The organism is Acinetobacter sp. YH12252, from assembly GCF_013417365.1.
Classification (GTDB): domain Bacteria; phylum Pseudomonadota; class Gammaproteobacteria; order Pseudomonadales; family Moraxellaceae; genus Acinetobacter; species Acinetobacter towneri.
Genome location: NZ_VPEA01000001.1, coordinates 1 through 57,671, shown reverse-complemented (window position 1 = coordinate 57,671; position 57,671 = coordinate 1). Strand labels below are relative to the sequence as shown.

General features: G+C 41.7%; 53 protein-coding genes and 1 pseudogene (1 of these 54 running past the window's edge). 20 read left to right on the top strand and 34 right to left on the bottom strand.

The window, feature by feature from the left end:
* Window positions 1–403 carry the 5' portion of an alpha/beta fold hydrolase gene (locus tag FTV28_RS00270; protein ID WP_096902085.1) on the bottom strand. Its footprint begins 329 nt before the window's first position, so the window shows 403 of its 732 coding nt (coding positions 1–403); its start codon is at window positions 401–403; its stop codon lies off the left edge, out of view.
* Window positions 404–591: 188 nt separating this feature from the next.
* Window positions 592–1,056 carry a bacterioferritin gene (gene bfr / locus FTV28_RS00265; protein WP_004972356.1) on the bottom strand — a complete coding sequence of 155 codons (465 nt, stop codon included), beginning with the start codon at window positions 1,054–1,056 and terminating at the stop codon, window positions 592–594.
* Window positions 1,057–1,380: 324 nt separating this feature from the next.
* Between bfr and FTV28_RS00260 the strand changes: the two genes are divergently transcribed.
* Window positions 1,381–2,442, top strand: coding sequence for an aldehyde reductase (locus FTV28_RS00260; protein ID WP_179989211.1), 1,062 nt, complete (start codon window positions 1,381–1,383; stop codon window positions 2,440–2,442).
* Window positions 2,443–2,527: 85 nt separating this feature from the next.
* Here the strand turns inward: FTV28_RS00260 and ligA are convergent, their stop codons facing one another.
* The 5 genes from ligA to FTV28_RS00235 form a co-directional block, all read right to left on the bottom strand.
* Window positions 2,528–4,564 (bottom strand): NAD-dependent DNA ligase LigA, encoded by a 2,037-nt coding sequence (gene ligA / locus FTV28_RS00255; RefSeq protein WP_168541609.1) that lies wholly within the window; start codon window positions 4,562–4,564, stop codon window positions 2,528–2,530.
* A 177-nt stretch (window positions 4,565–4,741) separates the two neighbouring features.
* The gene (locus FTV28_RS00250) at window positions 4,742–5,815 is read right to left on the bottom strand and encodes a cell division protein ZipA C-terminal FtsZ-binding domain-containing protein (protein WP_179989210.1); all 1,074 of its coding nucleotides are present in this window, start codon (window positions 5,813–5,815) and stop codon (window positions 4,742–4,744) included.
* 1 nt (window position 5,816) lies between these two features.
* Complete coding sequence (gene smc, locus FTV28_RS00245; RefSeq protein ID WP_179989209.1) at window positions 5,817–9,281, bottom strand: chromosome segregation protein SMC; 3,465 nt, start codon at window positions 9,279–9,281, stop codon at window positions 5,817–5,819.
* Between the two features lie 10 nt (window positions 9,282–9,291).
* The gene (locus FTV28_RS00240) at window positions 9,292–9,987 is read right to left on the bottom strand and encodes a GntR family transcriptional regulator (protein WP_179989208.1); all 696 of its coding nucleotides are present in this window, start codon (window positions 9,985–9,987) and stop codon (window positions 9,292–9,294) included.
* A 219-nt stretch (window positions 9,988–10,206) separates the two neighbouring features.
* Window positions 10,207–11,016 carry a sulfite exporter TauE/SafE family protein gene (locus FTV28_RS00235; RefSeq protein WP_004972366.1) on the bottom strand — a complete coding sequence of 270 codons (810 nt, stop codon included), beginning with the start codon at window positions 11,014–11,016 and terminating at the stop codon, window positions 10,207–10,209.
* 28 nt (window positions 11,017–11,044) lie between these two features.
* On the opposite strand from FTV28_RS00235, the gene FTV28_RS00230 reads away from it, so the two are divergent.
* Together FTV28_RS00230 and FTV28_RS00225 are read left to right on the top strand one after the other, a co-directional pair.
* Window positions 11,045–11,812, top strand: coding sequence for a biotin--[acetyl-CoA-carboxylase] ligase (locus FTV28_RS00230; protein WP_004972369.1), 768 nt, complete (start codon window positions 11,045–11,047; stop codon window positions 11,810–11,812).
* Window positions 11,809–12,549, top strand: coding sequence for a type III pantothenate kinase (locus tag FTV28_RS00225; RefSeq protein ID WP_179989207.1), 741 nt, complete (start codon window positions 11,809–11,811; stop codon window positions 12,547–12,549). Before FTV28_RS00230 ends, FTV28_RS00225 begins: the two co-directional genes overlap by 4 nt.
* Before the next feature lie 136 nt (window positions 12,550–12,685).
* On the opposite strand, the gene ffh is transcribed toward FTV28_RS00225, so the two are convergent.
* Entirely contained in the window at window positions 12,686–14,095 is a 1,410-nt protein-coding gene (ffh, locus tag FTV28_RS00220) for a signal recognition particle protein (RefSeq protein ID WP_096902093.1), read from the bottom strand.
* Window positions 14,096–14,234: 139 nt separating this feature from the next.
* Between ffh and FTV28_RS00215 the strand changes: the two genes are divergently transcribed.
* The 4 genes from FTV28_RS00215 (at window position 14,235) to FTV28_RS00200 (ending at window position 17,711) form a co-directional block, all read left to right on the top strand.
* Window positions 14,235–15,044: an inner membrane protein YpjD gene (locus FTV28_RS00215; protein ID WP_179989206.1), complete on the top strand. Its 810-nt coding sequence runs from the start codon at window positions 14,235–14,237 to the stop codon at window positions 15,042–15,044.
* 243 nt (window positions 15,045–15,287) lie between these two features.
* The gene (locus FTV28_RS00210; protein WP_070152930.1) at window positions 15,288–16,043 is read left to right on the top strand and encodes a hypothetical protein; all 756 of its coding nucleotides are present in this window, start codon (window positions 15,288–15,290) and stop codon (window positions 16,041–16,043) included.
* A 14-nt stretch (window positions 16,044–16,057) separates the two neighbouring features.
* Window positions 16,058–16,393: a hypothetical protein gene (locus FTV28_RS00205; protein ID WP_179989205.1), complete on the top strand. Its 336-nt coding sequence runs from the start codon at window positions 16,058–16,060 to the stop codon at window positions 16,391–16,393.
* Between the two features lie 382 nt (window positions 16,394–16,775).
* Window positions 16,776–17,711 (top strand): tRNA-dihydrouridine synthase, encoded by a 936-nt coding sequence (locus FTV28_RS00200; RefSeq protein WP_179989204.1) that lies wholly within the window; start codon window positions 16,776–16,778, stop codon window positions 17,709–17,711.
* A 120-nt stretch (window positions 17,712–17,831) separates the two neighbouring features.
* Here FTV28_RS00200 and FTV28_RS00195 read toward each other — a convergent pair whose 3' ends face one another.
* From FTV28_RS00195 to acnD, 14 genes are all read right to left on the bottom strand, one after another.
* Complete coding sequence (locus FTV28_RS00195; RefSeq protein WP_179989203.1) at window positions 17,832–18,899, bottom strand: DUF1176 domain-containing protein; 1,068 nt, start codon at window positions 18,897–18,899, stop codon at window positions 17,832–17,834.
* A gap of 133 nt (window positions 18,900–19,032) precedes the next feature.
* Window positions 19,033–19,386: a YegP family protein gene (locus tag FTV28_RS00190; protein WP_179989202.1), complete on the bottom strand. Its 354-nt coding sequence runs from the start codon at window positions 19,384–19,386 to the stop codon at window positions 19,033–19,035.
* A 240-nt stretch (window positions 19,387–19,626) separates the two neighbouring features.
* On the bottom strand, window positions 19,627–19,968 hold the full coding sequence (locus FTV28_RS00185; protein ID WP_004972388.1) for a zinc ribbon domain-containing protein YjdM: 342 nt from the start codon (window positions 19,966–19,968) through the stop codon (window positions 19,627–19,629).
* Between the two features lie 93 nt (window positions 19,969–20,061).
* Window positions 20,062–20,427 (bottom strand): DUF488 domain-containing protein, encoded by a 366-nt coding sequence (locus FTV28_RS00180; protein WP_167845809.1) that lies wholly within the window; start codon window positions 20,425–20,427, stop codon window positions 20,062–20,064.
* Window positions 20,428–20,542: 115 nt separating this feature from the next.
* Window positions 20,543–20,920: a ribonuclease E inhibitor RraB gene (locus tag FTV28_RS00175; protein WP_167845808.1), complete on the bottom strand. Its 378-nt coding sequence runs from the start codon at window positions 20,918–20,920 to the stop codon at window positions 20,543–20,545.
* A gap of 166 nt (window positions 20,921–21,086) precedes the next feature.
* Window positions 21,087–22,037 (bottom strand): DUF5660 family protein, encoded by a 951-nt coding sequence (locus FTV28_RS00170; protein WP_228291706.1) that lies wholly within the window; start codon window positions 22,035–22,037, stop codon window positions 21,087–21,089.
* Window positions 22,038–22,316: 279 nt separating this feature from the next.
* Complete coding sequence (locus FTV28_RS00165; RefSeq protein ID WP_179989200.1) at window positions 22,317–22,982, bottom strand: RluA family pseudouridine synthase; 666 nt, start codon at window positions 22,980–22,982, stop codon at window positions 22,317–22,319.
* Window positions 22,983–23,147: 165 nt separating this feature from the next.
* Window positions 23,148–23,861 (bottom strand): SIMPL domain-containing protein, encoded by a 714-nt coding sequence (locus FTV28_RS00160; protein ID WP_179989199.1) that lies wholly within the window; start codon window positions 23,859–23,861, stop codon window positions 23,148–23,150.
* A gap of 83 nt (window positions 23,862–23,944) precedes the next feature.
* On the bottom strand, window positions 23,945–24,196 hold the full coding sequence (locus tag FTV28_RS00155; protein WP_179989198.1) for a DUF6868 family protein: 252 nt from the start codon (window positions 24,194–24,196) through the stop codon (window positions 23,945–23,947).
* Between the two features lie 571 nt (window positions 24,197–24,767).
* Window positions 24,768–25,340 carry a DUF4126 domain-containing protein gene (locus FTV28_RS00150; RefSeq protein ID WP_179989197.1) on the bottom strand — a complete coding sequence of 191 codons (573 nt, stop codon included), beginning with the start codon at window positions 25,338–25,340 and terminating at the stop codon, window positions 24,768–24,770.
* A 106-nt stretch (window positions 25,341–25,446) separates the two neighbouring features.
* Window positions 25,447–25,590: a zinc ribbon-containing protein gene (locus tag FTV28_RS00145; RefSeq protein ID WP_004972403.1), complete on the bottom strand. Its 144-nt coding sequence runs from the start codon at window positions 25,588–25,590 to the stop codon at window positions 25,447–25,449.
* Window positions 25,591–25,720: 130 nt separating this feature from the next.
* Complete coding sequence (locus tag FTV28_RS00140) at window positions 25,721–26,140, bottom strand: type II toxin-antitoxin system VapC family toxin (protein WP_136144745.1); 420 nt, start codon at window positions 26,138–26,140, stop codon at window positions 25,721–25,723.
* The gene (locus FTV28_RS00135) at window positions 26,140–26,370 is read right to left on the bottom strand and encodes an antitoxin (RefSeq protein ID WP_004972406.1); all 231 of its coding nucleotides are present in this window, start codon (window positions 26,368–26,370) and stop codon (window positions 26,140–26,142) included. Before FTV28_RS00135 ends, FTV28_RS00140 begins: the two co-directional genes overlap by 1 nt.
* Window positions 26,371–26,666: 296 nt before the next feature.
* Window positions 26,667–29,273: a Fe/S-dependent 2-methylisocitrate dehydratase AcnD gene (gene acnD / locus FTV28_RS00130; protein WP_096901558.1), complete on the bottom strand. Its 2,607-nt coding sequence runs from the start codon at window positions 29,271–29,273 to the stop codon at window positions 26,667–26,669.
* Window positions 29,274–29,529: 256 nt separating this feature from the next.
* Between acnD and FTV28_RS00125 the strand changes: the two genes are divergently transcribed.
* Together FTV28_RS00125 and FTV28_RS00120 are read left to right on the top strand one after the other, a co-directional pair.
* The gene (locus tag FTV28_RS00125) at window positions 29,530–30,252 is read left to right on the top strand and encodes a folate-binding protein YgfZ (RefSeq protein ID WP_179989196.1); all 723 of its coding nucleotides are present in this window, start codon (window positions 29,530–29,532) and stop codon (window positions 30,250–30,252) included.
* A gap of 190 nt (window positions 30,253–30,442) precedes the next feature.
* The gene (locus FTV28_RS00120) at window positions 30,443–31,249 is read left to right on the top strand and encodes a tetratricopeptide repeat protein (protein ID WP_026438287.1); all 807 of its coding nucleotides are present in this window, start codon (window positions 30,443–30,445) and stop codon (window positions 31,247–31,249) included.
* Between the two features lie 102 nt (window positions 31,250–31,351).
* On the opposite strand, the gene FTV28_RS00115 is transcribed toward FTV28_RS00120, so the two are convergent.
* On the bottom strand, window positions 31,352–32,284 hold the full coding sequence (locus tag FTV28_RS00115; RefSeq protein WP_096901559.1) for an AEC family transporter: 933 nt from the start codon (window positions 32,282–32,284) through the stop codon (window positions 31,352–31,354).
* Window positions 32,285–32,408: 124 nt separating this feature from the next.
* Window positions 32,409–33,545: an NADH:flavin oxidoreductase/NADH oxidase gene (locus FTV28_RS00110; RefSeq protein WP_179989195.1), complete on the bottom strand. Its 1,137-nt coding sequence runs from the start codon at window positions 33,543–33,545 to the stop codon at window positions 32,409–32,411.
* A 288-nt stretch (window positions 33,546–33,833) separates the two neighbouring features.
* Between FTV28_RS00110 and mutM the strand changes: the two genes are divergently transcribed.
* Window positions 33,834–34,694 (top strand): bifunctional DNA-formamidopyrimidine glycosylase/DNA-(apurinic or apyrimidinic site) lyase, encoded by an 861-nt coding sequence (gene mutM / locus FTV28_RS00105; RefSeq protein ID WP_004972419.1) that lies wholly within the window; start codon window positions 33,834–33,836, stop codon window positions 34,692–34,694.
* Complete coding sequence (locus FTV28_RS00100) at window positions 34,691–34,969, top strand: peptidylprolyl isomerase (RefSeq protein WP_096901561.1); 279 nt, start codon at window positions 34,691–34,693, stop codon at window positions 34,967–34,969. Before mutM ends, FTV28_RS00100 begins: the two co-directional genes overlap by 4 nt.
* Window positions 34,970–35,060: 91 nt before the next feature.
* Here FTV28_RS00100 and mscL read toward each other — a convergent pair whose 3' ends face one another.
* Both mscL and typA read right to left on the bottom strand, forming a co-directional pair.
* Entirely contained in the window at window positions 35,061–35,495 is a 435-nt protein-coding gene (gene mscL / locus FTV28_RS00095; RefSeq protein ID WP_004972423.1) for a large conductance mechanosensitive channel protein MscL, read from the bottom strand.
* Window positions 35,496–35,694: 199 nt separating this feature from the next.
* Window positions 35,695–37,533, bottom strand: coding sequence for a translational GTPase TypA (gene typA / locus FTV28_RS00090; protein WP_004972424.1), 1,839 nt, complete (start codon window positions 37,531–37,533; stop codon window positions 35,695–35,697).
* Window positions 37,534–37,705: 172 nt separating this feature from the next.
* Here typA and FTV28_RS00085 point away from each other — a divergent pair, with 172 nt between their 5' ends.
* From FTV28_RS00085 to FTV28_RS00075, 3 genes are all read left to right on the top strand, one after another.
* The gene (locus FTV28_RS00085; RefSeq protein WP_004972426.1) at window positions 37,706–39,076 is read left to right on the top strand and encodes a uracil-xanthine permease family protein; all 1,371 of its coding nucleotides are present in this window, start codon (window positions 37,706–37,708) and stop codon (window positions 39,074–39,076) included.
* A 65-nt stretch (window positions 39,077–39,141) separates the two neighbouring features.
* On the top strand, window positions 39,142–40,179 hold the full coding sequence (locus tag FTV28_RS00080) for a methyltransferase (protein WP_179989194.1): 1,038 nt from the start codon (window positions 39,142–39,144) through the stop codon (window positions 40,177–40,179).
* Entirely contained in the window at window positions 40,176–41,639 is a 1,464-nt protein-coding gene (locus tag FTV28_RS00075; protein ID WP_179989193.1) for an amino acid permease, read from the top strand. The genes FTV28_RS00080 and FTV28_RS00075 overlap by 4 nt, the downstream gene beginning before the upstream one ends.
* Window positions 41,640–42,135: 496 nt before the next feature.
* Here the strand turns inward: FTV28_RS00075 and omp38 are convergent, their stop codons facing one another.
* Window positions 42,136–43,167, bottom strand: a complete 1,032-nt coding sequence (gene omp38 / locus FTV28_RS00070; protein WP_179989192.1) for an outer membrane protein Omp38 — start codon at window positions 43,165–43,167, stop codon at window positions 42,136–42,138.
* Window positions 43,168–43,542: 375 nt separating this feature from the next.
* Between omp38 and FTV28_RS00065 the strand changes: the two genes are divergently transcribed.
* Both FTV28_RS00065 and FTV28_RS00060 read left to right on the top strand, forming a co-directional pair.
* Window positions 43,543–44,061: a GspH/FimT family pseudopilin gene (locus FTV28_RS00065; RefSeq protein WP_178867341.1), complete on the top strand. Its 519-nt coding sequence runs from the start codon at window positions 43,543–43,545 to the stop codon at window positions 44,059–44,061.
* Between the two features lie 130 nt (window positions 44,062–44,191).
* Window positions 44,192–45,367 (top strand): thiolase family protein, encoded by a 1,176-nt coding sequence (locus tag FTV28_RS00060; protein WP_004972439.1) that lies wholly within the window; start codon window positions 44,192–44,194, stop codon window positions 45,365–45,367.
* Window positions 45,368–45,498: 131 nt separating this feature from the next.
* Here FTV28_RS00060 and FTV28_RS00055 read toward each other — a convergent pair whose 3' ends face one another.
* From FTV28_RS00055 to FTV28_RS00040, 4 genes are all read right to left on the bottom strand, one after another.
* Window positions 45,499–46,485, bottom strand: a complete 987-nt coding sequence (locus FTV28_RS00055) for a diaminopimelate dehydrogenase (RefSeq protein WP_004972441.1) — start codon at window positions 46,483–46,485, stop codon at window positions 45,499–45,501.
* Window positions 46,486–46,792: 307 nt separating this feature from the next.
* The gene (locus tag FTV28_RS00050; RefSeq protein WP_179989191.1) at window positions 46,793–47,278 is read right to left on the bottom strand and encodes a DUF934 domain-containing protein; all 486 of its coding nucleotides are present in this window, start codon (window positions 47,276–47,278) and stop codon (window positions 46,793–46,795) included.
* Window positions 47,271–48,914, bottom strand: a complete 1,644-nt coding sequence (locus tag FTV28_RS00045) for a nitrite/sulfite reductase (RefSeq protein ID WP_004972445.1) — start codon at window positions 48,912–48,914, stop codon at window positions 47,271–47,273. The genes FTV28_RS00050 and FTV28_RS00045 overlap by 8 nt, the downstream gene beginning before the upstream one ends.
* Before the next feature lie 237 nt (window positions 48,915–49,151).
* Window positions 49,152–50,312, bottom strand: a complete 1,161-nt coding sequence (locus FTV28_RS00040; protein ID WP_179989190.1) for a CaiB/BaiF CoA-transferase family protein — start codon at window positions 50,310–50,312, stop codon at window positions 49,152–49,154.
* A 209-nt stretch (window positions 50,313–50,521) separates the two neighbouring features.
* Here FTV28_RS00040 and FTV28_RS00035 point away from each other — a divergent pair, with 209 nt between their 5' ends.
* From FTV28_RS00035 to FTV28_RS00020, 4 genes are all read left to right on the top strand, one after another.
* Entirely contained in the window at window positions 50,522–51,532 is a 1,011-nt protein-coding gene (locus tag FTV28_RS00035; RefSeq protein ID WP_004972448.1) for an AraC family transcriptional regulator, read from the top strand.
* Between the two features lie 229 nt (window positions 51,533–51,761).
* Window positions 51,762–52,967, top strand: a complete 1,206-nt coding sequence (locus FTV28_RS00030) for an acetyl-CoA C-acetyltransferase (protein ID WP_096901568.1) — start codon at window positions 51,762–51,764, stop codon at window positions 52,965–52,967.
* A gap of 11 nt (window positions 52,968–52,978) precedes the next feature.
* The gene (locus tag FTV28_RS00025; RefSeq protein ID WP_179989189.1) at window positions 52,979–55,114 is read left to right on the top strand and encodes a 3-hydroxyacyl-CoA dehydrogenase NAD-binding domain-containing protein; all 2,136 of its coding nucleotides are present in this window, start codon (window positions 52,979–52,981) and stop codon (window positions 55,112–55,114) included.
* 168 nt (window positions 55,115–55,282) lie between these two features.
* Window positions 55,283–55,618, top strand: coding sequence for a hypothetical protein (locus tag FTV28_RS00020; protein ID WP_179989188.1), 336 nt, complete (start codon window positions 55,283–55,285; stop codon window positions 55,616–55,618).
* Window positions 55,619–55,655: 37 nt separating this feature from the next.
* Here FTV28_RS00020 and FTV28_RS00015 read toward each other — a convergent pair whose 3' ends face one another.
* From FTV28_RS00015 to FTV28_RS00005, 3 genes and pseudogenes are all read right to left on the bottom strand, one after another.
* Window positions 55,656–56,372, bottom strand: a complete 717-nt coding sequence (locus FTV28_RS00015; RefSeq protein WP_127800335.1) for an endonuclease/exonuclease/phosphatase family protein — start codon at window positions 56,370–56,372, stop codon at window positions 55,656–55,658.
* A gap of 5 nt (window positions 56,373–56,377) precedes the next feature.
* On the bottom strand, window positions 56,378–56,806 hold the full coding sequence (locus tag FTV28_RS00010; RefSeq protein WP_179989187.1) for a GNAT family N-acetyltransferase: 429 nt from the start codon (window positions 56,804–56,806) through the stop codon (window positions 56,378–56,380).
* A gap of 23 nt (window positions 56,807–56,829) precedes the next feature.
* Window positions 56,830–57,546, bottom strand: a pseudogene (locus tag FTV28_RS00005) (SAM-dependent methyltransferase); the annotation flags it as partial.
* Window positions 57,547–57,671: the final 125 nt, after the last annotated feature.

Below are 57,671 nucleotides of genomic sequence, written 5' to 3'. Positions count from 1 at the left end.
CCTGACACACCATAAAACCAAAACGCTTTAGGGTCAGAATTGGGTCTTGTGCAAAAGATTGTTTAAACTGGGCAAACGTGGCTTGTGGCATAGCGGTATCCCAATCGGCTTGTGCAACAAAACACGGATTGGATGCAATGGTAATTAAGGTTTTATATCCTGCATATTGGCTGGCAATCGCATCGACCAGTAGCGTTGCCAATTGCCCACCCAGTGACCAGCCCATAATTACATCAAACTGACGTGCAAATTCAACCTGTTGCTGCATGACTTGAGCATCAGTAGCGTTAAAAATATTGATGAGCTCAACCCGAAAACCTTGTGCAGTTAAGGCTTGCTGTAACGGATTTAAGAGTGCAGTACCACCGCCCCAGCCTGTAATCAATAAAATCTGTTGTTGCACGTGGCTTGCTCTCAAGTTAGAAAATCACCTCAGTATAATACTGAATCGGCTCAATCGACATCTGCAAAGCACCAAGATACATCCTTAAAAAAACCAATTGATATAAAAAAGCCAATCTATAAAAACCGATCTATAAAAAAACCCGACTTATCATAAATCGGGTTTTGGTCTATTTTGCTTTGATCAGATTACATTTGCGATTGAATGTAGTTTTGTAAACCAATCAATTCAATTAAACGTAATTGTTTTTCCAACCAGTACGTATGATCTTCTTCTGTGTCGGTCATTTGCTGACGCAACATATCACGGCTGACATAATCGCCTTTTTCTTCACACAATTTTACGCCTTGCGCCAATTTTTCACGTACTTCGTATTCCAGTTTTAAATCGGCTTTTAAGCAAGACACTACATCTTCGCCCACGTCGATGTCATCGCGCTGCATATTTGGTGTGCCTTCAAGGAACAATACACGACGAATTAAAGCATCGGCATGTTGCGCTTCTTCCTGCATTTCATGGTCAATGCGTTCAAAAATTTTGCTTAAACCCCAATCTTCATACATACGTGAATGGATCAGGTATTGATCGCGAGCAGCCAGTTCGCCACCAATCAACATATTTAAATAGTCTACGACTTCTGGATTGCCACGCATTTGCTATACTCCCTTTCTTAATCCAGTCATTATGGACACATTCAGGCAAAATTGCAAAAGTTAATTACTGTAAACCCATGATTTTTATAGAATAAAAATGAGAAACATACGCATTTGCAATATAACTTAAAAATTCCCATATATAAAACAACTGCTTGGCAAAACTTAGCTTTAAAAATGACAATACAATGATTTTGCTTCAATTTGTAAATATTGAAAGAAACTGTACTTTGACGCACAGGTATCGTAAAAAATGCCTCAAAAGCAGATTTTAAACCCCAGCTGCTATATGATAGTCACGAGTTCCATCAGTTTCCTAAAATAATGACAAATCTAAATACATCAGCACCCATTTTAGTCACAGGCGCAACAGGCTATATTGCCAGTTGGGTCATTAAAAACCTGCTTGAACAAGGACATACTGTACATGCCACAGTTCGTGATCTGAATAAAACTCTCAGTTTTCAACATCTGACGGATATCGCCGAAAAAGGCACAGGAAATTTACAATTATTCCAAGCCAACTTACTTGAAGAAGGCGCTTTTGATGTTGCCATGCAAGGTTGTGAAATCGTGCTACACATGGCTTCACCTTTTGTGGTCACTAATTATAAAGATGCAATCAAAGACATTATTGAACCTGCCGTAATTGGCACCGAAAATGTTTTAAACAGTGTTAACCGTACTGCATCGGTAAAGCGTGTGGTGGTCACCTCTAGTATTGCCGCAACCTATGGTGATGCGATTGATATTTTAAAGACTGCACACAACCGTTTTGATGAAAGCCATTGGAATACGACCAGTAGTCCTGAACATCAGCCTTATCCTTATTCAAAAGTAGCAGCAGAACGTAAAGCTTGGGAAATGGTACAAGCACAGCAACGCTGGGATTTGGTCTGTATTAACCCTGCTTTGGTGCTCGGGCCATCCTTAACCAAAAACACGCAATCGGGCAGCGTAGAGGTTCTCTTGCAATTTGCCAATGGCTTAACGCTAGCAGGTGTGCCAGCCATGTGGAATGGTATTGTAGATGTACGTGATGTTGCCGATGCCCACATTCAAGCCGCTTTCAACCCTGCAGCGCAAGGTCGCTATATTATTAGTGGTGGTACATTCAGCTTACTGGAAATGGGCAAAATTTTGGCACAGCATTTTGGACGTAAATATCCGTTCCCACGTAATCAGTTACCTAAATTTGCCTTTAAAGCCTTTGGTCCTTTACTTGGTTTTTCCCGTAAATTTGTGGAACTGAATATGGGCTACCCAATTTATTTTAATGCGGAAAAAAGTCAGCGTGAATTGGGCATGCACTACCGCAATATTGAAACCAGTTTGATAGAGCACTTTCAGCAATTGATTGATGACGGGATTGTCAAAAAACGCTAAATCATCAACTTTTCTAATAAAACAAAGGCACTTCATCATGGAAGTGCCTTTGTTTTTAAGCAGATAAAATGCGCATGAATCATGCTTATTCAAGCACACCATATTCTTGCATGAGCTGAATAAACTCAGCTTCATTCATCACTTGCACACCCAACTTCTCGGCTTTTTCTAGCTTTGAGCCAGCTTTCTCACCAGCCACAACACATTTGGTTTTGCCCGACACACTGCCGCTGACCCGTGCACCCAACGCTTGCAATAATTGGGTTGCTTCATCGCGTCCCATTTGGCTTAAAGTACCCGTAATCACCCAGCTCTCACCATTTAACGGCTGGCGTGTTGGTGCTATCGGAGCATCCCAATGAATGCCTGCTGCCAATAATCGATCCAATACTTCTAAATTATGCGGTGCTTGGAAAAAGTCTAAAATCCATTCTGCGGTAATGTCTCCCACATCTGGAGTTTTCTTTAATGCTTCTAGGTCAGCTTTACGTAAAGCCTCTAAAGTCTGGAAAGTATTGGCAAGCATGCGTGCTGTGGTTTCACCCACACCCCGAATCCCCAAAGCATATATAAACGCTGCCAATGTGGTTTTTTTACTATTTTCAATCGAGTCAATCAGGTTCTGAACTGACTTTTCACCCATTTTTTCAATGCTGAGCAAGGCATCACGGTGTTCATGCAAATGATAAATATCCGCCACATTTTGCAGTAAGTTCAGGTGCAGCAAGGACTCGACCCAACGATCGCCCAAACCTTCAATATCCATGGCTTTACGTGAGACAAAATGACGAATCGCCTCAATACGTTGTGCGGCACAATACAAACCACCCGAGCAACGTGCCAGTGCCTCACCCTCAGGCATCACCACAGGTGAATCACACACTGGGCATTGTTCTGGCAAATGGACTTCCTGTGCATCTGTAGGGCGGAATTCTGGCCAGACTTTTTCCACTTTCGGAATCACATCGCCACTACGGTAAACGCTAACAGTATCGCCTAAACGCACATCTAAACGATGGATTTCACCAATATTATGCAAGGTCACATTAGATACTGTCACACCACCCACTGCGACTGGATTTAAACGCGCTACAGGGGTTAGCGTACCTGTACGACCTACTTGCCAGTCAATATTTTCAATAGTAGTTAAAGCCGCCACGGCAGGGAATTTATAAGCGGTTGCCCAACGTGGTTCACGACTTAAAAAACCCAATAGCTGTTGCTGTTTCAGCTCATTGACCTTGACCACCATGCCATCAATTTCAACGCTTAAATTCGGGCGTTCAAGGTTAATTTGTTCATAAGCGGCTTGAACTTCCTGAATGCTCTTGCAAACAAAATGACGTTCACCAATTTCAAAACCAAACTGTTCCAACCACGTTAAACTGTCTGACATGGTACTTTGCCCATGATGCGGTACACATTGCGCAATACCATAAGCATAGAATGCCAAAGGTCGCGATGCGGCAATACTCGGGTCTAACTGACGTAAACTGCCCGCTGCCGCATTACGTGGATTGGCAAAAGTTTTTTCACCTTTGGCTGTATTGGCAGCGTTAAGTTTTTCAAAGCCGAGTTTTGGCATTAGCACTTCGCCACGCACTTCCAAAAATTCAGGAATGGCAGTTGCATCCGCACTCAAGACTTTAGGCAAATTACGGATGGTTTTGACGTTGTGGGTAATATCTTCTCCAGTTTCGCCATCACCACGGGTCACACCACGCACCAATACCCCATGCTCGTACCAAAGCGAAATGGCCAGACCATCAAATTTGAGTTCAACATCGTATTCAATAGTTTGGTTAGGCAAGCGCTCTTCAACACGTCGTGCAAAGGCAAATAATTCTTCCTGATTAAAAACATTGCCTAAAGACAGCATCGGTACAGTGTGCGTCACACTGGTAAATTTCGCCAAAGGCGTACCACCGACTTTATTGGTTGGGGTATCAGGCTGCACCAAATCTGGATATTGCTGTTCTAGCGCTTTGAGCTGATGGAAAAGCTGATCATATTCACTGTCTGTAATTGTCGGTTGATCCATCACATAATAGGCATGATTGTGCTTGGCAAGCAGTTGAATCAATTGACGCATTTGCGCCACGACAGTTAAATCTACAGACATATTTTCCACCATAAAAAAGGGCGGTCTTGTTCCGCCCTTCTGTTTCTATGTAGCCGAGGCTACCATTTTGCTGACAGCATTATAAAAATGCCTGCCCTAAGTTGCAATTTATCTCAGATCACTTTGATTAATAATACTCTACGCAATTAAGCTTACACTGCGCAAAAATGCAGCATGTTAGCTATGACTTGCCTGACCCGCACGATAATCAATCGCTTGATGACGCCAGTGCTCACGTAGTTGCGGGGTAAATTCCAAATGGTTTTGGTCATAGACCGTACCATCAATTTCACGGGCAATCAGTCCCGAAATACTAACCATGGTGTCAAAAGCATTTTGCACATCACTATGCGGTAAAGCGAGAAAAAATGCCAAACCTTTAACCTGTTCAGTCGATAGCGTTTCTAAATCAAAGCCATCTGCGCCTTCATCATTAATTTGTAGCACAGAGAATAATAGCTTAGTGCCATCTTCGTTATAACGATGGAAACATGACATTTCACCAAAACGCAAACCGTATTTCATCAATACTTTTAAGGCCTTATCACCCGAAAGTATGCGACGCTCTGAGAATACATTCAGCGCAATAAAAGATTCCGCTGTGGCCAAAGCACTTTCTTCATCCATGATTTTTTGTTCATGCAAGTGCGAATCTAAAATGCTGCTTTCTTCGTTAAATTCTGAAATTTCCGCAGTTTCAATGTGTTGATTCAGGCTGTATTCATTTGATGTTTTGGCCTGTTCACTGGTGTTTGGCTCAGTTTCTGCGATTACCTGTTGAATTTCATCTGACAATGAATATTCGGTCGTGTTAGATGTGGTCGATACTGTTGCAGTGCTTGGCTCAGCGACATCGGCAGTTACTGGCGCTGTTTCAGTCGTTACCTGAGCAGTCGTTTCAGAGGCATCTTGAGCTGACACATCGGTCTGTAGATTTGCCGTAGATTGAGTCGCTTCAGTACTTTTATCTGCAGTATCATCAGAAAATGCCTGTGGTTCAGTCTTGGCAGAAACTGGGGGTTCATGAACGGCATCTGCAGTCAAAGTCGGTTCTACCCGAACTGGAGTGGCGTCGCTCTGCAATTGATCACGTACATGCCGTGGAATAATTGGTTTTTGACTATCTGCATTAAACTGCAATTCAGAGTCCAATGACGGCGCTGAATCTGCTGGTTTTTTCAGAATCATTTTTAAACCAAACGCCATGATAATAATAGCGATGACAATTCCAACGATTGTGGTGATTTCCATATTATGCCTCCGCGACTAGGCCGTATTCTGCGGCTTCTTCTAAATTTACGGTTACTAATTTTGAGGTTCCCGGTTCAGGCATGGTAACACCTAAGAGGTCGGTTGCCATCGTCATAGCAAGTTTATTATGTGTAATGTAAATGAATTGCACTTGTTCAGAAAGTTCTTTTACTAAATTACAAAAGCGCCCCACGTTAGCATCATCTAACGGTGCATCAACTTCATCGAGTACGCAAAATGGCGCTGGGTTTAAACGGAAGATTGCAAAAACCAAAGCCAAAGCTGTCAGTGCTTTTTCACCCCCTGAAAGTAAGGCCAAAGAACTGTTGCGCTTACCCGGTGGACGCGCCATCAATTTCACCCCAGATTGCCAGTCATCTTCCAAGCTCAGACTCGCTTCACCGCCATTAAAGACTTTAGGAAACAGCTCCTGCAATTCGGTATTCACCTGATCAAAAGTGTTCATAAACAGTTTACGAGTTTCCTGATCAATACTTTTCATTGCCGCCTGCAACTGAGAAACAGTATTTTCCAAGTCTTCAATTTGATGGCTTAATTCTGCAAAACGGGCAGATACTTCTTCATATTCTTCCGAAGCCGCCAAATTGACCGCACCCAATTTATCAAACTGTTGCTGCGCTTTCGCCAGTTTTTGTTGATGCGCAGCGACATCAATCTGCAAACCTGTGATGATCTCGCTGTTTAAATCTTTTAACTGTTCAGAATAATGCTGATAGTCCGACTTTGCCGATTGCCATGCCAAGCGCTTTTCTTCGAGTTTGGCACGTAATTGTTCATCTTGCTGCTGTTGCTGCTGCCGTTGCTCGGTCAGTTGCTGCTGTTTGGACTGCACACTGTTCAATTCCACTTGCCATTCCTGCCAAGTTTTTTGCAGCTTTTCAGTCTGCTGCTGCTGCTCTGAAAACTGAGTTTCTAAGGCAGGCAATTCCAACTGAACAGGATCGACAAACTTTTTGGCTTGTTCCATTTGCGCCACAATTTGTTGATATTGTGCTTTTAAGAAAGTGGCATCTTTTTCTAACAGTTCAATTTGCTGCTGAGTTTTTACCGCTTGACGACGTAACAGCTCCACTTCTTGTTGCTGCTGCTGAAACTGTTGCTGTGAACTATCCAGCTGCTCATTCAGCTGCTCGACCTGAAATTGCAAGGTTTTATACTGCGGTAAGGCTTGCTCAAGTTTAAAAGCCAAAGCATGCAAATCAATTTCCAGATCATCTTTTTGCATAGCATCTTCTTCAAGCTGCTCATCTAATTGTGCCAATTGATGCTGTAATTGCTGTTGCTGTACTGCAAAAGCCTGTGCCGCACTTTCGGCTTTCGCCATTTGCACATCTAGCGTTTGCAAGGCTTGCTGTTGCTGTTTGAGCTGTTGCTGTTGTTGCTGCAATTGCTGCTGCAACTGTTTTACCTGTTGCTGCAATTCAGGCAGTTGCTGTTCTGCTTGCTCATATTGTGGCAGTTGCAACGCCAACGCCTGTTCAATTTCATCCAAGCGAATCCGATGGCTTAATGCCCCTTGCCCTGCCTGTGCCGCTTCATCATAAAACAGCCCGATTACCCAGTCTGCTCCCACATGATAACCATCTAAACTAAGGATAGACTGCCCTGCTTGTAATTGCACTTGCAATGCCAAAGCCTGCGATAAACTTTCTGTAATTGCGACACTTTGCCACAAGCTACTTTGCGGTGAAGCAATCCAGTCACTGAGCGACTCACACCCCGAAAGCTGTATTTTTGATGTTTTTGAATCTACAGCCAAATGAATTTTTAGCTGACGTGCGCGGCTGTCCTGAAATTCAATATCTGCTTCTACCACCTGCGCAGATAACCATTTAGCCAAGAACTTTTCAATTAAATTGGCATGTGGTTTCGCCACATCTGCAAGTTGTAATACTTGCATCAACTGCACCACATCGGTTTGGGCTTTTGGACTTTGCTTAATGAGCAATTGATTGAGGTTTTTCTGTTCTGACTGCAAAATCTGAATCTCAGATTTTAAGGTCGCACACTGTGCTTTGTGCTCATTATAGTTGGTCTGCAACGTGGCGAGTTGCTGAGTGCTGTCTTGAATATTCTGTTCTAGTGTTAGCATTTCAGCCTGCAAGCGGGTCTTTTCGTCTTGCAGTTGTTGCATTCCCTCTTGCTGATCTTGCGGCTGAATTTGTGCAAACTGCTGTGTCAGGGTTTGTTTTTGCTGTTCAATACGGCTGATATTTTTGGCTAACTGCTCACTTTGCGCCTGCATGTGCACATGCTTTTGTTGTTGCTGTTCTACTTGCGCTTTGACTTGGGCATATTGTGCAGCTTGGGTTTGTTGCTGTGCTTTTAAATCCTGAAATTGCTGGCTCTGCTGCTGCGCCAAATGATCTTGCTGCTGTAGATTTGCCTGTTGGTTTTCTTGCTGATCGACCAAACTCTCTAGCTGCAATTCAATCAACTGCAAACGCTCTTTGGTTTGTGCTTTTTGTTGTTCAAGCTGCGATAAAGTCGCGGTATTTTGCTGAAACAAACTTTGTTTTTGTTCCAAAGTCATTTTCAGTTCAGCCAATTTCTTTTCTGCCTGTTGCCATTCTTGCTGTAGCGGTGTCGATTGCTGAATCAAACGCTGAAACAACTCACTGGTCGCAGTTAAGTCATGTTCCAAAGTGGTCAGCTCAGAGCGCACCAATTTAAAACTTTCCCCTAACTCATTCATACTCAGGGTGTATTCTTGCTGTAAACGTGCACTTTGTTCACACTGAAAAGACAACACTTCGACTTTAATGGTGCGAATTTCGCTCTCAAGCGCTTTGTATTGAATTGCTGTTTCTGACTGACGTTTTAAGGTTTTTAATTGCGATTTTAGTTCTGAAGCAATATCTTCCAAACGCGCCAAGTTCTGCGTGGTGTGATCCAAATGCAGCATGGTTTCACGACGACGCGCCTGATAACGTGACACGCCTGCCGCTTCTTCAATAAACACCCGCATTTCTTCAGGTTTAGCATCAACCAAACGATTAATCATGCCCTGTTCAATAATTGCATAAGAACGCGGGCCTAAACCTGTACCCAGAAAAATATCGGTGATGTCACGACGACGACACTTGGTTCCATTTAAAAAATATTCAGACTTACCATCACGGTTGACCTGCCGACGTACCGACAGTTCATTATAGGCGTTATAAGCACCGCCCAATTTGCCATAGGTATTGTCAAAACGCAGTTCCACACTGGCTACACCTACAGGTTTGCGTTTGGCAGTTCCTGTGAAAATTACATCCTGCATACTGCCGCCACGCAACTGGCGCGCACTAGATTCGCCCATCACCCAACGAATGGCGTCAATCACATTGGATTTACCACAACCATTCGGCCCCACCACAGCGGTACGGTTGGCTTTAAAATGTAAGGTCGTACTGTCGGCAAAAGATTTAAAGCCAGAAAGTTTTAAGCTGCTTAAACGCATAATGTCCCAATTAACGGCGTGAACGTCTTGCCCATGCAAGCTCGATCTGTTTCATACGGGTCAGAGATTCCAACACCAAGTTGCGCAAGTGTCGGCAAAAATCTTCCATAAATAAAGTGGCTTGTTGTGATTTTCTGCTTAAAATTGCATCACTCACCAGTTTAAATAATTCAAAAGATTCTTGTAACTCCCGACGCGAAGTATTTAAGGTCAAAAAGTAACTGCGTCTTAACGATGGCAATAACTCTTGATAGAACTTCATTAAATATAAATTTCCCACCATATCAGGCTGCCGTGCCAGATATTGAAAAATTAAATCATAAAACTTTTCAGTATTGCCCAAGCGACATTGCTCTGCCAGTTGCAGCAAAAGTTGTTGTAAGGCTTCAGCTTCATGCATTCGCCACGTGTCCGCAATACGCTGCACAATATAACCCAATAACAAACTGCTGCTGTCAAACAAAGCTCGGACTTGCTGTGCCGACATTTCCGACACAATTGCACCACGACGTGGAAAAATTTCAATCAGATGAGTACGTTGCAATAACAACAGCGCTTCACGTACCGAACCACGACTCACGTCCAGTTCTTTGGCGATGCGCAATTCCTGAATATGCTCACCTTCAACCAAATCACCGCTAATAATCTGTTCTGCGATGTGTCGGGCAATTTGTTCCGATAAACTTTCTGATTCTTGTTGTTGCATACTGTTCCTATCTTGTTTTTATAAGATGCAGTGATGAAAATTCGGAGCTACTCTCATTTAAGACATCTCAGGATCATCCTTCGACTGCAAGCATAGCTCCGATACAAGCATCTTTCTTTTTACTGCGAAACAGATCACAACGCCATGACATTGTCCGACAATTTCATGGCGCTAGAGCCAATTTTACATGGCTTAAAACAAAGAAAATAGCGACTCAACTTAGAAAAATACTCGCATACCCTGATATACAAAATAACAGCCAACGGTGGTCAGCAAGCAGGCAAAACATTTTTTCAACATCGCTGGCGATAACAAATGTGCCACTTTCGCACCAACTTTGGCAGTAATAAAGCTCATCACACTAATGCCTATAAATGCATAAATGTGGATATAACCAATGGTATTGGGTACTGCAACTTCGGCTTGCTTACCAAACCACATAAAGCCTAATGCGCCCGCCACCGCAATTGGCAAACCACAAGCGGCTGAGGTTGCTACCGCTTTTTGCATGACCACGCCGTAACGGTTTAAGTACGGCACTGTTAAACTGCCACCGCCAATCCCAAAAATTGCAGAGGCAATGCCAATCCCACCGCCCGCCATGACTTGCTTTGCAGTTGAAGGCAAATGATGTGAAGGATCAACCGCAATATTTGCGCCTCTAAACATCTTAAAAGCCACCCACAGTGCAAAACCGCCAATTAATAATTGTAAGCCTTGCCCCGAAAGGAAATCGGCAATACCTGCACCAACAAATGCACCCACAATTAAACCAGGCGCAAGATTACGAAATACAGGCCACATCACCGCACCTTTTTTATGGTGTGCCGTAACTGAGCTGATCGAAGTTACAATAATGGTTGCCAATGATGTCCCCACCGCCATGTGCATTAACACCGATGGGTCATAATTGAGTTGAGTGAACACAATATATAAAATTGGCACAATAATTAAGCCGCCGCCCACGCCAAACAGCCCTGCTGCAAATCCAGCAATTGCACCAATCAATAAATATATGATTAACTCCATAAATATATTCCACTATTTGTAAATTCGTATGGATGTAGAAACCCGACAACTGCAACAACAACTCACAGAAGCAGGACAGCTTCCAGAAGTACTCATCCTGAAGCCGATTACCACTTCCACCAATGATGATGTACGGGAAATTGCACAAAAAGGTGTGCAGAGTGTCTTGGTATGCAGTACCAGACAAACGCATGGTCGAGGACAACGTCAACGGCAATGGGTATCACCCGAAGGGAACATCTATTTAAGCACATTGCTAAATTTACGAACACCTGTAAATGGGCGTTTGGCTTTAGAAATTGCGTTAAATATCTTGCAAATGCCGAGTCTACAGGCGCTGAATCTACAAGTAAAATGGCCAAATGACTTATACAGCCCGCAAGGCAAATGGGGCGGCATCTTAATTGAGCCAATTTCTGCACAGCAAGTCATTGTTGGGGTTGGGCTTAATCTTGCACCTGTCAGCTCAGCAGTTATTGATCAAAAAACCACATCTTTAACCGAACTGGGTTTGGTATCTATTGATCGTGTGCGCCTGATCGCAGAGCTTTATCTTGCCATTCAACAAGCCTGCGACTGGTTTAATCACGATTGCTATAATTTGGCATCTCGCTTCAATCATCATGCCGCATTTATGCAACAACAAGTTGAATTTGAACATTTTAAAGGTACTTGTCAGGGTACTTTTTTAGGCATTCAGGATGATGGCGCAGTGCAAATTGAAACGGCACAAGGGCTTGAAGTTTTTTATCAGGGACGTTTACGCCCTATCGATCATGCCGAGTCATCTTCATGAAAAATTTATGGCTAGATATTGGTAACACCCGCCTGAAATATTGGGTCACAGAACAAAACCGCATCATCGAACATGAAGCAGAATTGCATTTGCAATCTCCTGCCGATTTGTTGCTGGGTTTGATTCAACACTTTAAAAGTCTGAATGTGCATAAAGTAGGCGTGTCATCGGTACAAGATCAGAAGAATAATCAACGCATTCACTTGATTTTAAAAACCCTGAATGTGCCTGTGATTTATGCCAAAGTGCATGCAGATTATGCAGGTTTGCATTGTGAATATGATATTCAACAACTGGGGATAGATCGCTGGCTGCAAGTGCTTGCCGTGGCAAATGACCCACAAGAAAATTATTGTGTCATTAGTTGTGGTACGGCGCTGACTATTGATTTGGCGGATGGACTGACGCATTTAGGCGGCTATATTTTACCGAACTTATATTTGCAACGTGATGCACTGATTCAAAACACCAAAGGCATTAAAATTCCCGATGCTGCATTTGATGAACTCACCCCAGGACGCAGCACCATTGATGCTGTTCATCATGGTATTTTACTCGGCTTGCTCAGCACCATTGAGCATGTAATTCGACAGTCACCACGTAAACTGATTTTAACGGGTGGCGATGCACCGCTGTTTGCCAAATTCTTGCAGCAATATCAACCGCAAGTCGAGCAAGATTTATTGCTCAAAGGTTTGCAGCGTTATATTCAATATGCAACCCATGAAGTGCACTAAAAACCAAACATTGCTCCATCTACGCTGATAAATCTTTCGGTGTAGCTGTCATCTACGAATAAAGAACAACAAAAAAGCAGGCGCATTTTTATGCGCCTGCTTTTTTAACACTTTGATTCTAAGATGTTTTTAACAATTATTTCTTGGTTGGGTCGTTGCCACCAAACAATGGCCCCATACCGCCGCCACTGAATTGCTTTTGTAAACCGCCCAGTGAACGCATCATTTTTGCCATGCCCGATGGATTGGCAAATTTTTTCATCATTTTTGCCATTTGTGCATGTTGCTTGATCAACTTATTCACTTCTGACACATCCATACCACAACCCGCAGCAATACGTTTTTTACGGCTTGGATTCATCAGGTCTGGGTTACGACGCTCTTTGATGGTCATCGACTGGATAATCGCTTCCATCTTTTTCACTTGCTTTTCAGGATTGGCTTGCGCAATTGCATCTTGAATACCTGAGTTGCTCATGCCAGGCAACTTGTCTAAGAAGCCCATCATGCCGCCCATTTTATTCATTTGTTCAAACTGCATCAGCATATCTTCAAAGTTGAAGCTGCCGCCTTTTTGCAGTTTTTTCGCCATTTTTTCGGCTTTTTCTTTGTCGATTTTACGTTCAACTTCTTCGACCAAAGACAGCACGTCACCCATGCCCAAAATACGTTGTGCAACACGTTCTGGGTGGAATGGCTCTAGGGCATCGAGTTTTTCACCCATCCCCAAGAATTTAATTGGTTTACCCGTAATCGCACGAACTGAAAGTGCTGCACCACCGCGCGCATCACCATCAGTTTTAGTAAGGATTACACCTGTTAATGGCAAGGCATCATTAAAGGCTTTGGCTGTATTTGCCGCATCCTGACCCGTCATGGCATCGACCACGAACAAGGTTTCAGTCGGTTTAATCGCTGAATGTAATGCCTTGATTTCATCCATCATGTCATCATCGACGTGCAAACGACCTGCAGTATCGACAATTAACACATCAGCAAACTGAATTTTTGCCTGTTCGATGGCACGGTTGGCAATATCGACAGGGTTTTCATTGGCATTTGAGTCAAAGAAAATTGCGCCAACTTCGCCTGCAACCGTTTGTAGCTGTTTAATTGCCGCAGGACGGTAAACGTCGGCAGACACCATCGCCACTTTTTTCTTTTGACGTTCTTGTAAGAAACGTGCCAATTTTGCTGCAGTGGTGGTTTTACCCGCACCCTGCAAACCTGCCAATAACACCACAACCGGTGGCTTGGCAGCAAGGTCAAGGCTTTCATTGGCCTCGCCCATCATTTTTGTGAGTTCGTCATAGACAATTTTGACGAACGCCTGACCAGGGGATAACTGAGTCATCACTTCCTGACCCAATGCCTCTTCCTTAACTTTCGCGATGAATTCACGAGTTACAGGTAACGCCACATCGGCTTCAAGAAGTGCCATACGTACTTCACGTAACGTATCTTTAATATTGTCTTCGGTTAGCTGCCCTGAGCCAGTAACATTTCTTAAACTCTGCGTGAGTCGTTCTGTTAAGGTATCAAACATTGCAAATTCCGCTTAAAATAGCCATTAGCAAAAAAATGTTTCTTTAAAATAGAAAATTTATGCACAAGATGCTATAGGATACTGTAGTTCGCATCGAATTTATATAAATGAATATTCATCATCCTGAAAAAGGTTTGACATGATCAGTCTCCCCTTGGTTTATACGATTTTAGCATTAATCGCTTATACCAGTTCTTTTTGGTATTTATTTTCACATTTAATGTCTAAACGTGCGCCAAATCACTGGTTTATTCGTTTTCTGCTCAGTTTAGGCTTATTGCTGCATGCTGCCGTGTTGTATAACGATATGTGGACACCGATGGGTGTCAACTACAACGTGTTTAACCTGATGTCATTTACTGCAGGTTTAATGTTGTTATTGAGCTTGCTGTTCAGTAGTTACCGCCCTGTAATTGCGCTGAACCTGATTGGTATTCCTGTGGCTGCCGCAGGTTTAATCGCTGGTTTTTCATTCAGTCAGCACAATTTATTTATTCATAAAAATTCGATTGGCTTAGATATTCATATTATTTTGTCGCTGGCAGCCTATGCCGTATTGTTGATGGCGACCATTCATGCCGTGTTAATGTGGTTTCAAAACCGCGAACTCAAAAACAAACAAAAGCGTCGAGTTTGGGTAAATTTGCTGCCGTCTTTGCAAGATATGGAATCTTTGCTATTTGACATGTTGATTGCAGGCTTTGCTTTACTCACAGCCGCACTAGGCTTTGGTTTCTTTACGATAGAACATTTCTTTGCACAGCATTTAGCGCATAAAACTGCCTTTAGTATAATTTCTTGGTTTGTCTATGGGGCATTGTTACTTGGACGTTATAAGTTTGGCTGGCGTGGCCAAAAAGCGATTCGCTTTACCATTATTGGTTTCTTTTTATTGGCGCTCGGTTTTATTGGTTCTAAATTTGTGTTGGAAATGATTTTGGGCAAGTAAGATATTTTTGTTTGACCTATTCAACATGTTGGATGATCAATTATTTAAGAGCCTAGTTGAGGGGGAATAAGCAGTTTAAATTAAATTGATATTTTTTTAAATTTAGAGCCCCCAACAAGTGAAGTACAATCATTATTATAGTAAGTTGATATAAATAAGTTTTTTATACTCACTTATATTTTAATAGGGTCTGTTGACATTTCATAAAGGCAGCCAGAGATAAATACAAGCTTAGGAGAGTTCATGATTAACTTTGAAAGCAAATTAGAGGTATTAAGTTCAAAGCTTAAAAATTTATCCGAATCAGAAAAGGAGTGTTTACAAGATTTAAGCTTTCCATTTATCCCTAATTTCGATGAGGACTTTAATTCATCACAAAATAGAATTTTATTGGTAGGACAAGAAACTAAAGGTTGGCAGGGTAAACTAAATAAGTTTTTAGAACCAGAGTTAGATATAAAAGGTATTATTCAAAAGAGTAAGAATCGTCATATAGAGCTTTATACAGGAACAGCAGGTCAGAGTAGTTTTCTTCAGTTTATGAAACTAATTAAAACAAACAATAACAATGAATATGTTCAGTGGCTAAACTTCTATTTATTCGATTATAAAAAGAAATCCTTTAATGAGTTTAGTAAAATTACTGCGTATAAAAATGTATATGAAGAGCTGAGAAGAATGTCTATTCAGAATTTAGCTGATCAGATTTTAGAATTAAAACCTAAAGTTATTTTCTTTGTAGGGCAATATCACAACAATTTTCCTAAGCTAGAAGAATCTTTAAATCTATCTTCTAATGAAAAAATCATTCTAAAAAAATCCATTAATAAACTTACTATAAAGATATGGAATAATGAGATATTAGTATTTCGAACACCTCACCCAGCACATTTTTCATCAGTATCACAAGAAGCAAGAAAAGCAGCTCTCTGTTATTTACGCTTATTCAATAAAAGTGAAAATATTTTAGAGTTTAAAGACAAGCTGTTTTCAATTTAAAAAGAGGATAATAAGTGAAAATAGGGATCTTTTGGTACTGGAATAATCAAGTAATTGGGGTTGCTCATAACTTTAGCTTTGGTGAGGCAGACTCAATAGGGTTGATTGATAGCCCATATACACATGTTGACTATTGGAATATATTACGGAAAAAGCACTTTGAGCTACAAAACTATGAATATGAAAAAATTCCAAGAGGTCGAGTAATTTTTGATACAAACAAAGGGAAAACTATTATTTACCTAGACAAAAGTTTGTTATACAAAGCAAAAATGCAAAAAATCTATGATTTTTTTGATACAAATATTGAAAATTCCATATTAAAAAAAGATCCACATTACCGAATTTAATACCATAGACTGTTAGATCGATAAACTTTTTCTAAAATAAACATATACACTTATTAATTGGTGGAAAGTTTGCGAAAACGTCTAAAAAATTATAATATTGAAGAAGTTTAAAATCGTCAAAAAAGTATCTGAGTAAGTTTTATCTATACCGTTTAGCCGTGAGTCGCTTTATCACTGAATTCGGTGACCACCTAAGCAATCACCTTTACTTTTAATGAAAAGCAATTACACAAAATTATTTACACTCTCGTTATTTCCATATCAAATAAACAGCTTAAATACCAGAACCTTAGCTACAACCACTTCAATTCAAAACCCTTTTCCTAGACAACCCACAGAAAAAAACGTATAACTCCACTTTTGTTTGAACTGGCAGCATTTTGTGAAACTGATTCTTGCACCCATGGAAGGCTTAACCGACCCCATCATGCGTGATGTACTCACGTCTGTCGGCAGTTTTGACTGGTGCGTGACAGAGTTTATTCGGGTCACAGACAGCATTCTGCCAGACCATATCTACCACACTTATTGCCCTGAACTACTTACCAACGGCAAAACTGCTGCAGGTACGCCTGTGCATGTTCAGTTTTTGGGGAATAATCCTGAAATGTTAGCCGCCAATGCAGCCAAAGTTGCGGCTATGGGCGTACCTGCAATTGATATGAACTTTGGCTGTCCTGCCAAAACAGTCAATCGGCATCGTGGCGGTTCAGTTTTACTCGATGAACCCGAAGTGGTGTATGAACTGGTTAAAGCGGTGCGCGATGCCGTTCCTGCTCATATTCCAGTTTCCGCCAAAATGCGTCTAGGCTATATGGATCGGAACTTCATGCTAGAAAATGCGCATGCCATTGAAGATGCAGGCGCAGCATGGGTTACAGTGCATGCACGTACCAAAGCCGATGGCTATACCCCTCCTGCATTTTGGGATCAGCTACGCCCTATTCGTGAAGCATTGAAGATTAATGTCATTGCCAATGGTGAAATTTGGAACAATGCCGATGCCAAACAATGCCAGTTAGAATCGGGCTGTGAAGATTTGATGATTGGCCGCGGTGCAGTCACCACTCCAGATTTGACCCAATGTATTCGTCAAAATTCAGACCTGCCTTTGCTGAGTTGGCAAGATTTGCTGCAACTGCAAATTCGCTTTATTCACGGCCCTGCCAAAACTGAAATTGGCATGCTAGGACGTTATAAACAATGGCTCGGTATGATGTCGAAACATTACCCCGAAGCCAAAGCTTTATGGGATGAAATCAAGCGTCTGAAAAAGTTGGATGAAATCATTGAAAAATTAGTCGCACACGCGACTTAAACAGTGCATCCAGCGAGCTCCAGATTTATCTAAAAAATTTCAGTTTTTTTAGGGTCTGCTCAGTTTTAGCCTACAGCACAAGCCATTTATGAAATGTCAACAGACCCTAGTGAATGTCATTTATTCAACCTTGCTGACAAAGCTTGGCATTTCCCATGCACTGCCTGCAAAACCTTTGCATTGTCCTGCATCGAATTGATAGCTTTTGACAAACTGCTGACCATTCCACGCCCACTCAATTTGACTGAAACAATCGCCAATTCCACGCCCTTTTTGATAGGCAAAAATCTGTCCATTGCTAAATTCTGAAGCAGAATCAGTTACAAATTGCTGTATCTTTTGCAGTTTTTTATCCATAACCCAATAAGCCACACCCCAATTATAAGCCCCTCGCCAACAGCTTGCCTCAACCAACACGCTATCTTGATTTAAGGGATAAGTATGAATCTGCTGTTCTGCTTGTTCAGGTTCAAACAGCATATAACAATCTTCACGATCTACAGTTTTTTGTAAAATTGGATATAACTTTTCTGCACTGGCCGCGGTAAGCACCTGTGCCTTGGCGGTTCGGTGTTGAGGCTGCATGAGAATGTTAATTTTAGGCATCGCTTGCGCTTTTAAGACCTGCGTGGATGCTTGATTGCCTTTTGCCAATATTGCGGAGTCTGTACCCACACGTTTTTGAAATTCATCCATTTTTAGCAACACTGCACTCATGCCTGCATCAGACAATTTCCAGCGTTGTTGACCATGTTTTAACTCGATCACGACATGCTGACGCGCCTGTGCCAACAGCTTTTGCACACTGGCAGCAGATAAATTGGCGATACTTTCATGAAAGTTTAATTGCTGCAAAGCGCGTTCATTTAAAAATAAAGTGGCTTGAGCAATATCCTCTTGAATTTGCAATTGTCCTTGTACAGCAGTCTTTGCACCTGCTTGACGGGTCAATAACATACTGATCGGTTGTTCAAAATCATCATCGGCTTGGTAGCCTGCAGCACGGCAAGTTCCTGTATTATCACAGGCCAACTCCCAATCTTGATGCTGAAAATACAGTCCTTGCAAAGCAGTCGACTGGCTTGCAGCAATCATTTTTTCAGCAGTGATGGGTGCTGAAAAAATATTTACGCTACCCAACAAACCACCGATCGCCAGTAATATTTTTAGATTGCATTTGAAATTCATAATCTTCGCAACTCCTGAAATTGTCATCTGTGATTCAACGGCTTAATCAAGGCTAGATTTAACACCTTGCCTACTTAGCTCAATAAAAAAGCACGCCAGAGCATGCTTTTCTAATGCAATTTAACATCAAGATTTAATGCAAAAGATACGATTCCTGCGTTAAATCCTTGACCGTGGTGCTTGCGCCATTGGTTTTCACCGACTCAATGCCTTTGTCACGTGATTGTTCAGAAGTATAGAGCTGACTCGTACCAATAATCTGATGGTTGGCAGCTTTTAAATTAAAATACGGCTTATCATTCTTAGATGTCAGTCGATCATAACGCCCATCATCCTGACTGTTCTTTTGTACCGAAGCGATGCCATTTTTTGCCGATGCTTTCGCCTTATACTGTTCACTGGTTAAGATAATTTCGCCATTCCCAGCTTTAAGTACAAAGCGGTACTGACCATTGCTTGCTTGTGAAATCTCAAACCATCCTGACATACTTGCCCCCAGTTTTCTTATGAGTGGTGAAGTGTGTTGTTGAATGATGCTAGGCTTTAAACTGCCTAAAAATTATTCTTTTCACTTAAAATATAAAGGACTTAGGCACAAGAAAACAGTATTAATTTTGTACACTCTTAAAGTTATTGTTGCTCAATTTGAATACTAAAATACTTTTATAAACTCCATAAAAAAGCGCAGGCAACTCAAGTCGCCTGCGCTGTTGAAATCTGCTTAAACTTAAGCTTTTTTCACATATTCAGATTTTAATTTCATAGCCCCCATGCCATCAATCTTACAATCAATGTCATGACCATCTGCTGCATCTGGAATTAAGCGAATATTTTTCACTTTCGTTCCCACTTTTACAGCAGCCGAAGAACCTTTAATCTTCAGGTCTTTAATCACAGTCACCGTGTCGCCATCTGCCAACACGTTGCCGTTTGCATCTTTAATCACAGCAGCAGTTTCTTCTAGCTGTTCCCCTTCTTTCCACTCATGTGAGCATTCAGGACAAATCAGTAGGTCGCCATCTTGGTAAGTGTATTCTGATTGGCATTTTGGGCAATTTGGCAAAGACATAAAAAACCTCAAAAACTATATTATAGCATTTTTTACTGAATTTTCATAAACTTAAAATCCTTATAAAGCACAAGGATAATCAAATAAAACTCTTTAATTGGACTGTGCTAAGCGTTGCAGCATCACGCGTTTTAATACCACTACATGATTGTGCTGCTCATCTTTAGCTGCTGTGACCAGAGTGATTTTTTGCTGCTGTGCCAGTTCACACAACGCCTGTAAAGCCTCTTCTTGCTCTGCTAATTCAGCTATATAACGCTGCTGAAACTCATCCCAATGTTGTTCAGGGTTTTGATGATACCATTTGCGCAATTCAGTCGAAGGCGTAATTTCTTTGGGCCATAAGTCAATACGAGCACGTTCTTTGCTCACACCTCGCGGCCATAAACGATCAACCAACACTCGTGTCCCATCTGCCTGAGTCGCTTCAAGATAAGCGCGTTTCATTGCAATATCCATATTTGCACCTCTGCATCTTTTATGACGACGTCATCAGCGCCAAAGTTTTAGGCAGCAGATTATGTATCACAAATAAAAAAGCATGTGATCAACACATGCTTTTAAGATACCCGATTTAATCTTCGTAATCGTCTTCGTCTTCATCATCGTAGACGTAAGCCATACAGCCCCAGCCATCGTATTCACCGCCATGTTCTGCAGCAATTTTGCTAAACCATTGCTCTAAATCGACAATGTCTGAATACTCTGGTTCCATGTAAACATAAATGGTGATGATCCATTCAACTGCGTCAGATTCTTCATCTTGGAATAATGAAATTTTTTGTTCTTCGGCCAACAAATACAAAGCACATTTTTCAGCTTGTTCTTGTGTGGTAAAAGCGATGGAGTACTCAATCTCATGTGGCTCTGTCAGGTCATCCCCATCTTCATGCATTTGCCAAAGTACATTGCCATTATCATCATCAGGGAATTGTTCATAGTCACGTGTCATGCGAATATCCTTGTTATCTTTTTAGCCAATATATATCTGGCAAGTGACAAAATAGTGAATTCAACATAGCACAAATTTGCCCGAAGGACTCAATTTTCATCTCGTTTTACACTGACTTTAGTCTGAATTACCCAGAAGATTGCTTTTACATGACACTGCAATTGCTCTAAGCATTTGCAGCCAGTTTAATTTGTGGCATCTGACAAGAGCTTTCCTGTTTAAATGCCAACAGCAAAGCGGCAAACTTTAATTCTTCTTGTCGGAGTGTCAAATAAGAGTCTAGAACTTTTGCGTGTCCAAATGCAGCCGCATAATGATTGAGCAAAGTAAAATCATCCTGCAAAGCTTGAAGCGATTCAGCCAAATTATGTTCAGTCAGCTGCGCCAAATATAAATCTGCTTTACTATTAAATGCTTGAGCCAGCAAAGTCACTGCCGCTAGACGGCGTTGCTCATCGACAAAAGCACAATGCGCAACTTCTTGATTTTTGACCGCATCTTGAATCTTGTGTCGTACTTGCTGCAGGTGTTGTGCTGCATCACTATAGCCATAACCTTCAATCAGATCATCCAATAGCTGCTGTGCAGGCAACTGAAAAGCAGGCGTATGATGTTCAATTTTATGATACAGCGCGGTCATAATCTGTTCGAGTTGCTGACGTTCTTCAACCAAGTTATAAAAAGCACCCAATTGATCTTGTGCTGTTTTAAGCGTTTTGGCTTTGGTTTTTTGCTCATGCTCGGCTAAAAAATCTCGAACTTTTTCAACTTGTTGCTTGCACTGCTCCCGCGTATTTTCCGCTTCGGATTTAATCATTTCTACAAACATTTCTACTTGTTGGCGACGTTCTAATACATATTGCTCAACGTCTAAAATATGTTGATAGTGCTGCAAGGTTTCTAAACGACCTTTTAAACTGCCTATTTCGATGCGTAGCACAGTCAGCTGATGCTCTAATTCATTACTTTCCAACTCATCGGACGCTAAATTGGAGCGAGTGCGGTCTAAATTACTTTGTAAAGATTGAATGCTGGCAGACAACTCACGGCGGCGCTGAGATTGCCAAAAAATAATCACCACCAAAACAATAATGATTGCACCCAATATATACAGCATATAACTTCTCCCACCGCATTGGTCTGCCATATTTTAAAAAGTCATCTTCAGTTTTAAAGACGCTTTCTAACCCGCTTTGACAGCCCACCACACTCAAAAACACAAAATTTTAAAACAGCGAGTTATTCACTTCCTTCATTTATGCCAAGGCAAATGAATAACGATAGCTCTAAAGATACGTTAGCGAGTTAGCGGCACGAAGACTATCCCAATTTTTGAGTATTTTCACAAAAAAATTGAAAAATATTCGCCTGTTAGAAAAATTGAATCCCAAAATCTCTAAAAAGGAAGCTGTGCTCGAATTGCAACAGGAACTTGGCTTAAAGGTTGCGTGAAAGCCAAATAACTGGCATGCAGCGCCATCCGACCTAAAGTGCTTTTTTTCGGTTCAGGATGATATAACTTATCGCCTGTAATGGGATGTCCAATATATTGCATGTGTACTCGTAACTGATGTGAGCGCCCTGTAATCGGGGTGAGCAATACACGGGTAATATCTTCAACCGCACAATATTCCAAAGCCTGATACAGCGTTTGCGCAGGCTTGCCTAAATCGAAATGCACAATTTGGCGTGGACGGTTTTCCCAATCGGTAATTAAAGGCACATCGACACTGCCCTCACCTTCAAGTTTGCCTTGAATTAAAGCAATGTAGTTTTTTTCTACTGTTCGCGCCTGAAACATTTTACTCAATGCGACTTCTGCATCACGATGCTTGGCAAACATGAGAATACCTGAGGTCGCCATATCTAAACGATGGGCAATTTTTGCCTGAGGATAATCTGCGAGTACTCTTAAATATGCGCTGTCCTGATGTTCGGGCAAACGCCCAGGCACCGACAATAAACCTGCGGGCTTATCAATCACCAATAAATCGTCATCTTCATAGACAATCACTAAGGGTTCTTGTGGAGGTGCATAAATAAAGTTGTCGTTTAAAGCCATGAACATACAGCATGCAAAGCGGTGCGGGCAAAATATCAAGCACAGCCCAAACTGTCAATTCAGTCGGGCGATGTACTTTTTAGTGTAAAGATTTAGATTTTAAATTGGCTGAGTCTGCCAAGCTTAATCTGTCAAACTTAGTCTGCGAAACTTAGTCTGCCAAACTTAGTCTGCTAAATAGTATTCCACCGTAGACACCACACGTACTTTTTTCAAATATGGCGTGTTGCTGTCACGGTCTTCAATACTAAATACGCCCTGATTGGCCGATTTAATTTTGCCTAAACGACTGTCAGAATCTGCAGCAAATTTTTCTGCAACACTGCGGGCATTTTGTGTGGCTTGCTCAATCATGGCAGGTTTGATGTCATTTAGTTGCGTATATAAATATTCGGTGCGTTGCCCGTAATCCTCACCGCCAAAGGCAATACCATTCTTGCCTAAATCAACCAGACGACTTTGCGCACTTCGGACTTTATCTATACTTTTGGTATACACCGTAATGGTTTGATGCGCAGTATAACGCAAGGCAACATTACCATCTCCACCATATTGCTGGGCGTATTTATCGGTAATCACGGGTGCAGCAATGGTAATTTCTTCCGCAGCAAAACCTTCATTTTTCAAAAAGTTTTGAATTTGTGCAGTCTGGCTTTGCATGGTGTCATATAAAGCAGCCAAATCTTGACTGGCTGCGCTAAAACGAATGGGCCACACGGCTACATTGGCTTTGACTTCACGCTCAGACAAGCCTTTGACCGAAACCACACGCTCATATTGTTTAATTTTCAGTGCGCTGTTGCCCAAAATCCAGCCTGCTAGCACCATCCCCAAACAAATCAGCCCACCTAAAATCAGTGCGGGTTTTAATTGATTCATGTTTGTAAACTCCTTGAATTGTGGTCTTTCAGCCTTGCTGTGACAACATCTTGTATTTTAAACGTGCTTTAAAACTGTGGTATTTAAGGTCGCATCATATACAGCGCAATGAGCGGTGCAATATTGAACAGCAATACCCCTATTTTATAAACTACCATGCCACCATAATGAATCGCATCAAAACTTGCATCGGAGAGTTTGAACCATTTGCCATGTAACTGCCGAAGCCAGTCATGGGCAAATATCAACACAACAAACCACAGCATTAAAATAGCGTAATTAATTAGGGCGCAAGTCAGTAAAAATCGACACCAAAAATCGTAATCAACACTCATATCACACCTGTTTAGATGCAGATCACAAGCTCAATTTAGCAGATTTAGATAAGTGACTTGATGGGAGTTTTGTAGCGAATATTTAAAAGAGATTTAAATTTAAACTGATATTTTATTTAGATTTTTATAATTTTATGGCTGTTATTTTAAGTTGTTATTTGTTTTGAAAATTCTTGAGGGTGTTAGGGAAAACAACTGTGGTTTACTTCAACTATCATGCTGGATAAGCCATGATCTTATAGCCTATAAACTTTTAATCTATAGCGTCCTAAGCCGAATCGAGACCTTTTGGGTAAGTACTACACGCGCGTTGTACGCAACTGGCAGCAATCTACTCTTTTCGATCCCCATCACACCCTTGAGATATATAGTAGTAATTTGAGCTTGGGATTGTTTCCCCAAAATGATTTAATTTTTATATTTTTTTGAATTTTTTATTACATTTTTAACAATATTTTAAAATATTTCCCAAATAGGCAATTTTTATGCGTTTAAACCATCAAATAAAGCAGAAATATTGAATTTATTACCACATATTTTATGAAATGGTTTCAAACTGCTCCTGCAAGGCTTATACCGAAGATTCTGCGACTTTCTTTTTGCCACGAATCCATCGAATAGCCCAAATTAAAGCAATGACCACCACAAACACCACTAACACAGGCACAATTAAAGACAATACCGAAAGTACTGCTGCACCAATCCACTCTCCTGTAGAAACGATAGGATTCGCAACTCCACCTGTAGTTGCAGTCGATACCCCACGTACCGCAACCGTGCTCATTTGCACTACACCCGCTGTACCTCCACCCACAATAATTGCCGAAGCCCAACTGGCAAATTGCGACATTTCGCCACTGCTTACTGCCATAGTGGTGAGTGTTCCTGCAATCATGGCAGCAGGTGTGGCAACGGTGTCGAGCAAATTATCGACCCACGGCACATAATACGCAGCAATTTCACTGATTGTTGCCACGGTCAAAGCTAGACAAACAGCAGGCATCGCCAACCATTCAAAACCTTTCAAGGGTTCAAACCAACCCATGAGCGCCGCAACACTCATGACCATCAAAGGCACAAAAACCCGAAAACCACTGGCAGCACTTAGCCCAATGCCGACACATAAACCGAGTATTGTTTCCATGTTGTACCTCATTGCCTTGGGTTTTCTATGGCTAAAATAGCAAAAAGCCCCATCGGGTGATAGGGCTTTAGATTAAAACAGGATCTGCTGTTTTATGTCGTGTAGCTTAGGCAACCTTGTTGTTATATTGGGTGCCATGGCATTTGGTACACGGTGGTAGACGGTCTGTACCAATTTCTAAGTAAACGCGATGCCCGCATTGGACACAAAAATAGAAGCCTGTTCCTGGTTTATCACCTGCAGTTACCATCTTTGTTCTCCGTGTGGTTTAGAAATGGTCAATCCAGTATATCTATTCTGTGATGATTGTCTATTGTCCATTTTGACGGGTGATGAGGGCAGTTGGGCGAAGGATGATTTTTATAAAAAATCTAACTCAATTACAAAGGATTAGATACCCAGTTTTCGACTTTTAATCCATCGACACGAGTAAATTCTTTTTCGTTATTGGTGACCATGACCCAATGATTTGCACGTGCATGTGCTGCTAACCATAAGTCATTTGCGCCAATGATCTGCCCCTTAGATGCAAAGTTCTGGCGTATTTCTGCATAATGGTGTGCAACATTTTCATCCAATTCAACCACTTGAATCATTGATGTTAATTCATCTATGACTTTTAAAGCCTTTTCTTTATGTTGACTTTTTTCTGCACCAAAACGTAATTCTCCCAACGTAATGACAGAAATTAATATATTTCGATGCGGAAGATGTTTTTCAAAATACTGACGCACAATTTCAGGTTGGTATTTAATAATGTAAATACAAATATTTGTATCTAATAAATATTGTACTTGCATTAGAACATTTCCCGTTCTTGAGGCGGCAGATCTTCTCTTTCATCTGCATAAAAGTCATTTGGCATTTGGGATAACGCTTTAAATAACCGATCTACCGTGACTGGTTTTTCACGAAGAATCACTTCATCACCACGACGAAAGATTTCAACTTCTTTGCCTTCAAAGCGAAATTCTTTAGGCAATCGAATGGCTTGACTTCGTCCTGTCATAAAAACTTTTGCGGTAGTCATTGGGCTACTCCATCGTTTTTGATACATATCTTATGATAGGTATTTATTGGGTGTTTTTCAACCAAATAAACTTCTACTTTTAAATTTTATTGTTTTTGATAACTGCTGATTTTTTGAATGAAAGATACTTTTTAGAAAATTAAGTTAGGTTTACAAGGAGTTTGCTGTTTAATTCACAATATATTCATCTTCCAAAAAAAAAAGACCTCACTTAACAATGAGGTCTTTTCTCAACAATAATCATTCTCTAACATTTCTTTAAAGAAGAAAAATTAAAGAAGATTCTTAAAACATCATCAAGCCACATTCCCTTCCAAGAAATCCTGCGCAAAGCGTTGCAATACACCGCCCGCCTCATACACAGATACTTCTTCTTCGGTATCTAAACGACAAGTTACTGGCACTTCAATTGTTTGGTTTTTACCATCATCCGTTGAACGCTCAATCACCAAAGTCAAAGTCGAACGTGGCGCAATATTACCAATCACGCTATAAAGTTCCGTACCATCCAAACCTAAAGTTTTACGGTTAACACCCGCTTTAAACTCAAGTGGCAATACGCCCATACCCACCAAGTTGGTACGGTGAATACGCTCAAAACCTTCAGCCACAATCGCTTCCACACCCGCAAGACGCACGCCTTTTGCAGCCCAGTCACGGCTTGAACCCTGACCATAATCTGCACCCGCAATAATAATTAACGGCTGCTTACGGTTCATATAAGTTTCAATCGCTTCCCACATACGCATTACTTCGCCTTCTGGCTCAACACGCGCTTTAGAACCTTGCTTAATTGTGCCGTCTGAACGTACCACCATTTCATTAAACAATTTCGGATTCGCCAAAGTTGCACGCTGTGCAGTCAAATGATCACCGCGATGCGTTGCATAAGAGTTGAAATCTTCTTCTGGCAAGCCCATTTTTGCCAAATATTCCCCTGCTGCCGAGTCTAAAATAATCGCATTCGATGGAGATAAATGGTCTGTGGTGATGTTATCGCCCAAAATTGCCAACGGACGCATATTGGCTAAAGTACGTGGCGCAGCCAATGCACCTTCCCAATATGGTGGACGGCGGATATAAGTACTTTGTGGACGCCAGTCGTAGAGTGGACTTTCAGATTTTTCCGACTCTCCCAAATCGAACATTGGAATGTACACTTGGCGGAATTGTTCAGGTTTAACCGATTCTTTCACCAAAGCATCAATTTCAGCATCAGATGGCCAAATATCTTTCAGATAAATCGGGTTACCATTTTGATCTGTGCCCAAAGCATCTTTTTCGATGTCAAAACGAATCGTTCCTGCAATCGCATAAGCCACAACCAACGGTGGCGATGCCAAAAATGCTTGTTTCGCATACGGATGGATACGACCATCAAAGTTACGGTTACCCGACAGCACAGCAGTCGCATACAAGTCACGGTCAATAATTTCTTGTTGAATCGCTGGGTCTAATGCACCAGACATACCGTTACAAGTAGTACATGCATAAGCGACAATACCAAAACCAAGTTTTTCTAAGTCTTTCAGTACGCCTGCTTCTTCCAAATACAATGCAGCCGCTTTAGAACCTGGTGCAAATGATGATTTCACCCAAGGCTTACGCACTAAACCTAACTCATTGGCTTTACGTGCCAACAAACCTGCTGCTACAGTATTACGCGGGTTTGAGGTATTAGTACAAGAGGTAATCGCAGCAATGATGATGGCACCATCTGGCATTAAACCATCAGTACGGTTTTCAACCACACCTGCAATGCCTTTTTCTTTTAAGTCTGCAGTTGAAACACGCGCATGCGGATTCGATGGGCCTGCAATGTTACGAGTTACTGTTGAAAGGTCAAAACGTAATACACGTGGATACTCTGCCTGTGTCATTTCAGATGCCCAAAGACCAATTTCTTTAGCATAAGTTTCAACCAGTTTGACCTGATCTGCTTCACGACCTGTTAAGGTTAAATAGTCGATGGTGTTTTGATCGATGTAGAACATAGCGGCAGTTGCACCATATTCAGGTGTCATGTTGGAAATCGTGGCACGATCCCCCACCGACATGCTATCTGCACCTTCACCAAAGAATTCTAAATATGCACCGACCACACGTTCTTTACGCAAAAACTCGGTTAAAGCCAATACGATGTCCGTTGCCGTAATACCAGCCTGACGCTGACCGACCAACTCCACACCAATAATGTCTGGCAGACGCATCCAAGAAGCACGACCCAACATCACGTTTTCAGCTTCAAGACCGCCTACACCTACAGAAATGACACCCAAAGCATCGGTATGTGGTGTGTGTGAGTCTGTACCCACACAAGTATCTGGGAATGCAATGCCTTCACGGTTTTGAATGACTGGTGACATTTTTTCCAGATTAATCTGGTGCATGATGCCGTTGCCTGCAGGAATCACATCAACATTTTCAAATGCAGTTTTCGTCCATTCAATAAAGTGGAAACGGTCTTCATTACGACGATCTTCCACTTCACGGTTTTTACGGAAAGCATCTGGGTCAAAACCGCCATATTCCACAGCTAAAGAGTGATCGACAATTAACTGGGTAGGTACGACAGGATTCACTTTAGAAGGATCGCCACCTTGATCGGCAATTGCATCACGTAAACCTGCTAAGTCAACGAGCGCAGTTTGCCCCAAGATGTCGTGACATACCACACGCGCTGGATACCACGGAAAATCATGCTCTTGTTTACGCTCAATCAATTGTTTTAAAGATTGTTCTAAAATTGCAGGGTCACAACGGCGCACTAACTGTTCTGCAAGTACTTTTGAGGTATAAGGAAGTTTGGCATAAGCGCCTGGCTGGATATCTTCAACGGCTTGTCGCACGTCATAAAAATCGAGCTGAGTGCCTTGCAGTGGTTTGCGGTAGTTGTTATTCATCTGGTATTCGCCCTTACTCTATTGTTCTCAACATCTTATGGGATGATTGTTTCCACCCGTCGAAAGCATTGTACGCTGCCAAAAACCCATTTCCCAAATCCTATATATTTCATACACTTAAATATAAAAACAGGGGTTTTTGAAACATTTAATTACATTTTTAGTAAAATTCTTGCCCTAAAAATGCTTTTTTTTGAAAAATAGCGCAAAATTGACCTCATTCTTTAGTCTTAGATTTCAATGTGAAAGGTTATTCATGCGCGATTTAGCTTTCAGTGCTTTAAGTTTAAACGGTGTCGATGCACAAAAATTCCTGCAAGGTCAGGTAACAGTCAATGTCGAAACATTAGCTGAAAATACAACCTGTTATACCGCAATTTGCAGTTTAAAAGGACGCGTTCAGTTTGGCTTCTGGCTTAAAAAAATCTCGTCCGAATGTTTTAAAATCATCAGCACAGCCGACCAAGCCGAAGATTTAGCCAAACACATTAAAAAGTTTGGTGCATTTTCAAAAATGCAGCTTGAAGCCATCGGTACGGTTTACCCAACCATTCAGGGCAATCAAACTGAATTTTCAGCTGAAGTGACTGATTTAAACGCATGGCAACTACAAGCGATTGAAACAGGTCAGGCATGGATTCAAGCCTCAACAGCAGAAGTGTTTCAACCGCAGGAATTGCGTTTGCATCAACGAGATGGCGTGCATTATGACAAAGGCTGTTATTTGGGTCAGGAAGTCGTGGCACGTTTATGGTTTAAAGCCAAACCAAAACATTGGTTGCATTTAATTCAGGGTTCAGGCGAAGCACCTGCACCTGCCGCCAAACTGAATAATGATGTGGAAGTGGTGAATAGCATAGCGACTGCAGAAGGTTTTAAAGCGTTGGTGGTTGCCAAACCAAGTGCTTTGGAAGAGTTAGCTGTACAAGTATTGGCTTTGCCTGAACATTTGAATGGCGATGTTGCACGTCCGCAATAAAATAGATTCCACCCGCTCAGGTTAAGGGAGTCGCAAGATTCCCTTCAAATGACAATGAAAAAAAAAGCATTCGTACACATTTTTTATATTTACATTCACACTTTTCAACTTATGATGAATGCACCACTGTAAAAACAAAACGCACATCAACGGAATGATGTGTAAAAGAGAACAAGGTACAACTCAAATGATGAAAAAACTACTCATTGCGGGTGCAATCGCCCTATCTAGCAGCATCAGTATGGCAAATAGTAACATTCCAACCGATCCTGCTTTTGCCAAAATTGAACAATTAATGCAAGCCAACAAGGTTAAAGATGCCTATCAGGAATTAGAAAAGCTTGCCAAAACAGGCAATGCGCAAGCCATGTATAACTTAGGCTATTTGACACAAACTGGACAAGGCACAGCAAAAAATGAAAAGAAAGCCATTCAGTTGTATGAGCAATCTGCCCAAAAAGGCTACCCTGTTGCGAGTTATGTTTTAGGCAAAAACTATCTTACTGGCGCACTGGGTTTAAAACAGGATGCTGCTAAAGCCAAACAATATTTACAGACGGCATCCAATCAGGGTTTTAATGATGCCACAGTCGATTTAGCCGTTTTATATTTCTCGGAAAATACGGCAGCATCTGACCAAAAAGGTTTAAAACTATTACAACCTTTAATTGCCAAAGATCATTATCAAGCCATACATGCAAAAGCCTTGTACGAAATTAGCACAGGCTTTAAAAACAAAGATGAAGCACCAATTAAGCAAGGGCTGCAAAGCATTCAAAACTTGGCGCAAAAGGGTTATATTCCTGCACTCATGGCAGTGGGCAATATGTTTGTGAATGGCAATATCGTGCCGCAAAACTTGCCTGAAGCGAAAAAGATTTTTGCCTCACTGGCACAGGAAAATGTAGCGCAAGCCAAAGAATCATTGGCTGTGGTTGAAAAAATGATGGCAGATCAAGCCAAAGCTTCCAACAAGGCAACCGCTAAGAAAAGTTAAGATAGTTTCTTTATAAAGGCTATTAATCAGAGAAATTTTAAAAAAAGTCTGTATCAGCATGGTACAGACTTTTTTTATGATTTGAGCACTTCGATACCGTTGCTATAAATACTTACCCGATTGTGTCAATAAAATCGCCACCATCACAAAACCAAAAACTGTACTCAACACCAAGGGGGCTAAGGCTTTTTCATGTAAACCATAGTGCTGCCCGAAAATACCAAAGGCAATTGGCATTGGTAAAGCCGCAAGCAAAGTCCCGACAAATAGCATTTCTCGGTTCACATCTAATGCCCATAAAATTCCAAAAATCGTGAGTGGCATCAGCAATACTTTGAATGCAACCAAAACAATACTTTGCAAATTCACCGACTTGATTTGCATGCCGACCAAACTTCCACCAATCACAAATAAAGCCAAAGGTGAAGCAGTTTTGCCCAACATTTCCAGCACTTGTGCAATAGCTTGCGGCAGTTTGAAATTCAACAATACGCACAGCATACCCAATAAAATAGATAAAATTACTGGATTTTTCAGTAAGCGCTGCACAGTTTCGGCATACACCTGCCAACCTGATTTCGCTGAAGATTGTAGCCCTCGTTCTGCCAAAATCAGCATCAATGCCACAATAATTAAATTTTCGACAATTAAAGTTAAAGACAAATAAATTGCCGATTGACTGCCAATCAACAAAGTCAAAATAGCAGTGCCAATAAACCCTGTATTTGACATTGATGCACCCATTGCCAAGACACTGGCATGGGTTAAGTTTGAATTAAAATAATGCCGATACAGTAAAAAGGCAAAGATAAACAGCAGAATAGAACCGCCACCGTAACCTAAAAAATAAGCGGGATGCCAGATTTCTGACAAACTTTTACTGGCCAATGCCTGCAATAGAAATGCAGGCAACGCCACTTTCATGACAAATTGACCTAGAAACTGAATCGCACTGGTCTCAATAAATTGGCTTCTGACGGCAAAATATCCCAACAGTACTACGGTACAAATGGGAAATAAAATACTCAGTAACACCCTGACATCCTTTTTCAGTGTTGCCCATGATCGACATGGTTTTTACTGATTTACCTTACACCGAATCTCCCTATAAAGCACGGCAAAATAGTTTAAGTTTCACTTATTTTAAGCAGATAAAATATTAGGATTCCACTTCCGTATCTGTGGATTTAAACGGCGCAAATAAAGTACGAAACCCATGCGGCTGACAGCGCAAATATTGCGGGGCAATCTCAATTTTTTCACCCAATTCTGCCGCAGCATGCCATGGCCAACGAGGGTCATATAAAATCGCACGTGCGATCGCAATCGCATCGGCCTGTTCATATTGCAAAATACCTTCTGCCTGCATCGCTTCGGTAATCAAACCCACCGCAATTACAGGAATTTTTACAGCTTGCTTAATGGCATGTGCAAATGGTGTTTGATAACCCGCATGTAAATCAATTTTTTGATCGACATGCAAACCACCGCTCGACACGTGAATATAAGCCGCACCTAAATGCTCCAGTGCTTTTGCCAAACCTACTGAAGATTCCACATTCCAACCCTCTGCATCATCCATCCAGTCTGTTGCAGAAATTCGCACCCCAATTGGATAGCCTTGTGGAACAGCATTTTGAATCGCTTGAAATACTTCCAATGTAAGGCGAATCCGATTTTCCAAACTGCCGCCATATTCATCTTGGCGGTGATTAGACAATGGCGACATAAATTGATGCAATAAATAGCCATGTGCGGCATGAATTTCGATTAAGTCAAAACCTGCATCCACCGCTCGTACTGCGGCGCTGGCAAAGTCTGCAATGACCTGTTGAATTTCATCTTGCGTTAAAGCATGCGGTGGATGTTCGTGCGATTGAAATGGCAACTCACTGGCCGATACCGTCTGCCAACCATGTTCTTCATTCGGTGCAAACTGTCCTATGCCCTGCCACGGTTTATCGGTTGAAGCTTTACGACCCGCATGTGCCAACTGCACAGCAAATGGCATAGTCGATAAACTTTTAACTTTATGCAATAGTGCTTTCATCTGCGCACGCTGCATGTCATTCCATAAGCCTAAATCTGCATAACTAATACGTCCTTCTGCCTGCACTGCCGTGGCTTCTACTATACACATCCCTGCGCCGGACAAGGCATAATTGGCCCATTGCTGCTCATGCCAATAGCTCAATTCACCTTGTTCATTGGCAGAATATTGACACATCGGGGCGATAACAATTTTGTTGGCAAGTTGCAGTGATCCAAATTGAATCGGCTGAAAAAGTAATGTCACGCTGCAAGCCCTCATACAGTGCGATTCACCAAAAGCGAATCATTAAATAAAAAAGAAGTAATCACTCAGAATCTGCCATCTGTTTTAGATGGTTTTTCTATAATAGATGTTTAAAAATGATTTATTTATAACGTGTTGTATGGTTTTTGCAAAGCCTGCTTTTGTTTTACACAGAATAATTTTGCGACAGCACACTATGGCTTGTATTCTATGGATAATGCCCAATATTAAGCGCATTACTGTATGTCCTTGCCTGCTTAATTTCTAAAAGCGGATTGAATTTGTACCATGCCAGAATTACCAGAAGTTGAAACTACCAAAACTAGTCTATTGCCGCTACTTGATCAAAAAGTCCTGAATGTAGAAGTACGTCAAGCCAATTTACGCTGGCCCATTCCAGAAAACCTACATAAACTCACAGGACAAAAATTACTGCAATTGACCCGCAGATCCAAATACATTCTGGCGCAATTTGAACAGGACAGCATGTTGTGGCATTTAGGCATGTCGGGCAGTTTTCGTCTTTGCGATGCGCAGGAAGATTTACGCAAACACGACCATTTGATTATTCAGTTTGAAGATATACAATTGCGCTACCACGACCCACGTCGCTTTGGCTGTATTTTATGGCTAAATGAAAGCTCTCAACGCAAACTGATAGATCCACTTGGCCCTGAGCCGTTGAGTGATGCCTTTAACCCCGACTATCTTGCACAGAAGCTCAAAAACAAAAATGTTGGCATCAAAGTTGCAATTATGGATAACCATGTCGTGGTGGGTGTGGGCAATATTTATGCCACGGAAAGTCTGTTTAATTTAGGTATTCACCCTGCACAACCTGCATCATCACTCAGTTTGAAACAGATTGAAAAACTAGTGCTCGAAATCAAACGCATTTTAAAACAAGCGATTGATTTAGGCGGTTCGACCTTACGTGATTACAGCAATGCGATGGGCGAAAATGGCTATTTCCAACAAACCTTGTTGGCGTATGGACGTGCAGGTGAAATGTGTGTGAACTGTGAAACCACACTAGAAAATTTAAAACTGGGCCAACGTGCCTCGGTATTTTGTCCTGAATGTCAGCCTTTGAAAAAAGTACTCACTTCGACTAAAGCTGCAACAAGCAAACGAGGTAAAAAAGTATGAGAACCGCTATTGTGCGTCATATTTTAGTGAAAGATAAAGAAACCTGTGAACAACTGAAAAAGCGGATTCAATCAGGTGCTGATTTTGCCAAAATTGCCAAACAATTTTCGACCTGCTCTTCAGGAAAAAAAGGTGGGGAATTGGGTGAGGTCAAAAAAGGACAATTGGTACCCGTCATTGATAAATTAGTGTTTACCGCAGCAGAACGCGTACTACACGGACCTGTAAAAAGTCAGTTTGGTTTTCATTTGGTAGAAGTAAAGTTTCGGATGTAATTTTTATGCCTTCAGCGCCTCTCCATCCTAGAGAATAGGGTGCAAACAAACGGCGCATAAAGCGCCGTTTGTTTTGATTGCGTATTAAAAATTATTGACGTTTTTTCAATTCATCACGAATTTCACGTAGCAACGCGATATCTTCTGGCGTTGCTGCTGGTTCTGGCGCTGCTTCTTCTTGTTTACGGCGCATACGATTAATCATTTTCACCATTAAGAACACCACCCATGCCAAAATAATGAAGTTAATTAAAATCGTAAGGAAGTTACCATAGGTCAGGACATTTACACCTGCTTTGGTTAACTCATCTAAAGACTGTAAATTGTTTGGGTTATCGCCCAAAACAAAGAACTTTTGTGTGAAATCCACACCACCGCCAGTGATCACAGTAATCAATGGCATGATGATATCTTTCACTAATGAGTCAACAATTTTACCAAATGCCCCACCAATAATCACACCGACAGCCAAGTCGATCATGTTACCTTTTACCGCAAATTCGCGGAACTCTTGAATAATACTCATTTAAATCTCCAGTTTTTTTGACTTTAATTTATGTGACGAAGTATACATTAATTTTATAGCTTCATTTCCACGTAATTTACTCGGAAATCATCTGCTTTTATATATTGGTTTGCTAATTTTAAACAAAAAATGCCATCAATAAATTGATGGCATTTTTAAATTTTGCTGCCCCGCATGAGGACAACATCATTTTTAAAACTTATTTACCAGAACGGTTACGTTTACGTTCGTTTTCAGTCAACCAGCGTTTACGGATACGGATTGACTTAGGTGTTACTTCAACTAATTCATCATCTTCAATAAATTCAAGCGCTTGTTCAAGCGTGAATTCAATTGCAGGTACCAATGTCAACGCATCATCAGTACCAGAAGCACGTACGTTAGTTAACTGTTTCGCTTTAGTTGGGTTAACTGTCATGTCGTCTGAACGAGAGTTAATCCCTACGATCATACCTTCGTAAACTTCTAACTGAGGTTTAGCAAATAGACGACCACGGTCCTGCAATGTGAACAATGCATAGCCAAGGCAAGTACCTTGAACCATAGAAATCAACACACCGTTTTGACGTTTCGCAACTTGACCTGCTTTCATTGGGCCATAGTGTGAGAAGCTTGACGTCATGATACCCGTACCAGAAGTCATGGTCATGAATTCAGAACGGAAACCAATTAAACCACGTGAAGGCACAGTGGCTTCAATACGGATACGACCTTTACCGTCTACTTCCATATTGGTCATCTCACCTTTACGGTTACCCATTTGTTCCATCACAGCGCCTTGGTGCTGTTCTTCTACGTCAAAAGTCACGTTTTCGTATGGTTCTTGCATTTCGCCATCAATCTCTTTCAAGATGACTTGCGGACGAGATACACCCATTTCGAAGCCTTCACGGCGCATGTTTTCAATCAATACAGAAAGGTGAAGCTCACCACGACCAGATACTTTGAAACGGTCTGGACTGTCAGTATCTTCTACACGAAGTGCAACGTTATGAATCAATTCACGGTCAAGACGTTCACGGATGTTACGTGAAGTCACGAATTTACCTTCTTTACCTGCAAACGGTGAGTTGTTGACTTGGAATGTCATCGATACCGTTGGTTCGTCTACAGAAAGCGGTGGTAAAGCTTCTACATTTTTCGGATCACAAATCGTGTCAGAAATATGCAATTCGTCCATGCCTGTTACACAAACGATGTCACCTGCAGATGCAGATTCGATGTCGATACGCTCTAAACCGTGGTAACCCATGATTTTTAAGATACGACCGTTACGTGTTTTGCCTTCTTGGTCAATCACGGTTACAGGTGTATTCAATTTCACAGAACCACGTTGAATACGACCCACACCAATCACACCCACGAAACTATTATAGTCAAGTGAAGAGACTTGCATTTGGAATGGACCATCAACATCAACTGCTGGTGGCTCAACGATATCTACAATTGTTTGGAATAACGGCGTCATATCTTCCGCTAATTCGTCTGGCGCAGGACCAGCAACACCACGTAAGCCTGATGCATATACGATTGGGAAGTCTAATTGGTCATCGGTTGCACCCAAGTTATCAAACAAGTCAAATACTTGATCAATAACCCAGTCTGGACGCGCGTTTGGCTTGTCTACTTTGTTGATGATCACGATTGGCTTCAAACCACGTGCGAACGCTTTTTGCGTTACGAAACGTGTTTGTGGCATTGGGCCTTCTTGTGAGTCAACCAAAAGAAGTACGCAATCCACCATCGACATTACACGTTCAACTTCGCCACCGAAGTCGGCGTGTCCCGGGGTGTCCACAATGTTAATGCGGTATTCAGTATCAGTACGTTTGTCTAACCACTTGATTGCAGTGTTTTTTGCAAGAATGGTAATACCACGTTCACTTTCAATAGCGCCTGAATCCATGACACGCTCAATCTCGCCCGCTCGTTCACCGAGTGCGCCCGATTGTTGTAAAAGTTTATCCACAAGAGTTGTTTTTCCGTGGTCAACGTGCGCAATAATTGCGATGTTGCGGAGAGTTTTAATATCAGACATTTAAATTCAATACGCTATAAATTTGAGGGCAAATTATACAGAAAAATACTAAAGTTTTATAGTGACACTTTATTGACACACACAATTTTTTTTGATGAGTGGCGTGCTTTGGGTTTTGTAAAGCTGTGTAACTCGATTAGAATAGCGCCACTTTTGCAATTTTTTATGACTCATGTCTGATTTAAACCACTCTCCCCACCCAAAAGACCAGCTCGATTTGGTCTATGGTCTGAATGACCGTCCAAAACCATTCATCGCTTTTTTAGCAGCTTTTCAGCATTTACTGGCAATTATTGTTCCAATTGTCACACCAGGTCTCTTAATTTGCTTGGCTTTAGGTGTTTCCAAACAAGATACCAACATGATCTTGTCAATGTCTTTGGTCATTTCAGGCATTGCAACCTTTTTACAATGTAAAAAAGTCGGCCCTTTTGGTGCAGGTTTGCTCATTGTGCAAGGCACCAGTTTTAACTTTATTGGCCCAATCATTGGTATTGGCTCTGCTATGGTCGCCGCAGGCACACCTGTTGAATCGGTCATGGCGGCAATTTTTGGCGTGGTCATTGCAGGTTCGTTTATTGAAATGGGCGTATCGCAAATTTTACCGTGGGTCAAAAAGCTGATTACCCCATTGGTCACTGGTATTGTGGTACTTCTCATTGGTTTGACCTTAATTAAAGAAGGTTTAATCAGTATGGGCGGTGGCTACCAAGCCATGAGCAATAATACCTTTGCCAATACCGACAACCTGATTATGTCGTGTACCGTCTTGGCAATTATTATTATTTTGAACCGCATCAATATCACGTGGATTAAAAGCTCTGCCATTTTAATTGCCTTGGTGATTGGTTATGCAATGGCAGGCATGATGGGTCATCTCGACTTTTCAGGTCTGAAAGATGCCCCTCTAGTACAAGTGCCGACTCCGATGCATTTTGGACTGGATTTCTCTTGGAGCTTATTCATTCCATTGGCATTTATTTATTTGGTGACGTCATTAGAAGCCATTGGTGATATTACCGCGACCTCTAAACTCTCCAATCAACCTGTCGATGGCCCACAATGGATGCAACGCATTAAAGGCGGTGTATTGGTAAATGGCGCTAACTCATTCTTGGCAGGGATTTTCAACACCTTTCCAAGTTCGGTATTTGCCCAAAATAATGGCGTGATTCAACTTACAGGTGTTGCTAGCCGTTATGTCGGCATTTGGATTGCTGCCCTACTCATCATTTTAGGTTTACTTCCTGCAGTTGCAGGTGTGATTCAGGCTGTGCCTCAAGCCGTACTAGGTGGTGCTGTGATGGTGATGTTTGGTGCCGTTGCCGCTTCGGGAATCAATATTCTTTCAGGTGTCGCTTTAGATCGTCGTGCCTTACTGATTATTGCAATTTCATTAGGCTTAGGCTTAGGTGTTGCACAAGTGCCACAAATTCTGGAACACTTACCTGAATTATTCCGTAATATTTTCAGTTCAGGCGTTGCAACAGGCGGTATTGCAGCACTCATTTTAAATATTGTGCTTCCTGAAACTAAAAAGTAATTGCATGTCCAAAAAACACTGTCTGAGCTGAACTTGGGCAGTGTTTTTCTATTGGAGAGAGAACCATGAACCCCCAAAGCGAAGTTTTACTCAGACAATATGACTATTTTTCTGGTCGCGTTCTACTGATCAATGCCCCGACCGATCAACTCCTCGCAGAATTGGGTGACTCAATCCAAGCTTCTGTTTGGACATGGAATTTTAACGACTATCAATACTTTCAAAATCGACAGGCGCAAGTGCATTTTGGTGCAGAATCGCCTGCAGGTGAATTTGATCAGGCTGTTATTTTTGTGCCGAAATCCAAGGAACTGCTCAATTACCTGATTCACACCATTGCCGCACAACTCCCACAAGGCAGCAGCGTATTTTTAGTCGGTGAAAAGAAAGCAGGAATTGAACGGGCTGCAAAGCAATTACAACCTTATGGCAAAACACTCAAACTAGATAGCGCCCGCCACTGCCAACTATGGCAGCTGATTTTAGACTGCAAGGTTCAAACTAAAACCTTAGCAGATTGGGCGAAAAACTATACAGTTGCTACACCTAAAGGTGATTTACAAATTAGTGCCTTGCCGGGTGTATTTAGCCAAAAACACTTGGATGTTGGCACGGCTGTATTATTGCCTTATTTGAATCAGGTTACTGCTGGAAAAATTGCAGATTTTGGCTGTGGCGCGGGTGTGATAAGTGCTTACTTAGCCAAACTTAACCCTGAAAATCGTATTTTTGCTTTAGATGTCGATGCCTTTGCTTTAGCGTCAACGCAAATGACGTTTGAAAAAAATCAGCTCAATCCACAACAACTTGAAATTAAAGCCGTGACAGGCATTGAAGATGCACCGCTATTTTTGCATGCCATCGTGAGTAATCCCCCGTTCCACCAAGGCATTCAAACACATTACGATGCCAGTGAAAATCTGTGTAAAACCTCACGTCGTCATCTGAAATCGGGTGGTGAACTTTGGATTGTGGCCAATCGCTTTTTGAATTATCCACTCTTAATTGAACAAAGTTTCGGTCAATGCACAATCAAGGCAGATCAACAAGGCTTTAAAGTGCTGTTTGCCAGCACGCAGAAAAATACAAAGGAAGTAGGATGAGCGACTCACACAACAGTAGAAAACTGCAGCGTAAGCTCGGTGCGCGTCATTTAAACATGATCGCCATTGGTGGCTCAATTGGTACAGGTTTATTCCTTGCTTCAGGTGCGACCATTGCTAATGCAGGTCCTGGTGGCGCCTTGCTTGCGTATGCCCTAATTGGCGTCATGATTTATTTTTTGATGACCAGTCTAGGCGAACTTGCAACGCATAATCCAACTTCAGGCGCGTTCTTTACCTATGGCAGTAAATATGTCGAAGGTGGTTTCGGTTTTGCACTAGGTTGGAACTATTGGTACAACTGGGCTATTACCGTGGCATTTGAATTGGTTGCGGTGCAATTCATCATGAAATTTTGGTTTCCTGATATTCCTGGCTTTTACTGGAGTGCATTATTTTTAGCGGTGGTTTTCGCAATTAACGCATTAACCGTCAAAGGTTTTGGTGAGTCTGAGTTCTTCTTTTCTTTGGTCAAAGTACTTGCGATTGTGGCATTCATCATTATCGGTATTTTTATGATTGTCAAAATCATGCTCAACCCTGATGTTGCTACATTTGCCAATTGGAGCAAAGGCGAAGCGCCATTTGTAGGTGGACTATCTGCCTTAATTGGTGTGGCGATGATTGCAGGATTCTCATTTCAAGGTACTGAAATGGTTGGCGTTGCAGCGGGTGAATCTAAAAATCCTAAGAAAACCATTCCTATTGCAATCAAACAAATCTTCTGGCGTATTTTGTTGTTTTATATCGTGTGTATTTTTATTATTGGTACCTTAATCGCCTATGATGACCCACGTTTACTTCAAGCAGCCGCCACCGATAACATTGCACTCTCTCCGTTTACTTTACTATATGAACAGGCAGGCTTTGCCTTTGCCGCAAGTGTCATGAATGCAGTAATTTTAACTGCGATTCTTTCTGCTGGTAACTCGGGTATGTATTCATCGACCCGTATGCTATTTGATATGGCACGTAAAGGCAGTGCACCAAAAGCTTTTGCCCGCTTGGATGCTCGTGGCGTCCCAATGAATGCACTGTATGCCACAACAGCAATCGCTGCACTATGTTTTTTAACAACATTTATTGGTGAAAAACAAGTATTTAACTGGCTTCTGAATATGTCAGGCATGTGTGGCTTTATCGTTTGGCTCGGAATTGCTGTATCGCATTACCGCTTCCGTAAAGGCTATTTGGCACAAGGCTACAAACTTGAAGATTTAGATTACCGCGCCAAATTCTTTCCTTTTGCGCCATGGTTTGCCTTTATTTTATGTGCGATTGTTGTATTAGGGCAAAACTACCAAGCAGTGCTTGAAGGTGAATGGCTCGCTGTTTTATCGACTTATATTGGTATTCTTTTGTTCTTGGTCATTTGGTTAGGCTATAAATGGAAACACAGAACCAAACTGATTGCATATCAGGATATGGATGTGAAACCACTACACCCTGATCATGACTAAAGTAAATCTTCTTCTATTGCACTTCGTTTGAGAAGCCAAGATTCTAAAAACAGCCAACATTTGGCTGTTTTTTTATGGCGTAAATTTAAGACAAATTTTATTTTTAAAGCACTTTCATTATTGATAATACGGCGAGAGATCACATCACAAACTGCTCAATGTTGATTTTATAATCGTTAAACAACGATTTGATCGACTGATAGACATCGAGTCCATATTTTAAAAGTTTGATCTGCGACGACGCTTTGGAGTTTTTAAATGAATTAACGATAAACTTGGTATAAAAATTCGACTAAGTTTACGAGTCAACAGACCGAAATATTAAGCACCATCAGCCTCTACCTTATTTACTCTTTATTCTAAAAATCATACTTTTACAATATTTTTTAAACGTATTGAATGTAAATCATTTCAGGCACTTTCTAATCCAGACACCTCATAAAAGAGAAGCATAAAAAAACGACTCCGAAGAGTCGTTTTTTCAACTTAACTCAAATTATTGAGCTTGTTGTTCAACAGTCACTGTACGGCTGCCAGTGATCGTCGCGAATACACGACGGTTCATAGCACGACCTTCTTTAGTGTTGTTGTCAGCAATCGGTTGATCCCAAGCGAAACCTTGAGTAGACAAACGAGCTGGATCTACATTGTATTCATTTACAAGTGAAGATTTAACAGAGTTCGCACGAGCTAAAGATAAACGTTCGTTCAATGCACGTGGACCAGTGTTGTCAGTGTGACCTTCGATGCGAGCAGTAGCGTTTGGATATTCAACTAACTTCTCAGCAACTTTAGCGATTTCTGGCTTGTACTGATCTTTGATGTTTGATTTGTTGGTATCAAAGAACACACGAAGTTCCATGTTCAAGTCTTCAGTCAACTCTTGTGGAGCAGGTTGAACTGGAGCAACGGTTTCAACTGGAGCAACTTCTACTACAGGAGCAGCTGGCTTCAAGTGACCGCCAAGAACGACATTAAGACCAGCTAAAGCTGTGTAGTCCCAGAATTTCTCATCGAAGTTATATGTTGAACGTGCTTCTGTACGAAGAGATAAAGCATCGTTTAAGCGCCAGAATGCACCCACACCAGCATTACCGATAGTACCTTCGTTTTCACCAGCCCAATCAGCATCACCACCAGTTGCTTTATATTTGTAGTGACCCGCACCTAGAAGAACATATGGCTTCACTTTGCTGTCATAGTTTTTGGTAATTAAGTCAGAAGTTGCATAGAAGTTACCAGCTAATTGCTGCTTCTTATATTCAGCGCCTTCACCAGCACCATCTACATCACCTTTAACTTGGCTATATTCAGCTTCGAAACCTAACCAAGGAGTAAGTTCAACACCAAGTGCTGCACCAACAAATAAATCGTCCTGTAATTCTGGACCATCTGTTAGCTTGTCGTTGTTGTGTTCAGTATCAACAAAGTTGTAACCAAGCATTATTGGGGTAACAGTTACGCCCGCGTTTGCAGCAGCTAAAGGAGCAGCTACGAGCATTGCTAATGCAATACGACTCATTTTCATGGATTTATCCTCCAGAGATAACAATTGTTGTTCAAGCTCAAGCTTAAATTTTCGACTACCCTGAGATAGGCTTTTTTATACCCCAGTATTATTTTTAAGCTAGTCACTTTGAATCATACAAACACTTTATTACTTTTCCAAGTGCTTGATAATTTTAATCAAGTAAATTATTGACAAAATTACTTACAATTTCCGTTGTAATTCGGTAACTTTCTACTCAATTTTTTATTGTGAATAGCTTATCTTTCTTGCGCTTTATTTTAACAGCTTTCTCGAAAGTTGTTTAATATTTATTATACAGCAGATAAAGCGCTATAAAACAACAAATTACTCAAATTAATCATAAAAAAACATAACAATAACAGGTATAGACTTATGTCAAATATAAGCAAAAACGGCTTCACGCTGTTTGAATTGATCGTCACGTTAGCAATTAGTGCGATTTTAGTCATGATTGCCCTGCCCTATTTTCATCAGCTGATGGCACAACAAGAACTCAAGCGAATTCAGTATTCATTACAGTCCAGCCTGAAAATAGCACGCTCCCATGCCTTCACCCATCATAGTAATGTTGTGATCTGTCCAACACATGACTTTAGCCAATGCAGTAAGCAAAACTGGAATACGGGTTTTATGATTTTTATTGATCGAAATAAAAATCGTCAGATAGACAACAATGAATACATTCTTTATACAGAAAAAACTGCACTTAAATACGGTACCTTGGATTGGCGTGGCACTTTAAACATACCCAGTGTAACTTTTAATGCACAACAAGGTTTGCCGATCGGCTCGAATGGTAGTTTCTTTTACTGCTCTACTCACGTCGCGAGCAAACGACTGGTGCTTAGTAAAATGGGGCAAACTCGAGCTGAAGACATCAATGGATGTTAACTGAGCAGTCTAAATGATCTTTATATTGTCACTTTATTCTCATCTTTTTTTGCCTATACTGCTGAAGTGATCTATTCCTGCTTGGAATTAAATCTAGACAAAAGCACATATAAAAAACTGGGAGAATAAAATGACGGATATCGTTATTGTAAATGGTGCACGCACTGCAATGGGTGGCTTTCAAGGCAGTTTAGCCAATGTGACTGCACCAGAATTAGGTGCGGCGAGTATCCAAGCGGCCATTCAACGTGCGGGGGTACAAGCAACAGAAATCGATGAAGTCATTATGGGCTGCGTCCTGCCTGCAGGCTTAAAGCAAGGCCCTGCTCGTCAGGCGATGCGTCAAGCAGGCTTACCAGATTCTACAGGTGCGGTCACCATCAACAAACTCTGTGGTTCTGGTATGAAAGCTGTCATGCAAGCAGCCGATGCAATCAAAGCAGGTTCTGCCTCAATCATTGTCGCTGGTGGTATGGAGTCAATGAGTAATGCACCTTATATTCTGACTAAAGCACGTGCGGGTTACCGCATGGGACACGGTGATGTGAAAGATCACATGTTCTTAGATGGCTTAGAAGATGCAGAAACAGGGCGTTTAATGGGCTCATTCGCACAAGATATGGCCAATAGCAAAGGCTATACCCGTGAACAAATGGATGATTTTGCGATTCGCTCTCTTAAACGTGCGCAAACTGCCGTAAATGAAGGCTATTTTGCCGATGAAATTGTGCCTGTACATGTTTCAACACGTAAAGGTGACGTGGTTGTCGATAAAGACGAACAACCGTTTAATGCCAATATTGAAAAAATCCCAACCCTTCGTCCAGCTTTTGCCAAAGATGGCACAATTACCGCAGCCAATGCCAGCTCAATTTCGGATGGCGCTTCGGCTTTAGTCCTGACATCTGCAGAAAATGCAGCAAGCAAAGGTTTGCAACCATTGGCGAAAATTGTGGCTTATGCCACCAATTCACAACACCCATCTGAGTTCACCATCGCCCCTGTTGCTGCGATTCAAAAAGTATTGGATAAAGCAGCTTGGCAAGTTGCAGATGTAGATTTATGGGAAATTAATGAAGCTTTTGCTATGGTCACCATGTGCCCAATGGATGAGTTCAAGCTTGATCCTGAAAAAGTGAATATTAACGGTGGTGCATGTGCGCTTGGGCATCCTGTGGGTTCTACAGGTTCACGTATTATCCTAACTTTGATTCATGCGCTTAAACGTACAGGTGGCAAGCGTGGTGTGGCTGCTCTCTGTATTGGTGGTGGTGAAGCAACTGCGGTCGCGATTGAATTACTTTAAGTGCCTTGCAACCCCTATTTCGTAAAGAGGGATTGAGGTAGATTGAATAAAGTCATTCCCTAACCCTTCTTTATTCAAAAAGTAAAAAGACGAATCATTGATTCGTCTTTTTGCTTATAGCTTTAAAAAGTTTAGAGCAATTCTGCACGCAACTGTTCAGGCGATTTCATTGACAATAAACCTGGCGCAACATCATAAGCAGTTTTTGCACCATATTGCTGCATTTGGTTTAAACGATAGCAAGCACGTGCATAAGCCACCAAAATACTCGCGGTAAACTCAGGATTGCTGTCTAACTTCAATGAGAATTCAAGCACTTGTTTTTGTTCATCGCTGGTATTACCACTGCGAATGACAAAACCACCATGTGGCATGCGTTGGTGATCTTTGGCTAAAGTCGCTTCATCAATGAAATTTACGGTTGTGTTGTAATCAGCGAAATAATCTGGCATGGTCACAATCGCTTGCTCTACCGCAGCAGCATCGGCACCTTCTGCAAGTACGACATAACATTCACGAGTATGTTTATCTTTGGTGCTTAATACAGGACGCGCACCGCTACGCACTTGTTCAATGGCATCATTCGATGGAATGGTATATTGCACACCTGCTTTTACACCATCAACACGACGAATGGCATCTGAGTGACCCTGACTTAAACCTTTACCCCAAAAAGTATAGGTTTCACCATCAGGTAACAACGCTTCACCAAATAAACGATTAATCGAGAACATGCCTGGATCCCAACCAATTGAGATGAGTGCAGTTTTCTTGTTCGCTGTCGCAGGTGCATCTACAGATGCATAATATTCAGGAATACGTGCATGCGTATCGAAACTATCGACAATATTAAATTGGCTCGCCAGTACTGGACCTTGTTGTGGCAAGTCGTCTTTTGAACCACCACATAAAATCAGCACATCAATTTTGTCTTGAAAATCTGACAATGAATCCATGTGAAACACTGCTGTTTCAGCAAAACATGGTGAAACGCTTTCAGGCGCACGACGGGTAAAAATACCCACCAATTGTAAATCTGGGTTTTTATGAATCGCCGTTTCAACACCACGACCTAAGTTGCCATAACCAGCAATACCAATACGGATAGAATTTTGCATAAAGACAAATCACTTCATCATGAAAAAATTGAAAAATAAATCAGAGGATAATCACATCAAATTATCGTCTTGATTGATTTTTGATAATGTAAAAATAACGCCTACATAAGACTGCGATGCTACATCAGCGTGCTTATACTACAGCACTTTGCGGTAAATTAAATCATTAAGAAGCGCGATAAAACAAGCCGTTTGATCATTTTAAGGCAAACAAAAAGCCTGCACATGGCAGGCTGTTTGTAAATGTGTGAACCGCGATATTTCGATAGAATCTATCTACATTTCGATGAAATCCATCATCAATATATTACGCACCTGTTTGATAATTTGGTTTTGGCACTGCGGTAGAAGCTTGATAAGGATGGGTAAAGTCCGCCAAACCTGCTGCAGCTTCTTGCACATCTTTACCTTCTTTAATCACGAAAGTATCGAAACCTGCACGCTTCATATAATTTAAGACGTCTTTAAAGACATCACCGACTGCGCGAAGTTCACCCTGAAAGCCTTGACGGCGTAACAATGCCGCAAAAGAATAACCACGGCCATCGTTAAAACCTGAAAATTCAATAAAAATTGCATCCAGTTCTGCCAATGGAAATTCATGGTTTTCAGGCGAAGCATCTACCGTTAAATATAGGGCTTTTTTACCTGAAATTTGTGCCAACTGATCAAGCTGTTCAACGCTGAGCACCACATCACCTTGCGGTAATGCTGCATCTTCAGCAATCACTTGATAAGTATTGTCTGTAATCGTGCCATCTTTCGCGAGCACAGGTAGTGCAGTATTAAGCATAAGCGCGCTCCTTAAATGGTTGAATGCCGACACGGCGATAAGTGTCGATAAAGTCTTCACCTTCACTACGCAAATCTAAGTAGGTATTTAAAATTTCTTCCACCACATCAGGAATCACTTCAGCAGCAAAAGATGGCCCTAAAATATCACCGATTGACGCATCATGGTCTGCATGCCCACCTAAAGTGATTTGGTAGAATTCAGCGCCTTTTTTATCGACACCTAAAATCCCGATATTACCAACGTGGTGATGACCACAAGCGTTCATACAACCTGAAATATTCAAATCCAGTTTGCCAAGATTATAAATGGTATCCAAATCATCAAAACGGCGTGAAATGGCTTCTGAAATTGGAATAGATTTGGCATTGGCAAGTGAACAGAAATCACCACCCGGACAGCAAATAATATCGGTAATAAAGCCAATATGCGCGCGCGCCAAGTTATTGGCATCGAGCACTTGCCACAATGCAAACAGGTCTTTTTGTGGCACATCTACCAAAGCAATATTTTGCTCATGCGTGGTGCGCAATTCACCAAAGGTATATTGATCGGCTAAATCTGCAATCAAATTCATTTCTTCTGTCGTCATGTCACCCGGTGCAACACCTGCACGTTTCAATGAAATGGTGACAATACGGTAGCCTTGTACTTTGTGCGCATTGGTGTTGATGTTGAACCATTGCTTGAATTTTGGATACTGTGCAAACAGCTCGCTAAAATCTTCATCGGCATAGTTTTGATAAGCAAATGGCGTGAAGTTTTCATCCATTTTTTGCAAAGTTTCTGCATCAATTTTTAAGGTTTTCACCGTATGTGCAAATTCAGCTTCAACTTTTTCTGCAAATACTGCTGGCGTTAAAGCTTTTACCAAAATTTTGATACGTGCTTTATATTTGTTGTCGCGACGACCATGCAAGTTATAGACACGTAAAATAGCTTCTAAGTAAGCAATCAAATCTTCACGTGGCAAGAACTCACGAATAAAGCTACCGATAATTGGAGTACGACCTAAGCCGCCACCAACTTTAATTTTATAGCCAATTTCGCCTGCTTCATTTTTAACAATATAGACGCCAATGTCATGAAATGCAGTCGCAGCACGGTCAATTTCTTCCAGTGCAGACACCGCAATTTTGAATTTACGTGGCAAGAAGGCAAATTCAGGGTGGAAAGTCGACCACTGACGAATTAATTCACAGGTTGGACGTGGGTCAGCAATTTCGCCCGCCACGACACCTGCATACTGGTCTGTGGTGGTATTACGAATACAGTTACCCGAAGTCTGAATTGCGTGCATTTGTACGGTTGCAAGCTCTGCCAGCATGTCAGGCACATTTTCCAGTGCAGGCCAGTTAAACTGAATATTTTGACGTGTTGATACGTGCGCATAGCCACGGTCATAGTCTTTGGCAAGCTGCGCAACTTTACGCAATTGCTTAGAGTTCATCAGACCGTAAGGCACCGCAATACGCAACATTGGCGCATAGCGTTGTACATACAAACCATTTTGCAGACGCAATGGACGATATTCATCCTCAGTCAATTTGCCTGCTAAATAACGTTCCGTTTGGTCGCGGAACTGTGCAACACGTTCATTAATCAGTTGCTGATCGAAATCAGTATATAAATACATGGCGTACAGCTAGTCATTTCTATTATCACGGCTGACAGCATAGCGAGATTCAATCTATCAACAAAATGTGTTTTTTACATATTTCTTAGCGGTTTTATTGATAAGCCATTGCAACATCACAGCCTGTAAGCCTTTGCCAAAATTTACAGGCTTTTTATAGAGCTATCACAAAATAGTGCATGCTTTAGCACTTTTTCTGCTATAGCATCTGTTCGAACTTTTATTGATTACCTGTGGTTATGACTTGGCTTTATCTTCATCCTGATTTTTAGTCTGAGATGACCACTGCCCTGCACCCAAAGCCTGCCCGATATAATCGTAACGCATTTGAGAACGTGAAAATTTAATTGGACACGCCAACTGAGTTTCAGTTTTTTCGGCATTCTGCTGAATAGGAACTTCTACTGTCCAACCGCGTTGCTGTGCCAAAGGTGAATGTAAGGCTTCATCTAAAGTGAATACAGGTTCAACGCAGACATCATATTGCGCGAATACCTGCTGCCATGTGGCAAAACTTTGTGTTTTAATTTTATCTTGAATAGCGTGTTTGACTTGCAAGCGCTCTTGCGGATCTAAAGATGCCCCTTTTTCCAAAAGTATCGGTAAGTTTAAAATCTGTGCCAAACCCTGCATAAACTGCGGCTCTAAACTACCGACTGAAAGATAACGGCCATCTGCTGTTTCATAATAGTCATAATAGGTGCCACCATTTAAGTAAGATTGCTCAGCATATTGAGGAACCTGTGCCGCCAAAACTGCTGAAGCGGCCATATTGTTTAAAGTCGCAGCGCAATCGGTCATCGAAATATCAATATACTGCCCTAAACCACTGCGCTGACGTTCTATCACTGCACTTAAAATCGCCACCAAAGCATGCAATGATCCACCTGCTACATCGGCCACTTGAATCCCGAGCGGTGGCGGCCCACCCGCTTGCCGTCCACTATGCCCCGCAATGCCAGACAAGGCTAAATAGTTGATGTCATGTCCTGCCCTTTGTTGATAATCGCCTGTTTGTCCATAACCTGTGATGGAACAATAGATCAGTCGCGGATTAATTTTTGCCAAGCTGGCATAGTCCAGCCCTAAACGCTGCATCACGCCTGGTCTAAACTGTTCCAATACAATATCGAATTCGGCAATTTTATCGTGAATAAGCTGAATACTTTCGGGGGATTTTAAATCCAAAGTAATTGACTGTTTATTCCGATTCAAATAACTGTGCGAAGTCGCTTGTCCATTGGCATAGGGCGGAAATAAACGAATTAAGTCAGGACGGGTTGCCGATTCAATATGAATCACCTCTGCACCCATATCCGCCAAATACAAACTGGCAAAAGGGCCGGGCAATAAGGTAGAAAAATCTAAAACTTTTAAACCGCTCAGTGCATGTGTCATTGTTGTGATTACTCGATTTTTACTGATTTTCCGTTCATCTTATAAACAGCAAAACTGTAACACAATGTCATGTTCAGCCATTTACCTTGATCATTTCGGCAATTTATTATGTAAAATAAGTAAAATTGGTATTGTAAATTGCCAATTTCAATTTTTAGCGTCATTTAGGTCAAGCTTACGTGAATACAAAAGAGACTGAAGGATTTAACATGAGCAGAGATACCATTAGTATCCATTTTGTAAATGCAGCGCTCACGGGTGTTAAGCGACTCGGCATGGATGTCGAAACCTTATTATCTCATGTCGGTATTGAGGCAGAACTTCTGCGCCAACCGAAAGCACGTATTTCACCTGAACAATATACTCGCTTTATTAAAATGTTGTGGATGGTGACCCAAGACGAACACGTGGGTTTTGATTCTCAGCCACGTCGTTTGGGTACATTCGCGATCATGTGCCAATTGGTAATTCACGCCAAAACACTGGGCGATGCCTTAGAACTCTCTTCGCAATTCTACAAACTGTTTGGTGATGATTGGTCGGTTACCTTAGAACGTGATAAACACGAAGCACGTTTGGTACCATCTATTCCACAAGCTATGGATCCTGATCACTTTATTACTGAAAGTATGTTGATGATTTGGCACGGCTTGGCATCTTGGCTGATTGAACGTCGCCTGCCTTTGGAGCGCGTACATTTTGGCTATCCACGTCCTGCACATGCAGATGAATACGATGCGCTGTTCTTTGCGCCTGTCATGCAATTTGACATGCCACGCACCGAAATTACCTTTGCTGCCGACTACTTGGATTTACCAATTCGTCAAACCCAAGAAACCTTAGACGAATTCTTAAAAACCGCGCCTGCGCAATTGTTGGTGAAATTCAAAAACACCAATTCTTTAACTTCGCGTATTCGTGACGTGTTAAAGAGCCAAATTGGCGAAGAAATGCCAACCTTGAACGATGTTGCATCCATGCTGTACCTATCGCCACAAACCTTGCGTCGTCGTTTGGCTGCAGAAGGTAAAAGCTATCAAGGGGTAAAAGATGCATTACGCCGTGATGCCGCGATTCACCTATTGCTGAATCCTGAACTTACCCTTGAAGATGTGGCACAACAAGTTGGCTTTAGCGAAACCAGTACTTTCCACCGTGCTTTCAAAAAGTGGACTGGCGTCACACCTGGTTTATACCGTCAGTTGCACGGTTATCATTAATTTAGAATCGACAATTCACAATAACTCGTAATTCCAATCGATTGCCCTTGCACACCGCAAGGGCTTTTTTTATCGCTCTATTATAGTTTCAATCTTTCTGCCAAATTACTGCGTCATCCCAATTAGCAAAAAACCTCACTGACCTGTACCGTTCTCGTCATTGCACTTCAAAATTTTCAGATTACACTCAAAAGCAATCATAAAGAAAACTATCGACAAGGGATTGATTATGAGCGAGGCCTACATCATTGATGCTATTCGCACTCCGCGCGGCAAAGGAAAAAAAGATGGCGCATTACACGAAGTTAAACCCATTCGCCTACTCACAACCTTATTGAATGAATTGCAACAACGACACAACCTAGACACCTCACAAGTAGACGATATTGTTTTGGGTTGTGTCACACCAATTGGCGATCAGGGTGCAGATATTGCCAAAACCGCAGCGATTGCCGCAGGTTGGGACAATGATGTTGCTGGGGTACAAATCAACCGCTTTTGTGCCTCAGGTTTAGAAGCCGTGAACCTCGCAGCGCAAAAAGTTCGTTCGGGTTGGGAAGATTTAATCGTTGCAGGTGGTGTGGAATCTATGTCACGCGTGGCAATGGGTTCCGATGGTGGTGCTTGGGCATTCGACCCTGAAACCAATATGGCTTGTGACTTTATTCCACAAGGTATTGGCGCTGACTTAATTGCCACACTCGATGGCTATAGCCGTACAGAAGTCGATCAATTTGCAGCAGCATCACAGCACAAAGCCGCAGCAGCACAAGCACAGGGACATTTCGAGCGCTCGATTGTACCTGTCAAAGATCAGGCAGGTGTGGTGATTTTGGCACAAGATGAATTTATCAAACCACAGACCACGGCTGAAAGCTTGGCACAGCTCAAGCCGAGTTTTGCCAATATGGGACAAATGGGTTTTGATGCGATTGCCCTGCAAAAATATCCTGAAGCAGGACAAGTCAATCATGTGCATCATGCAGGCAATTCATCAGGTATTGTTGATGGCGCGGCATTGGTCTTGATTGCATCGGAACAAGCGGTACAACAACACAACTTAAAACCACGCGCCAAAGTGCTTGCTACCGCACTGGTTGGCACAGACCCTGCCATTATGCTCACAGGACCCGCGCCTGCAGCACGCAAAGCCTTAGCCAAAGCAGGACTGAACATTGAAGATATTGATCTGTTTGAAGTCAATGAAGCCTTTGCAGCCGTGGTTCTGCGTTTTATTACAGAACTTCAGGTTGATCCCGCCAAAGTCAATGTGAATGGTGGTGCTATTGCCTTGGGTCATCCACTTGGCGCTACAGGTGCCATGATTTTAGGCACCTTACTGGACGAGCTAGAACGACAAGATAAAAAACGCGGCATGGCTACATTATGTGTAGGCGGTGGGATGGGAATTGCCACCATTATTGAGCGAGTATAAGGAGTATAAAAATGAGCGCCATTCACTATTATAAAAATGCCGATAACATTGTCATTCTAACCTTTGACTCACCAAATCAATCTGCCAACACCATGAATGCTGACTTTAGAGATGCATTAGCGCAAGTGGTACAAAAGTTAAAAGCAGACGAACAAGTGGCGGGAATCATTTTCGCCTCTGCGAAAAAAACCTTTTTTGCAGGCGGTGACTTAGATGAGTTGATTCAAGTACAGCCTGAGCATGCCAGCTCATTTTTTCAGATGATTGAAAACCTAAAAGCACAGCTGCGTTATATTGAAACTCGTGGTATTCCTGTGGTAGCTGCTTTAAATGGCACGGCACTCGGCGGCGGATGGGAACTTGCTCTGTGCTGTCATCATCGTATTGCAATTCGTGATGCAAAAACCAAGTTTGGTTTACCCGAAGTGACTTTAGGTTTATTGCCTGGTGGCGGTGGTATTGTGCGGATGGTACGTTTATTGGGTTTACAAACTGCCCTGCCGCTGTTGATGGAAGGCAAACAGCTGAGTGTGGAAAAAGCACAAAGTTTAGGTTTAATCCATGATCTTGCTGAAAATGAAACAGAATTACTCAGCAAAGCCCAAGACTGGATTCTTGCACATCCTCAATCACAACAAGTATTTGATGTCAAAGACTATAAAATCCCTGGGGGAACACCATCTACACCTGCTGTCGCGCAAATGCTTTCCATTGCTCCTGCCATGCTACGCGACAAAACCAAAGGCTGTTACCCTGCGCCTGAAGCAATTTTGAGTGCAGCAGTAGAAGGTGCGCAGGTTGATGTCGATACAGCCTTACGCATTGAATCTCGCTATTTTACCCAGCTCGCAACAGGTCAAATTTCTAAAAATATGATTGGCACCTTTTGGCATGGGCTGAATGCGATTAAATCGGGCAGTGGCCGTCCGCAAGGCATTGCACCGCATCAAACTCAAAAAGTCGGTATTTTAGGTGCAGGCATGATGGGTGCAGGCATTTCTTATGCCACAGCAAGCAAAGGTATTACGGTTGTTCTGAAAGATGTATCCATCGAACAAGCTGAAAAAGGCAAATCTTACAGTCAAAAACTACTCGATAAACAAGTATCACAAGGTCGTATAAGTGCAGAGCGAGCGGCACAAGTCTTAGCCAAGATTCATCCAACGGCACAGGCTGCCGATTTACAAGGCTGTGATTTGATTATTGAGGCGGTATTTGAAAACCCCGCACTCAAGGCGCAAGTCACTCAAGAAGCCGAAGTTTTTCTGGCAGAACAAGGTGTGATGGCATCCAATACCTCAACCCTACCCATTAGTGAACTTGCCCAAGCGGCGCAAAATCAAAACCGTTTTATTGGTCTGCATTTCTTTAGCCCTGTCGATAAAATGCCGTTGGTGGAAATTATTAAAGGAAAAAGTACCGATGCAGCCACGTTGGCTAAATCCTACGATTTTGTGCAACAAATTGGCAAAACCCCAATTGTGGTGAATGACAGTCGTGGCTTTTTTACCAGTCGGGTGTTTGGCACTTTTGTACAAGAAGGTTTGCGTTTACTGGCCGAAGGCGTGCACCCTGCAAAAATTGAAATGGCAGCTTTAAAAGCAGGTATGCCTGTAGGCCCACTTGCCATTCAAGATGAAGTATCTTTAACACTGTCGGAACACGTGGCTCAGGAAGCGCGTAAAGCATTGCAAGCTCAGGGGAAAGATCGCGCCGCTTCTCCTGCAGATGACGTCATTCAAACCATGATTCATCAATTTTCACGTCAAGGCAAAGCCGCAGGTGCAGGTTTTTATGACTACCCAGAACAGGGCAAAAAACAACTTTGGCCAGGCTTAAGCCACTGGTATAAAAATACTGAAATATCTGAACAAGACATGATTGATCGGTTCTTATTTGTGCAAGCGCTAGACAGCTTACGCTGCTTAGAAGAAGGTGTTTTAGAATCTGTGATTGATGCCAATGTTGGTTCAATTTTTGGCATTGGCTTCCCTGCATGGACAGGGGGCACTTTGCAATTCCTGAATCAATATGGTTTAGATCAAGCTTTAGCACGTGCACAGCAATTATCAGCAGAATATGGTGAGCGTTTTAATCCACCTCAACTCTTGCTAGAGCGTGTTGCAGCAGGCGCTAAAGTTATTTAGCCATTTAGTTCCATACTTCACAATTCAAGAGGGATACATCATCCCCCTTTTTATTTAATTAAATTACCCCAAAAAGGTAACACGCACAGAATTTAATCCGTTTTTTATGCATTTTATGTTATAAAGTTACATAATTTTAAGATATAGATTCAAATTGGGTAGATACACATGACTGAACACCTTACTCCTGAAAAATCGCCTTGGGGTTGGAAAGCACTCTTTATTTTCTGTATTTTGGGTGGAATATTCATGTTTATTTTCTGGTTGGCCGTTACCAATGAACCAGATTACATGCCAAGCCAGCAACAAAAGCAAAATACCCAACAACACGCCTTTAAAAATGCGCCAGCTATGTCACAAGAAGCATTGGCAAAAGCACAAGCAGATCGTGAAGCTCGAGAAGCATTAAAAGCTGCACCTACAGCAGACGCACATGCTATGACTGAAACTGAACATGCCGCTATGCCAGAAAGCCATGAGCAAGTACCTGCACATGGGCACTAATTAAATACCATTTGAAAATAGACTCTACTCTTGGGGTCTATTTTTCAAACTTGGGTGCTAAATCAAAATATAGTGGTAAATGATCACTCAAACTTAGCCAAGGTGTCTGATCTCCCACCTGCATACTAGCTTGATCTATTTTCCAAAATTGCTCAGAAGCAAACATATAATCAATATGATATGCCTTCGCTAAATTTCGCTGTAAAAAGAATGTTGCTTGACTTTCCTGTCCTTGTTTCTCATTAGAAATGTGATGGTAAAGACTCTTTATTTTTAAATCATTAAATATACGTATGACATCAGAGTGATTCCACCACCGATCCCAAACATCCCACTGTGAGTTGCTGTTAAAATCTCCACCAATAATGAGCGGAATATTTTGCATTTTTAGTTGATGTAACTGTAAATATTTCCAAATTTGACCAATATAAGCAAAAGTTGGAGAGTTTGCATGTTTTGCCCATACAGCAAGGAGCGTAAAGGATTGATTAACTTGAATAGGTAAAAATAGTTCTAGTTTGTTGTCTTGCCAATCTAATACTTCTAGTGTTAAAGCATCTTTTGTAAAAATACCTATGCCTTTATTCTTATTATTTCCTTTCCAAACAAAATTAGAAAAATATTGTCGATAAATTTTCTTTGCCTGTTCCGTATGCTCACATTCCTGAATAATATAAATATCGGCATTAAATTGAAGAATAGGCTCAATTTTATTTCTAAAAGCACCATTACAATTCCATGTCACAATCTTCATTGTATTCAACTTTCAAACACTAAACGCATATCCACATGCGGAATACCACAGTCTAAATATGATTCACCTTCAACGTAAAAACCTAAACTTTGATAAAACGGAATTGCATGCACCTGTGCAGACAACTTAACCTCTGGGCGGCACTGCTGCCGTGCCAGTTGAATAATATGCTGCATCAACACACGTCCGAGACCTAAACCACGCTGCGACTTCAATACAGCCACACGACCAATACTATGATTTTCCAGCAAGCGTGCTGTTGCAACGGCTTGCCCTGCTATATAAACAACAAAATGCAAGGCAATTGCGTCTTGCGCATCCCACTCGTCTTCAGGGGAAATGTGCTGTTCCTGTATAAACACCTGCTCACGAATGGGTTTGGCATCTACAGCTAGGCGTGCCCAGTCACCCGACTGAATTTCATAATTTTGCATTGTTTACTCCAAGCCCATCGGCCTTAGCATTTACAGCCAATCCCCTGCTGATCCCACTGATCATTCAACAACAATTCCAAAGAATGTTTCTGAATACCATACATGGCTTTCAGTTCGCGAATTTGAGCCAAAACTGCTTGATCAGGTTGATGAACATCTGCCCGCTTGGTCGCCAAAATCATTTTATTTTTGCTGGTATGCTCCAACGAGACAAACTCAAAAACTTCGGTGTCATAGCCATAGGCTTTAAGCAATAACGCACGAATGGTATCGGTCAACATTTCTGCTTGCTGTCCTGCATGAATGCCAAACTGCAACATGGGTTTAAGCACACTCGGACTTTGCAGTTGTGGACGCAATTCTTTATGGCAGCACGGCGCACACATAATCATTTGTGCATTCAGGCGAATACCCGTATGAATTGCAAAATCTGTAGCCACATCGCAAGCATGTAATGCAATCATGACATCCAAGTGTTCAGGTTGATAGGTACGGACATCACCCTGAAAAAAGTCCAGCTGCTGAAAATCTGCCGCCTTTGCTACAGACTGACAAAACTCGACCATTTTCGGATTCAATTCCACCCCTGTAACCCAAGGTTTCAATTGCTGCTTTTGCAAATAATCATACAGTGCAAAGGTCAAATAGCCCTTACCTGAACCAAAATCCACCACACGCACGCTTTGCTCAGAAAGATGAATATGCGCCAATGCACCCGCAAAAATTTCAATAAATTTATTCTCTGTACACGACAAAAATAGATAACTCATTGAAATAATGTCACAATAATTGTTTTCTAACGACGAATACTATGACACATCTCAATGAGTTATATCTTATCTTAAACAAATCTCTAAAATGGAAC

Coding starts and splice junctions, on each gene's coding strand:
- FTV28_RS00250 (WP_179989210.1), bottom strand. CDS start 5,815: ATGGAAATCACCACAATCGTTGGAATTGTCATCGCTATTATTATCATG.
- FTV28_RS00135 (WP_004972406.1), bottom strand. CDS start 26,370: ATGACTACCGCAAAAGTTTTTATGACAGGACGAAGTCAAGCCATTCGA.
- FTV28_RS00165 (WP_179989200.1), bottom strand. CDS start 22,982: ATGGCTTTAAACGACAACTTTATTTATGCACCTCCACAAGAACCCTTA.
- bfr (WP_004972356.1), bottom strand. CDS start 1,056: ATGCGTGGCAATCCAGAAGTCGTAGACTATTTAAATATGTTGATTGGT.
- FTV28_RS00025 (WP_179989189.1), top strand. CDS start 52,979: ATGAGCGCCATTCACTATTATAAAAATGCCGATAACATTGTCATTCTA.
- FTV28_RS00015 (WP_127800335.1), bottom strand. CDS start 56,372: ATGAAGATTGTGACATGGAATTGTAATGGTGCTTTTAGAAATAAAATT.
- FTV28_RS00215 (WP_179989206.1), top strand. CDS start 14,235: ATGATCAGTCTCCCCTTGGTTTATACGATTTTAGCATTAATCGCTTAT.
- FTV28_RS00040 (WP_179989190.1), bottom strand. CDS start 50,312: ATGACACATGCACTGAGCGGTTTAAAAGTTTTAGATTTTTCTACCTTA.
- FTV28_RS00260 (WP_179989211.1), top strand. CDS start 1,381: ATGACAAATCTAAATACATCAGCACCCATTTTAGTCACAGGCGCAACA.
- FTV28_RS00035 (WP_004972448.1), top strand. CDS start 50,522: ATGAGCAGAGATACCATTAGTATCCATTTTGTAAATGCAGCGCTCACG.
- FTV28_RS00150 (WP_179989197.1), bottom strand. CDS start 25,340: ATGGAAACAATACTCGGTTTATGTGTCGGCATTGGGCTAAGTGCTGCC.
- FTV28_RS00160 (WP_179989199.1), bottom strand. CDS start 23,861: ATGAATCAATTAAAACCCGCACTGATTTTAGGTGGGCTGATTTGTTTG.
- mscL (WP_004972423.1), bottom strand. CDS start 35,495: ATGAGTATTATTCAAGAGTTCCGCGAATTTGCGGTAAAAGGTAACATG.
- ffh (WP_096902093.1), bottom strand. CDS start 14,095: ATGTTTGATACCTTAACAGAACGACTCACGCAGAGTTTAAGAAATGTT.
- FTV28_RS00060 (WP_004972439.1), top strand. CDS start 44,192: ATGACGGATATCGTTATTGTAAATGGTGCACGCACTGCAATGGGTGGC.
- FTV28_RS00085 (WP_004972426.1), top strand. CDS start 37,706: ATGTCTGATTTAAACCACTCTCCCCACCCAAAAGACCAGCTCGATTTG.
- FTV28_RS00100 (WP_096901561.1), top strand. CDS start 34,691: ATGAGAACCGCTATTGTGCGTCATATTTTAGTGAAAGATAAAGAAACC.
- FTV28_RS00010 (WP_179989187.1), bottom strand. CDS start 56,806: ATGCAAAATTATGAAATTCAGTCGGGTGACTGGGCACGCCTAGCTGTA.
- mutM (WP_004972419.1), top strand. CDS start 33,834: ATGCCAGAATTACCAGAAGTTGAAACTACCAAAACTAGTCTATTGCCG.
- ligA (WP_168541609.1), bottom strand. CDS start 4,564: ATGTCTGTAGATTTAACTGTCGTGGCGCAAATGCGTCAATTGATTCAA.
- FTV28_RS00195 (WP_179989203.1), bottom strand. CDS start 18,899: ATGAATTTCAAATGCAATCTAAAAATATTACTGGCGATCGGTGGTTTG.
- FTV28_RS00075 (WP_179989193.1), top strand. CDS start 40,176: ATGAGCGACTCACACAACAGTAGAAAACTGCAGCGTAAGCTCGGTGCG.
- FTV28_RS00045 (WP_004972445.1), bottom strand. CDS start 48,914: ATGTATTTATATACTGATTTCGATCAGCAACTGATTAATGAACGTGTT.
- FTV28_RS00125 (WP_179989196.1), top strand. CDS start 29,530: ATGCGCGATTTAGCTTTCAGTGCTTTAAGTTTAAACGGTGTCGATGCA.
- FTV28_RS00140 (WP_136144745.1), bottom strand. CDS start 26,140: ATGCAAGTACAATATTTATTAGATACAAATATTTGTATTTACATTATT.
- FTV28_RS00240 (WP_179989208.1), bottom strand. CDS start 9,987: ATGCAACAACAAGAATCAGAAAGTTTATCGGAACAAATTGCCCGACAC.
- FTV28_RS00020 (WP_179989188.1), top strand. CDS start 55,283: ATGACTGAACACCTTACTCCTGAAAAATCGCCTTGGGGTTGGAAAGCA.
- FTV28_RS00225 (WP_179989207.1), top strand. CDS start 11,809: ATGAAAAATTTATGGCTAGATATTGGTAACACCCGCCTGAAATATTGG.
- omp38 (WP_179989192.1), bottom strand. CDS start 43,167: ATGAAAATGAGTCGTATTGCATTAGCAATGCTCGTAGCTGCTCCTTTA.
- FTV28_RS00210 (WP_070152930.1), top strand. CDS start 15,288: ATGATTAACTTTGAAAGCAAATTAGAGGTATTAAGTTCAAAGCTTAAA.
- FTV28_RS00180 (WP_167845809.1), bottom strand. CDS start 20,427: ATGGATATTGCAATGAAACGCGCTTATCTTGAAGCGACTCAGGCAGAT.
- FTV28_RS00230 (WP_004972369.1), top strand. CDS start 11,045: ATGGATGTAGAAACCCGACAACTGCAACAACAACTCACAGAAGCAGGA.
- typA (WP_004972424.1), bottom strand. CDS start 37,533: ATGTCTGATATTAAAACTCTCCGCAACATCGCAATTATTGCGCACGTT.
- FTV28_RS00145 (WP_004972403.1), bottom strand. CDS start 25,590: ATGGTAACTGCAGGTGATAAACCAGGAACAGGCTTCTATTTTTGTGTC.
- FTV28_RS00170 (WP_228291706.1), bottom strand. CDS start 22,037: ATGCTGTATATATTGGGTGCAATCATTATTGTTTTGGTGGTGATTATT.
- FTV28_RS00080 (WP_179989194.1), top strand. CDS start 39,142: ATGAACCCCCAAAGCGAAGTTTTACTCAGACAATATGACTATTTTTCT.
- FTV28_RS00235 (WP_004972366.1), bottom strand. CDS start 11,016: ATGGAGTTAATCATATATTTATTGATTGGTGCAATTGCTGGATTTGCA.
- acnD (WP_096901558.1), bottom strand. CDS start 29,273: ATGAATAACAACTACCGCAAACCACTGCAAGGCACTCAGCTCGATTTT.
- FTV28_RS00050 (WP_179989191.1), bottom strand. CDS start 47,278: ATGCTTAATACTGCACTACCTGTGCTCGCGAAAGATGGCACGATTACA.
- FTV28_RS00030 (WP_096901568.1), top strand. CDS start 51,762: ATGAGCGAGGCCTACATCATTGATGCTATTCGCACTCCGCGCGGCAAA.
- FTV28_RS00055 (WP_004972441.1), bottom strand. CDS start 46,485: ATGCAAAATTCTATCCGTATTGGTATTGCTGGTTATGGCAACTTAGGT.
- FTV28_RS00065 (WP_178867341.1), top strand. CDS start 43,543: ATGTCAAATATAAGCAAAAACGGCTTCACGCTGTTTGAATTGATCGTC.
- FTV28_RS00155 (WP_179989198.1), bottom strand. CDS start 24,196: ATGAGTGTTGATTACGATTTTTGGTGTCGATTTTTACTGACTTGCGCC.
- FTV28_RS00185 (WP_004972388.1), bottom strand. CDS start 19,968: ATGTCTTTGCCAAATTGCCCAAAATGCCAATCAGAATACACTTACCAA.
- FTV28_RS00120 (WP_026438287.1), top strand. CDS start 30,443: ATGAAAAAACTACTCATTGCGGGTGCAATCGCCCTATCTAGCAGCATC.
- smc (WP_179989209.1), bottom strand. CDS start 9,281: ATGCGTTTAAGCAGCTTAAAACTTTCTGGCTTTAAATCTTTTGCCGAC.
- FTV28_RS00175 (WP_167845808.1), bottom strand. CDS start 20,920: ATGACACGTGACTATGAACAATTCCCTGATGATGATAATGGCAATGTA.
- FTV28_RS00190 (WP_179989202.1), bottom strand. CDS start 19,386: ATGTCAGGATGGTTTGAGATTTCACAAGCAAGCAATGGTCAGTACCGC.